Genomic DNA, 57083 nt, shown 5'->3' with positions numbered 1-57083 from the left:
TGCGGTTCCTCGCGATCGCCGCGTGCCGCATGCGGCGCGAACAGGTCTTCGGCAATCCGCTCGCTGGTATCGAGCACCGCGTCGAAGGTCTCGCGACTGTGCTCCGCGTAGTGCGGCAGCGCGGCGAGCGCCTCCGCATCGAGCCAGTCGTACAACAGGAACGCGAGATCGCGTCGCGACATCAACAAGCTCATCGTGCTGCCTCCCGGGGCCGGCTTCGTCAGCCGAATGAAGGGTTCCGTGATTGCGAATGCTGGCAGGAATTTAGCACGGTCGTTCGCAAACAACAACGACGGATGAGCTAGTCCGCGTACCCGGGATTGCGCCGATCGAGCCGGCGCAGCAAACCGGGCCAGACGAGCGCCCCGGCACCCATCCCGCGCGTCACCGCGGCGATCTGCTGCCTGATGCCGTCGAGAATCGGTTGAGCGATCGGCAGCAGAGCCGAGCCGCCGGCCTGCGCGCGCACCTGGATCATGCAGGCCGCTTCGAAGAAGTACATCGCGACGAACGCGTCTGCCGGCGTCGCACCGACGGTCAGCAGGCCGTGGTTGCGCAGCATCAGGTTCGTGTTGGCGCCGAGGTCGCGCACGAGGCGCGCCTTCTCGCCCTCGTTCAGCGCAATGCCCTCGTAGTCGTGATAGCCGAGCGACGCCAGCACGCCGAGCGACTGCTGCGACAGCGGCAGCAACCCGCCCTCCTGCGCCGACACGGCGACGCCGTTGACCGAATGCGTATGCATCACGCACAGCGCGTCGTCGCGGGCCGCATGCACCGCGCTATGGATGGTGAAGCCGGCCGGGTTGATCTCGTACGGTGATTCGGACACCTTGCGTCCTTCGAGATCCACCTTTACCAGCGACGATGCCGTGATCTCGTCGAACATCATGCCGTACGGGTTGATCAGGAAATGGTGCTCCGGGCCGGGGACGCGCGCGGAAATATGGGTGAACACGAGATCGTCCCAGCCGAACAGCGCCGTGAGGCGGTAAGCCGCCGCCATGTTGACTCGCGCGTCCCATTCGGTGGGGGAAACTGCCTGCTTCACGCTGACATCGGATGAGGCCACGTCGACACTCCTTGTTCAAGGATGGATGCGTACCGGGCCGCACGATACGGCCCGGCCTGGGGATTGCGTCACCCTGCCCGGGGCTTCGCGAGCTGATCGGCAACCGGCAGGCTGCGAATGCGTGTGCCGGTCGCCGCGAAAATCGCATTGGTGAGTGCCGGCGCAACCGGCGGCAGGCCCGGCTCGCCCACACCGCCGAGCGGCGTCGCAAAATCGTCCGGCGCGACGAGATGCACGCGGATCTCGCGCGGCGCCTCGTTCATTCTCAGCACCTGGAAGCCGTTGAAGTTGCTCTGCTCCGGATGGCCGTCCTTGAACGTGATCTCGCCGTGCAGTGCGATGCCGAGCCCCATCACCACCGCGCCCTCGAGCTGCGAGCGTACGCGTTCCGGATTGACTTGCGGCCCGCAGTCGATCGCGATGTCGACCCGCGGCACCGTGATCTTGCCGTCGGCATCGACCTGCACCTCGCACACCGCCGCCGTATACGACACGAAGCTGCGATGCGCGGCGATCCCGAGCCCGTGCCCCTTCGGCAGCTTGCGCCCCCAGCCGGCTTCGCGCGCGACCGTCTCGACCACGCGCCGCAGCCGCCCCGTGTCGACCGGATACAGCGCCGGATCCTCGCCGTAATTCACGTTCTTCACCGTGATGTGCGGCTCGAAACGCCGCGCGGGCCCGATCAGTTCGAGCAGGAAATCCTTCGGGTCGCGGCCGGCCGCATGCGCCAGCTCCGACACGAAGCTCTGGATGCCGAACGCATGCGGGATGTTGTAGACCGAGCGGAACCAGCCGATCCGCGTGTGCGCCTGCGCGGCCGGGTTCTCGATCCGCACGTTCGGAATCGCGAACGGCAGGTCCGCAATCCCCTGCGCGAGCTCGCCCGGCTGCTCGTGCACGATGCCTGGCCTGAACGTCGACTGGATCGACGGCGCAACCGTGCGATGCTGCCACGCGACCACTTTCCCCGCCGCATCGATCCCGCCGTCGAACGCTTCGAGCGACACCGCATGGAAATAGTCGTGCGCGAGGTCGTCCTCGCGCGTGAACGTCAGCTTGACGGGCGCACCGACCGCCTTCGACAGCAGCGCCGCCTCCACCACGTAGTCGGGCTTCGACTTGCGGCCGAACCCGCCGCCGAGCAATGTCACGTTGACCGTCACGCGCTCGGTCGGCAACCCGAGCGCCTTCGCGACCTCGTCGCGCGTGGTCTGCGGCGCCTGCGTGCAGGTCCACACTTCGCAGCGGCCGTCCGCCACGCGCGCGACGGCCGCAGGCGGCTCCATCGTCGCGTGCGCGAGATGCGGAATGTAGTAAGTCGCACGCACGCGCTTCGCGGCGCCTGCCAGCGCCGCCGCCGCGTCGCCGTCGTTGCGGATCACGTCGCCCGGTTGCGCGGCAGCAGCTTCGAGCGTCTTGCGATACGCGGCCGAATCGTAGTTCGCGTTGGGCCCGCGCTTCCAGTCGATCTTCAGTTGCGCGCGTGCCTGGATCGCCGTCCACGTGTCGCGCGCGACGACGGCGACGCCGCCGAGCGGCTGGAAACCGGACGGCAGCGGCGTCGGTGCGAGCTGCGCGACCTTGACGACACCCGGCAGCTTCTCGGCCGCCGAGGCGTCGAACGACGCCACCGTGTCTCCGTAGGCCGGCGGCCGCGCGACGACCGCATACAGCATGCCGTCGAGCCGCGTGTCGATCCCGTAGTGCGCGCGGCCGGAAACGATGTCGCGCCCGTCGATCAACGCCGTTTGGCCCTTGCCGATGTAGCGGAATTCGGCTGGCGCTTTCAACGCGAGTGTCTTCGTATCGGGCGCCGGCAACGCTGCCGCTTTCGCCGCCAGTTCGCCGAAGCCGAGCTTGCGCCCGCTCTTCGTGTCGACGACCTCGTGCACCGTCGCCTTGACCTGACCCACGTCGACGCCCCACGCCGCGGCGGCAGCCTGCTCGAGCATCGTGCGCGCGGCCGCGCCCGCGCGGCGCAACGCGGCGAAGCTCTGGCGCAGGCTGCGCGACCCGTCGGTGTTCTGGTTGCCGTAGCGCGGCTCGTCGCCGACGGCCTGCGCGACCTTCACACGCGCCCAGTCCGCGCCCAGCTCGTCCGCCACCACGAGCGCGACGCTCGTGCGCACGCCCTGCCCCATCTCGGAGCGGATGCAGGTCACGGTGACCGTGCCATCGGGCGCGATCGCGACGAACAGGTGCGGATCGTCGCGCAGCCCGTGCGGCATCCCCGCGCCGCCATACTGCGGATTCGCGCTGACGGGCGGCTGGTCCGGCATGGCCGCGCGGACGAGCGACGGCACGCCGAACGCGAGCAGCAGCCCGCCGGACGCGAAGCCGAGCAGCAGAGCGCGACGGCTTTCGTTCTGGACGGAGAGTTCGGGCGCGCTCATGCGGCACCTCCGCGGCGCACGGCCAGGCGGATCGCCGCGCGAATGCGCGTGTAGGTGCCGCAGCGGCAGATGTTGCCGGACATCGCATCGTCGATGTCGGCGTCGGTCGGATGGGGATTCGTCTTCAGCAACGACGCGGCCTGCATGATCTGCCCGGACTGGCAGTAGCCGCACTGCGCAACGTTCAATTCCTGCCACGCCTGCTGCAGCGGATGGGTCAGGTCGGTCGACAGGCCCTCGATCGTCGTCACACGCTTGCCGGAAGCGGCCGCGACCGGGGTGATGCACGACCGGATCGCGACGCCGTCGAGGTGCACGGTACACGCGCCGCACAGTGCCATGCCGCAGCCGAACTTGGTGCCGGTGTGGCCGAGGACATCGCGCAGATACCAGAGCAACGGCATGTCGGGGTTGCCGTCGAAGTGCTGCTCGCTACCGTTGACGGTCAGCGTGATCATCGTTCACCTCCTGGTTGCGATGCCCGCTTCGGGCCGGCATCGGGTGGGGATTCGAACGGCGCGGCGCACATTCCGAACAACCAGGCAGGCGGGGCGCCGAGTCGTGGGCCATGTTGCCTGCAAACACGGCCCGGCAGATGCTGCGGACGATGCTGCCGCCCGGTTGCCTGCGCAACATGGCAACGTCTTACCGGCCGCTCGCTCGTCCGCATGGATCGCCGATCGCATTATCGAACCATTTCGGAATTGCCGTCGGATCGGGGGGTTTGGGGCGTTTGGGGCGTTTGGGGCGTTTGGGGCGCTTCGGGCGCTTCGGGCGATCGAGGCGGGGAATTCGCCCGGGGATGGCATGCCGCGACAGGTCACGTTTGCCGGTAAGGTTGGCCGGTGATTCAGGTATCGATATTCCGATGCTCGGCCGCAGGCGATTCGCTCTCGTTCTCGCCTGGCGACCGTCCGCGATCGCCCCACGCCTCGGTGCGACGGTAGTAAAGCCAGACGGCAAGACCACCCAGTGCAATCAGCGGGCCGAGGGACAGGAAATGATCGATCGCGAAATCGCTTACGGGATGGGCCCCGTAGCAGCCGCCACTGACCTGGGCAGCTGCTCCGAGGACTGCAAGCACACCCCACGCTGCCAGAATCAAACCGACTGCGACCGCGATCGCACCGAATGTCGACTTACGCATTGACCTCTCCGTCAACCCTCGTCTTGCCAGGCGGATACGCCATCGTTCTCCGAACGCACCAGTCCGCCGCGAATTGCCGAAAAGCATAGCACCGGCGTGCACGATCGTCACAAGGCCGCGGAACGCGTGGCTTCATTCGGGCGTGGATGGCAAGCCGGGCGTACCGGCAATTGCGAGGTCGCAATCCGTCGAATTATTTCGCGAGCCGACTGGGATCACAGGGTCCCCGGACACGTTCGCTGTCCCAGTGCGTTCGGTCGTTCACGCAGATTTACGAATTCGCAGTCTCGCGGAACGGCGAGATCGCGCAAACGCAAACGTCCGGCCGGCCTCCCGGCCGGACCGGATCATCCCGCGATTGCAACGAGCAGGTCGGACGCTAGCGCGCCGTGATGCTCACCGCGACCTCAACGCCTGCAACCCCAGCGTGAGCGCGTTGAACGGCATCTCCGCCGCCCCCATCGAAAAGCTCGTCGCCTTCGTGGGTACCCCCGGATTACGCATCAGCGCGTGAACGATCCGCTCGCTCGCATGACCGTCGCCGTACGGATTGCTCGCACGCGCCATTTCCCCGTAGGCGCTTTCGCTGTCGAACAGCCGCGAGGCTTCCGACACGATCCGCTCCTGATCGGTACCGACGAGCCGCGCGGTGCCGGCCTGGATCGCTTCGGGCCGCTCCGTCGTCTCGCGCGTGACCAGCACCGGCTTGCCCAGTGCGGGCCCTTCTTCCTGAATGCCGCCCGAATCGGTGATGATGAAATGTGCGCGTGACATCAGGAATACGAACGAAAGATATTCCTGCGGCTCGATCAGGTAGATGTTCGGCACGTTGCCGAGTCGGGCGCGCGCCGGCTCCCGCACGTTCGGATTCATGTGCAGCGGATAGACGAACTGCGCGTCGGGATAGCGTTTCGCGAGCGTGCACAGCGCTTCGCAGAAATTCTGGAACGGCTCGCCGAAACTTTCGCGGCGATGGCCGGTGATCAGCACCACGCGCCGCGACGGCTCGAGAAACGGAAACTGTCCCGCGACCTTCTCCGTCAGCGCCGCGGTGCAGTCCAGCATGCGCTTGACCTCGTGCAGCGCATCGATCACGGTATTGCCGGTCAGCACGACCGCCCCGCCCGGCACGCCCTCGCTGAGCAGGTTGTCGCGTGCCTGCCCGGTCGGCGCGAAATGCCACGACGACACCGCGTCGGTCACGCGGCGGTTCAGTTCCTCCGGCCACGGCGACCAGATGTCGCCGCTGCGCAAGCCGGCCTCCACATGCCCCACCGGCAAATAGCGGTAGAACGCCGCAAGACTGACCGCGAGCGTGGTCGTCGTATCGCCGTGCACCAGCACGACGTCCGGACGCAATTCGTCGAAGACGATCCCGATTGCCTGCAGGATGCCGGTCGTGACGTCGGTCAGCGTCTGACTTTGCCGCATCACGTTGAGATCGTAGTCGGGCTTGATGTCGAACAGCGTCAGCACCTGATCGAGCATTTCACGGTGCTGCGCGGTCACGCATACCCTGGCGTCGACACCCGCTTGCGCCTTCAATGCACGTACCAGCGGTGCCATCTTGATGGCCTCGGGCCGGGTCCCGAACACAAGCAAAATCTTTTTCATCGTTATCCTCGTTGAGCCATTTCGCGCTGAATGACCCTGCTCGTGGCGCGAAGCATGTATTCAGGCGGCGCCTCCCGTACTCGCACGCGATCGACACGCTGCGGTGTCGCGGAGCGAGCGCGCCGCCCTGTCCGCGCGGTCTGCGCCACGCGAATCGTCGTACTACCGGCGTCCCGTTGCACTCGATCAGTCACGTCATGAGTCGTTCCTCGCTTGGCCAGGCGTCACATCCGTTCGTCACGTCCCTTCCACTACAGCAATATTCAAACCAGCCGCACTGCGGCCGTGTCCGGTTCACGCTGCATGCACCGCGCACATGCGGCGCGCGACGGAATGTTTCACAACTGCTACGCGTGTCGCATCGCTCGTCAAGCGCGATACAGGCAAACATCCGGGCAGTCGCGCAGTCGCTTCGGCGACGTCGTCCGACGAATCGCGAACTCGTGTCGAGCGTTCATTGCGCATCGAATCTCGCGCATCTGTCGAAGCGCGTTGCGCTTCCTTGATCCGCCACTTTTGTCTGCACAGCGGGCAGCGCAATCGACCGACCGGCCGAGGTCATGCACGAGGGATTTATCCGGCACGCAACGTCGTTCACGTCGCACGAATCGACGCGTGTGAAATGTTGCGAATGTGTAACGCCGATCCGGAACGGGGTTGTCGTATTGGCGTCCGGTTCATGCAACGCATACGACTGCATGGAACGCACCTGGATCCCGGCCGATGCATACACAACGAACGGCGCGACGCGCATCACCGCGCAAAGTCACGCTGCGAGCGCGGCGCGGGTTCGGCAGACAATTCGCACGACGCATCACGTGTGCGCGCCGCGACGCCGATCGCGCGCGGGCATTCGGCCTGCGCGCAGGCTGATTCTTCGATGAATCAAAATCCACCGCCGCCGTGCGCGCCGCGCACCCGGCCGCGGCCCCTGCCCCTTGCTGCACGCGGCATCGCGGCCGATGGCTCACGCCTTGCTTAATGACAGTCAGGTGTACCTCGAAGCACTCGCCCGACAGCGGACGAACGGGGACGCCCAGGCAACGAAGCCGGAAGGAAACGCGACGCGTCCGCCTGGAGCGAAAGACCAGCGCTCCTGCGCGCCGCACGTGCCGACGTGTCCTGTTGCAGTACGCGCGATCCACGAGCCAGGTTCCGGCTCCGATGTAACGAACCGGCTCGTGAACGCAAATATCGGTACCAGCCTCGGGCTCACCCGCGCCACGGTGAACCGAGCCACAACGTCGACACGCTCGTCAGGCGCGACGCGGCCAACGCCGCGCCCGGCGACGATTGCACAGGACCCCGCGCAGGAGCCCAAGACATGAAAAGGCCCGCGCTTTCCCCGACCGCACGCTCGCGCGTCGCGGCCACCGTCGCGCTGTGCCGCCTGTGGCACGTCGCCTGCTGTCTCGCCGCGTGCGGCTTCGCACTGCACGCGAGCGCCGCCGAACTCCGTCTCAACGGGCTGTACCAGCGTGCCGACGGTGCGATCACCGTGCGGCTGAACGGCGTCGGCATCGATCCGTATTTCGCGGCGAAGGCGCTGCTCGCCGCGTCCGATGCGCAACTCGACGCCCGTCAGGCCGCACTCGAGTGGATCGCATGGTTGCTGCCGCGCCAGCGCCCGGACGGCGGCTTCGACCGCTACTGCGTGAAGAACGACCGATACCGCGCATGCGCCGAAGCGGAAACCGACGACGCGATGATGGCGACCTGGATCGAATTGCTCGCCCGCTTCGCGCCGCCCGATGGCTTGCCCGCCGCGTGGGAACTCAGCCTGAACCGCGCCGGCGTGCATCTGGACTCGCTGCTCGACAAACCCTCCGGCGTCTATGAGATCTCGTCGTCGCTGCACGTCGCGCTGCTGATGGACAACGTCGAGGTACACAGCGCATTCCAGGCCCTCTCGGCGTACTACGTCCGGCACGCCGACTACACGCACGCGGGACCGTGGAGCCAGCGCGCCGACCGGCTTGCATCCGCGATCCTGAAGGTGTTCTGGCGCGGCACGGAATCCGGCTTTCGCGCCAGCACGCAGCAGGTCAGCGATACGAGTTTTTATCCGGCGAAGATCGCTCAGATCCTCCCGCTCCTGTCCGGTATTCAGGTTCCCGAACGATCTGGCGAGACGATCTATGCGCAGTGGATGCGGAAGTACGGCAAGAGCTGGCCACAACTCGCCGACACCGATTATCCGTGGGGCTTGATCGCGCTGGTCGCGGTCAAGATGAACGATTGGGGCACGGTTGCCTGCTGGCAAGCGCGATCGGGTCCATTCCGGCACGGCGCGCACTGGAACGTACTGGAGGAGTCGCTTTATCTGGCATTCGAAAGCCGGATGGCCGCCCCCGTCATACCCGCTCGATGCGGATTCACGACGGCAGCGGCAACGACGACCGCATCGCGCTGATGCAATGGTGCGTGCGGTCCATGATGACTAAAAGGGAAGGAGACGTGTCATGTGTGGCATCGTCGGCGCAGTCGCGCAACGGGACATCGTCCCGATTCTGATTGAAGGTTTGCGTCGCCTCGAATATCGCGGCTACGATTCGTGCGGCGTGGCGACGGTCGTCAACGGCCAGGCGCGTCGCGAGCGCAGCGTGTCGCGCGTCGCCGATCTCGACGCGCACGTGCGCACCGCCGGCCTGACCGGCAGCACCGGCATCGCGCACACGCGCTGGGCGACGCACGGCGCGCCGGCAACCTGCAACGCGCATCCGATCTTCTCGCGCGATGAAATCGCGCTCGTGCACAACGGCATCATCGAGAACCACGAAACGTTGCGCAAGCAACTTTCCGACGAGCACTACGAATTCGATGGCCAGACCGACACCGAGGTCGTTGCGCACCTGATCCACAGCAAGTATCGCGGCGACCTGCTCGCCGCCGTGCGCGCGGCAACCTCACAGCTTCACGGTGCTTATGCGATTGCGGTGTTCAGCAAGCACGAGCCGCAGCGGCTGATCGGTGCGCGGGCCGGCTCGCCGCTCGTCGTCGGCGTGAAGGACGGCGAATGCTTTCTTGCCTCCGACGCGCTCGCGCTCGCCGGCATCACCGATCGCTTCATCTTTCTCGAGGAAGGCGACATCGTCGAGTTGACGCCGGGCGGCGTGCGCGTGCTCGATCGCGGCGGCGCACCGGTCGAGCGCGCGGTACAGACCATTGCCTCCGCGCAGGCCGTGGTCGAACTCGGGCCGTACCGGCATTTCATGCAGAAGGAGATTTTCGAGCAACCGCAGGCCGTGGCCGCGACCATCCCGGATGCCGGGCTGTTCGATCCGGCCGTATTCGGCCCCGATGCCGCGCGGGCGTTCGAGCAGATCGACAACGTGCTGATTCTCGCGTGCGGCACGAGTCACTACTCCGGCCTGACTGCGCGCCGCTGGCTCGAAACGATCGCGCGCGTGCCCGCCCAGGTCGAGATCGCGAGTGAATACCGTTACAGCGACGCGCTCGCGACGCCGAATACGCTGGTGGTAAGCGTGTCGCAATCCGGCGAGACCGCCGACACGCTCGCCGCGCTGAAATACGCGCAGGCGCTCGGCCATATCGATACGCTGGCGATCTGCAACGTGCCGACCAGCGCGATGATGCGGCAGACCGGCCTGCGCTTCCTGACGCGCGCCGGCCCGGAAATCGGTGTCGCGTCGACCAAGGCGTTCACGACGCAGCTCGTCGCGCTGTTCATTCTCGCCGTCACGCTCGGGCGGCTGCGCGGCTACGTCGACGATGCGCAGCTCGCGCGCTACACGATGCAATTGCGGCGGCTGCCTGGCGCGCTCGAGGATGTGCTCGGGCTCGAGCCGCAGATCGAGCGCTGGGCGGCGGAGTTCTCGCAGCACGAGAACGCGCTGTTCCTCGGGCGCGGGCTGCACTACCCGATCGCGCTAGAAGGTGCGCTGAAGCTGAAGGAGATTTCGTATATCCACGCAGAGGCGTATCCCGCGGGCGAGCTCAAGCACGGGCCGCTCGCGCTCGTGACCCACACGATGCCCGTCGCGACGATCGCGCCGAACGATGCGCTGCTCGAGAAGCTGAAGTCGAACATGCAGGAAGTGCGGGCGCGCGGCGGGCAGCTTTATGTGTTCGCCGACGCCGATACGCGGATCGACAACAGCGAAGGCGTGTCGGTGCTGCGGATGCCGGATTACTACGGGTTGTTGTCGCCGATCCTGCACGTCGTGCCGTTGCAGCTGCTCGCGTATCACGCGGCGTGTCTGCGCGGCGCGGATATCGACAAGCCGAGGAATCTGGCGAAATCGGTGACGGTGGAGTGAGGGGGTGGGGAACCCGGGGTGGGCCCGTGAAGGTCTTCGAACGATCAGACTGGCCCGCCCTACACGACTCGAACGTGTGACCTACGGCTTAGAAGGCCGAACAAGCCGACATTTCTTGATGTTGACTCGCATTCCAACAAAATCACCAAATGACTGATGTACAAGGGTTTTTCTCTTGTTCTGTCGTATTTTTACGTTGACTGAAGTGGATTGGCTTGCCTAGAATTGGGTTACATGGCGGTTACATGAAGCCCTGTAACCCGGCTCTGAGGGGCGAGGCAATGGCAAAGGTCAATTTCACTGCGGGTCGCGTCAACGGACATAGCTGTCCGTCTGGCAAGCCTCAGTCGTTCATTTGGGATAGCGGCGCATCCGGCCTCGGTCTTCGCGCCACGGCCGCAGGCTCCCTCTCATACATCTTCCAAGGCAAGTTGAATGGCGCGACGGTGCGGGTCACCATCGGCTCCCCGAAAGATTGGGGCATTGACGCAGCAAGGGACGAAGCACGCCGCCTGCAACGGCTCGTAGATGCCGGCAAGGATCCGCGCGAAGAGGCAGCTGAACAGCGCGCCGCCGCTGAGCAACGACAGTTGGAAGCTCGCCGACAGGATGTGACAGTGCGGGCGGCGTGGGCCGAATACCTGACGGCAAACCGGAGCAAATGGAGCGAACGCCACTACGCGGACCATGAGAGGCTGGCCCAGGTCGGCGGCGCACCGTGGAAGCGCGGCACCGGGCAAACCGTTGCCGGGCCACTGGCCGCACTGATGCCGCTGAAGCTATCGCAGTTGACCGCTGATGCCATCGCGACATGGCTCGATACTGAGGCACAGACGCGCCCGACAAACGCCGAACAGAGCTATCGGAAGCTGCGCGCGTTCATCCGCTGGTGCGACGACAAACCGGAATACGCGGGGCTGATTGCCTCGAACGCTTACACCTCCCGTGCTGTGCGCGCCGCCGTGCCCCGCACCAATGCGAAAGACGACTGCCTGCAACGCGAGCAGCTACCGGGATGGTTCGCGGCCGTGCGCCAGATTGGCAACCCGGTTATAAGCGCCTACCTGCAAGCCCTGCTCTTGACCGGAGCACGGCGCGAGGAAATGGCCGGACTTCGTTGGGAAGACGTGGATTTTCAGTGGCGCAGCCTTCACGTCGCCGACAAGGTAGAAACGGAGACGGGCCGCGTCATCCCCCTAACGCCGTATCTCGCATCCCTACTGGCTGCGCTGCCCCGTCGCAACGAATGGGTGTTCTCAAGCCCGTCAGCCGCGGATGGGAAGCTCGCTGAACCCCGTATCGCACACAACAAGGCACTGGCCGCCGCCGGATTGCCTCACGTGACAATCCATGGCCTGCGCCGCTCCTTCGGCACCCTTTGCGAATGGGTCGAAATGCCCAGCGGCATCAGCGCTCAAATCATGGGCCACAAGCCCAGCGCACTTGCCGAAAAGCACTACCGCCGCCGCCCGCTCGACCTGCTGCGAGTGTGGCACGACAAGATTGAAACGTGGGTCCTGGAACAAGCTGGGATTCCGTTTTCCCCGGTGCAGTCGGCCGGACTGAAGGTGATTACCGCGGCCTGACGGTATCAGGCGAAGCGGCGGCCAGGGTGTTGGCGCACCAAGGCCGCCTGACCACAACACGACCTGTAATGGAGGTTCGTATCATGGCTAACAGCAATTCTACCGAGCTTGTCGCAGCCGCTACACGAAGCGTAAGCGATGCAGTAAGCAGTCTGCACACCTTGTGGACCATAGTCGAAAAGTCGCTCGACAACGGAACGGACTGGGCTACTTGCGAAATGATGCATGAGTTACTGCCGTTAATCGGTGGCAAGCTGGACGCAGCCTTGGGAGCAATGGGCGGTAGTCCGTGCGGCTCGTTTGATGACATTCTGGATAAGCGTGGCATCAAAATCACCGCTCCATCAACGGTGCGTACTGACGCCTTCCAACAATAACCCGTTACCTCGGCGCGATTGAGCGCCGTTTTCATTGAGGAGCCGGTTATGAGGCTCGAACAATACGAAGTTCGCGACCGTGCATACGGTGCGTGGCACCGTGCGCCGTCGATTCGCCGATATTTGCAGGCGACTCAAGCCGAATCGCTGACGATGGTTGACCTCGATTCGGTGCTGTTCACGGAATACGACAACGGAGCCAAGGTCCCCTTGGCTCTCGTTGAAGTGGCTCGCGACATCGGCCAAGAGAAGCCGGCCGGAGTGATACAGCATCTGGCGCAGCTTGCCGATGTACCCGCCTATGTCGCGCTATACACAGCATCCGACGCAGCGAATCCAGCGAACCCCAACTGGTCGGACATCATGGCTTTCCGCGTGAAGCGCCTGTGGCCCCGCCCCGAACCAGGCTGGCGCGTCCTTTCCCCGGCGCAATGGGCGCGGGCGCTGGTGCAGATCCGCGGGTGGCAGATGCGGCGTTTCGAGATACGCGAAGCCGCAAACGACGACCGATACTGAATCGGCCAATCTCACGGAGAATCATCATGGAACAAGCAGCGATTCACAAAGAATCTAGCGATGCGAGCATGCTGGCAGACATGAGGAGGAATGCATCAGTGGCATGGTCCTACGATGTCGCGAGCAACTATATGGACGGCTGCCGGAGTGGCAGCGCGGCTGCGATTGCCTATATGCAATTTGCAAAGGCACGCCCCCAATTGGGGGGGAGGAACGTTGCAAAGTGCTGCAATATATTTTGCCGAGGCGCTCCGCGATGCACGGACCAATGGGGAAGCAGAAGCGATTCGCGGCAAGATGGTCGGTTTCTTCTCTGCCATCGACGCATGGCTCGACTTCGCCGTGAAGCGTGGAACAAACGACTCGATGGACATGCCTTTCGATGCCATTGTGGCTATGTTGGATGACGCTGCAACAGGCAACACGCTGCGCTCATGGGAAGAGAGTTGCGCAAAGACGCGTAGTGAACAGGCGCGCGCCGCAGCAAAAGCTCGATGGAGCAAGCAACGACGCACTGCCTGACAGGTTTGCCTCTGCCTAGCTCGACGGGGCGAAAAGCCGGAAACCTTCACCGGCCTGGCAGGGGCTCCCGATTGAAGGTTCGCACGTGAAGGTGTGCGGATGACAACGCCGAACTGGACTCACTGGGGGAGCCGGAACATGCAGTTCTGGACGCCCGAGCAAGCAATCTCCCTCTCGCTCCATATCGACCCTGACCAGCCAGTCCCCAAACACTTGCGCACGTCCTTCGCGGAGCGCCTGCGTGAGCTACAAGGCGCTATCGAGCAAAGAAACTCGCATCTCACGGTATGGCTCGGGAAGGTCGAGCGAAGCACCTTCGTTTTCTGGGCGAGCCAGTGCGAAGACCACGAAGATTGGAAAATACCGCGAGAATCATCCCTATACAAAATTGCGGCCGACGAACCGATTCAGGACCAAGGCGAGCGGCTCTCGGCTCAGCACACTGCCGAAATCCACGAAAACCGCTATCGGGCGGTCGGCGAGTATGCGCAAAGCGCGTCATTCGACGTGGCTGAATTGGATGCGTGGGCCGTGGCGAATCGAGTACCCGGCTCGTTTCGTACGCTGCTGACGCCGGACAGCGTAGGCGCGGATCTTCCGTCCTTCCGCCGCTTTCAGCCCTGCTCGTCCCTCTTGGTGCTGATTGCGTCGGCGTTCGTTCCGGCAGAGGTGGAGCCACATGAAGCACGGGAGAAATTGCTCGAGGCTGGCGATACCAGCGAATACCCCAATGCGGTCAGCCGATTGCGCGACCTAATCATGGGGCGTTACGAGCGGCTGCTGCTGAACGCTGTCTTCGATGACGAGCTAAACCTGTACGACACGCTGACGTACACGAAGATTGATGTGACCGCGGCCCGGCTGCGCTACGAGGCGAACCCTGGCGCCTATGTTCAGGCCGCGCAGGAGCCCGATATGGATTCCACGCAAGACTCCGACGCCAACGCCTGCCCCGAGAAATTTACCCTGTACTGGCTGAATACGAAGCTTGACGAGGATGCATCGTTTGCGGAGCAAGCGCTGGCGGTGCTCAGGCGCATGAATAAGCGAAAGCCGGAAGTGCTTCGCGAGACCATCACGAAAGCGTCGGCGGCAAGCGCGTTGGTCAATGAGTGGCTGGTCAATCGGGACTTGCCTTGCTACAGACGAGGCCGCGCGATTGAGGACTTTGCGGCCGAAGCAGTAGAGCCAGCAACCGGCAACCTGTCCGAGGCAATGGAGATCCTCGAAGATTCCATCGAACTACATCGAGACGATGTGGTGAACCTGTTGCGGCAAGAGGGTATTGTCGTGCCGCCCTACTTGCTGTGTGAAGCACCGGACGGTCATACCGCGCAAACTCCTACACATGTCGCAGACGACGCTCCTGGCACCAAGTCCGTTATCGCTTGGCGGGTTGCCGCAGAGAATCAATTGGACAAACTGATAGCGGCGCACGGAGGAATATATCCGGGCCATAAGGTCGCGCTCAGGTGGTTCAAAGCCAACGATGCAGAAGCGGCTTTCGTTCCCGGTGGCAAAGATGACGAATTCACGTGGGTCAAAGTTAATGGCAAGCGAGTTACCTCAGCCTTGAAGACGTTTCAGAACGGCATGGCGGACATCCTGAAGTCCAGGAAGATTCCCGACTAGCGCTCGACATTCCCGGTCGGGCTCCCGACCGGCTTCCCATTCCCAGTGGGAATCATAGGGCGCATAGGTAATCGGCAAATTGCACTCCAAGCGATTCGCGTTGAGTCGCGCAAACTTGGAGTGCATCACATGACTGCGCAACAACTTACGGGGACTCAGACGCGCCGCCCCATCACGACCGATGAGCTGGCTGCGCTGCTTAGCATTCGCCCGCAGTCCATCCGCAAACGCTATTGCCAGACCGGCGCGTACTTCTCGCTGCGCCCGGTCAAGCTGCCGAATGGTCGCCTGATGTGGCCAGCCGATGCCCTCGACAAACTGTCGGAGGGTTGAGGCGATGAAAAAAGAAAACGCCCGCCAACCGAAGCCGACGAGCGCGAACGAACATCGCAATTCTAACGGAGCCCTGCCTACACGCGTCAATACCGTCACAGCGTCGTTTCTGGCTGAACTGCTGGAAGGCAATGCAGTAACCGGTATGGAGGCCGTGTTTCGCCAATCGACGACGAGAGCTGCCGCATGGGTGCACTACCTGGAAGGCAAATACGGGTGGACCATCGAGCGCCGCGAAATTGCAGACGGCACGAACGACGGCCGCATCTCGTGGGTAACGCGCTACTGGCTCAGTGACGAATCCCGTGAGGCCGCGTTTGCTGTTGGCGCACGTGGATGGATTGACCGGGTGCAAGCCGCCGTCAGCAAGCGACGTGCGAATGCCGGCGAGGTGAAAGCGTTGGCCGCTCGCATCAATGCACGGCGTGACATGCGAGGTGCCGCATGACGAATGGTCACGACGCCGCGCGCGCACGTGACGCCCTGTTTTCCCTCGATGCCGGGTGCCCGCGCAGTGAGTGGGTGAGCGCCGGCATGGCGGCGAAGGCAGCCGGCCTATCCGAGGCTGATTTCCTCGAGTGGTCGGCGACCGGCGCCAATTTCGGCGGAGAACGTGACGCCAAGTCTGCATGGAAGAGCTTTAAACAGGATGGCGGTATTGGTCCGGCCACGCTATTCAGGATGGCGATGGATGCCGGCTGGCGTGATACGCACCCGCGCAACGTTATGCCGGCGGCGCGCGTACCGGTCGCGAAACCAGCGCATGTCGACACTCCCCGGAAGCCGCGTACCGACCTGGCTGCGACATTCGACAGCTATCCGGGCGCCAGCGCCGACCATCCCTATATCGTTGCGAAGCGCGGTACCCCGGACGGCCTCCGTGTAGTGCCGAAAGATGACACGCTCGCCATCGGCGGGCAGCGCGTCGCCGGCTGGCTGGCGGTACCGGTTCGCTCGTTCGACGGCATGCTCTGCACGGTCCAATTCGTTCCGCCCCCGGGTGCCGGGAAGAAGCTCAACGCACCAGGCGCGTCATTCAACGATGGCTTGTTCATGGTCGGCGACATCACACCGGATGGAACGCTATACGTATGCGAGGGCATCGGGCAGGCGTGGGCGTGCGCCAAGGCGGACTATCACGCCGCCGCTGCGGTCACGTTCGGCTCTGGCCGCACTCGCTCCATCGCGAAGGTGCTGCGCAAGCGGTTTCCGGCGGCGCGCATCGTCATCGTGCCGGACCGCGGCAAAGAGGCGGACGCCGAAGCCATCGCCCGCGAGCTTACCGGCGCGTGGGTCGAATTGCCCTCCGACAAGCCGGCGAACTATGACGCGAACGACTACGAGGCCCAGCACGGCATCGACGCACTGGCGGATCTTCTCCGCGCCGCCAAGACACCGCCGATGCGGTATCGGCTCCAATCGGCCGACGACCTGCTCACCGCGCCGCCGCTTCGCTGGATGATTCAGGGCGTATTGCCCGCCTCCGGGTTCGCTGCCGTCTATGGGCCGTCCGGTTCCGGGAAATCGTTCTTGGTGCTCGACCTCTGCACCGCTATTGCAGCAGGAGCCGGATGGTTCGGGCGGCGCGCAAATGCAGCTCCCGTGACCTATGTATGTCTCGAGGGCGAGGCCGGCTTGAGCAAGCGGGCACGCGCCTGGAGCGCGCATCGCGGGATGCCGCTGCCGAATCACCTGCGCTTCGTCACCCAGTCTCTCGACTTGCGCCAGCCGGACGACGTTGCCGACCTATGCGCTGCCGTCCTGGCTGCCAGCGGTCGCGACGGATTGTTGGTTATCGACACGCTGAATCGCGCAGCCCCGGGCACGGATGAGAACTCTAGCGTCGATATGGGCCACCTCATCGAGGCGTGCAAGGAAGCGCAGCGCCGGCTCGGCGGCGTGGTGCTGCTCGTCCATCACACCGGCAAGGATGGCACGAAGGGCCTCCGCGGTCATAGCAGCCTGTACGCCGCGCTCGACGCCGCCATCGAAGTTTCACGCAATGACGGGCGCCGTGAATGGAGCGTCGCCAAGAGCAAGGACGACGCCGACGGTGGGCGCAATGCGTTCGCTCTACGCGTGGTGGAACTGGGCGACGACGAGCACGGCGAACCGGTTACCTCGTGCGTTGTCGAGCCCGACGAGAGCACGAAGGAGGTAGCGCGCGTGAAGCTTCCGCAGGGTGGCAACCAGCGCATCGCATTAGACGCCCTCGCCGAACCTCTGCGCCAGTCCCAGGACTTCGGTAAAGGCGACGCGCCGCCTACCCACCCTTGTATCGAAATCGAGGCCGCTGTACGGCTAGTGGCGTCAAGCCTGACCTGCGAGCCACGAAAGCGTAACGAGCGTGCCAGGGCGGCCGTAACCGGCCTTGTCGCGAACGGAGTCTATGGCTCCAAGGACGGCTGGCTATGGCGCAAATAACCCACCTCTCCGCCCGTCCCGGAGTCCGTCCCGTTCCCGCCCGTATCTATATATACGGAGCGGGAGAAAACGGGACCCAGAAACTCCCGAAACGGGACAAAACGGGACATTTCGGGAATCAGAACCGCGAAGGATCCGCACTAACGTGGACCTGTATCGGCAACTTGGGCAGCGATAGCTGCCTACTGGAGATGAAAGATGAATGATGCTGAAACGCAAATTTTCCTGGCGGCGTGCGACCACGCCCTGACGTTCACCATGGCTCAAATACGGATGGCAGTCGCTCATGCCACGCCAGTGGCTCAGAGCCTTGACCAAGGAAGCGTGAACCGCGACTACGTCGAAAGAAGTTTGCTGCACCTTCACCAGTTACACGCATACCTCCTCGACCAGTTGGGCCGGTTGAATGCCATGTCTGCCGAGATTGGCACCAGAGGCAATGGGGAAATGCAAACCGCCTCCGGTGAAAAGTCGGAGCCTGCATCCTTCGGGGAATCTGACAGTACGGAATTCAAAGTCCATTAATTGACAGGAGAAGCAAAATGTCTAGCGGCGGCGGTAGCACGACAACCGTTCAGAAGAGTGACCCGTGGTCTGGTCAGCAACCTTACCTCTCTGACGTGTTCAACAGTGCGCAGAATGCGTACGACCAGTATCGGAACAATCCGGCGGCATCCGTTGCCGGTTTTACACCGATGCAAAATCAGGCGATGGGGCTCACTCAGAACGTCGCAAACGGGACGAATTTCGGGTTCTCTCCGACCGTCAACAATGCGGCCGGGAGCTACACAACGAACCTACTGAACGGCCAGTACCTGAACGCAAACCCGGGAAACGCAGCGTTCGAGAAATTCGCCAATGGCGACATGCTCAGCAATCCGTACATGACCGGTATGGCGAACGCTGCCGCCGACTCAATCACGCGGAACTACCAAAACGCCGTTGCGCCACAAATCACGAGCCAGATGGAAGGTGCGGGTCGGTACGGTTCGGGAGCGATGATGAATGCGCAGGGCCAAGCTCAACAAGACCTCGCAACGCAGCTCGGCAACTCCATGAACAACCTGTACGGTGGGATGTATCAACAGAACCTAAGTGGGATGTTGCAAGGTGCTCAGGGCCTGTCGAACAACTACAACACCGCGTCACAGCAGCAATTGGCCGGCGCCGGCATGTCGCCGAACGTGGTCAATTCGATTAACTCTGCTATCTCGAATCTGTACAACATGGGCGGCAATCAACAGGCGCTTCAGCAGGCTCAAATAAGCGCACCCTGGCAGCAGCTCGGGAACTACTCCAACCTCATCCAAGGGCAGTATGGCGGCACCTCATCCACTTCGCAGCCGTACTACTCCAACCCATTGACCGGGGCACTTGGTGGCGCAATGGGCGGCGCGGCGCTCGGAGGAATGGTCGCAGGCGCATCGCAAGGTGCGATTGGCGGTCCGCTCGGCATGGGTATTGGTGCAGCAGCAGGTGGCCTGCTCGGGCTATTGCATTGATTTTGGGCGGTGTGCGCGGCAGAGAGGGCTGCGCCGCCTACTCAGATGCCGTACATGCACAATTGAGAACAGGCGGCTTCAATAAAATAGGGGAAAATACCGGCGCGCTGCCTGAGAACAGGCAAAAAACAGGCAGCGCCCTGACTACTTCAACAGGCGAAAACAGGCGGCGCGTTTGGCTGGTAACAGCAAAAAAACAGCCAAACAGCGGATGCTTTGAAATCAATCAGAGAAATTCAAACGCCGGACAGAGTCAGCCTGCGAAATGCTTGCAGAATCACCTGGTTGGCACGACGGGACGGAATCATTCTCGGACCAGTACGCGCGCGCGCGCGAGGCGCGCTACCACCGGCTATGGCGTCAAATCATAGCCGTCAATCGACAGGATGAAGCGCATGAGATCCTCTCGTTCAAGGTGGTAGGTAGGAAGGCGCGGCATCCCATTGAGATACGCGTACGCCAGGCGGTGGTTACCGTCGATAACCACATACGTTCCATGCCACTCCCCATCATCAAGAACGTGTGTGAAACCGCTCGAATCAGGACCGACATCAGCCAAGATTATCGGATGGTCCAAGATGCCACGATGGGCGATAGTATCGACATGATTTCGACTCAGGGTAACTCGGTCCCTTCCATCTGGTTGCGGCAGCTCATCGTCGAACCTCAGCATCTGGACAAAATACCAATCGATAAGAGACTTCCCAATGTATCCCCGAGGCGGACTCAACGTTCCTTGCGCGATTTCAGACAAAATGGCTGATACGTTGTACACGACCGACTTCCAGGCGAATGTCTCTAATTTTGACTTCTTGTCTCTCATGAGGCACCTGTGAGGTCGATTGGCGCCAGTGTAGGAGCGACTGTCAAGAATAGCCATCCCGCCCTCTCCGACGTTAGAGAAGAGTCATGTAGGCCGGGGTTGCTGCCCGACCTCCCTGGCAGCGTTTTATTTTCGATTCGCGCTACTCTGTCGCGCGCGCAGCACATATAAGGCGCAAACAGCTTCATCGTCAGCGCCCATACCGGGGACATAACATGAAGAAAATCGGGACCTTCGTATTTTGGCTGGTCGTCGCTATCGCAGCGGTTCGCACCTATTACTCGGCCAGCTTCGTGGCTTGGCGCGAAAGACTCGTCTGTACCTACAAGGACCCAGACGGCAACTGCCTGTCAGAAGATGAACACATCCGGCGAATCGCACATGACGCCGCCGTAGATGCAATTTCCGAATGGAGAGCCCAGTGCTCGGGCTACAACAGCTCGACAAATCCCGATTGCGCCGTATTCCATCAGAACTAGCTGCGCTTCCGCAGGCAGCCAAGAATTGACCAAATCCGGTTACACCATGGTTACATGGCCTGTAACTCGACAGCCTAGGCAATGCGGGGATTTTGGTAAGCACTTGATTTTACTGGCCCGCCCTACACGACTCGAACGTGTGACCTACGGCTTAGAAGGCCGTTGCTCTATCCAGCTGAGCTAAGGGCGGTCGGGGAAAAAAGACACGGCCGGCACGGGCCGCATTTGACGCAAGGCTTCGAGCACCGACAAAACCGGCAAACCAGACTCGACGCCCCGAAACAAAACGGGCCCGGCATGAAGCCGAGCCCGAAATTATACCCGATCATCGCGTTACATCACGCGAGGCCGGCCATCGCAGCGTCAAACCGGCTGCGGATGCATCATGAACCAGCCGAGGCAGAACACGCCGGCGATCACGCAATACACGCCGAACGAAGCCAGCCGGCCACGCCCTTCGAAATAGCGCATCAGGAACCGCACGCTCAGGTACGCGGCAATCGCCGTCAGCACGCCGCCGAGCAGCGCATCGGCGAGCTGGTCGCGCGCATGGAACAGCTTCGGCAGTTCGAGCACACCCGCCGCGAAGATGATCGGCGTACCGAGCAGGAACGAGAATTCCGCCGCCTTCTCCGCCGTCAGCCCCGCTGCATTGCCGGCGATCATCGTCAGCCCGCTGCGCGAGAAACCCGGAATCAGCGCCCCGATCTGGGCGAGACCCACGAAGAACGCCTGCTTGAACGTCATCTTTTCGGGCGCCTGATGCGCGCGGCTACGCTGGATGCGGTCGCCGAGCCACAGCAGCACGCCGTTCACGATCAGCGCGATCGCGACGATCCGCAGGTCGTGGAACACGCGTTCGATGCGCTTCTCGAGCAGCAGCCCGACGATGCCGGTCGGGATCGTACCGATGATGAGCGCCCACATCAGGTGCCCGTCGTCGTTCTTGCGGCCGCCGAGCTGCGCAAAGAAGCCGCTGATCAGCGCGACCCAGCGCGCGCGGAAATACCACAGCAGCGCCAGCGCCGTGCCGAGGTGCAGCGCGACGAGGAACGGCAGCAGTTGCGGTGCGTGCTTGTCGATGTGCATGCCGAACAAGGCCGGCACGAGCAGCGTATGGCCAAGGCTGCTGACGGGAAAGAGTTCGGTGACGCCCTGCAGGACGCTCAGGAATACCAGAAACCAGAGACTCACGCGTCGGTCCTTTTAGTGAAGATTAAGCGGGAAGAAAAGCGGACGACGCGATGCGCGTCCGAAAAAAACGCGCCCCGATTATGCCGAGCCCGGATTACTGCGCCAAGGCATTTGGCTGGATATTGCGGCAATGCACACAAACGCTTGCAACTTGTAAGCACTCAGAAAGCAAAAAGCCCGCCATTTGCATGGCGGGCCTTTCGACTTCGGCAGGAATTGCCGTCAGCGGCCGAGCTGATAGAAAAATAATACCGTGCTGCCGGTGAACATGCCGAACAGTGCGAGTCCCATTGCCATTGCCAGATCCATGGCCCCCTCCACGAAGTGTCATGACCCGGCAACATCACCGGTTTAGAGGCATTATCCCGACCGTTGACAGTCTTAAAAACTCGCGATTTCCCGAGAAGGGTTTTCCCCGAGCCGCCACGGCCCGATAATGGAGCGCGCCGTTCCCGTTCACCCGCCCAACGCGATTCGCCATGCCGACCTTCCAGCAACACGACATTCACGAACTTCACGCCGGCCCGTCGCTCGTCCGGGTCGCTCCGCAATTCGGCGGCCGCCTGCTGTCATGGGATGTCGACGGCGAACCGGTGATCTTCTGGCCGGAAACGGCCGACTGGAGCAACCTCGCGCGCGTGCGCGGCGGCAACCCGCTGCTGTTCCCGTTCCTCGGCCGTCACCGCATCGACGGCGAGCTCGGCCGCTGGCGCGACGCCGCCGGCGTGGTGCGCGACCTGCCGATGCACGGCTTCGCGCGCGACCTGCCGTTCGCCGCGCAACCGTCGGCCGACGGCGCCGCGTTGTCGATGACGCTCGACGCGACAGACGCATTGCGCGCGAGCTATCCGTTCGATTTCCGGTTCGAAACGACCTACCGGCTGGCCGACTCGCACACGCTCGAAGTCGCCCTGACAACGACCAATCGCGGCGACACGCCGCTGCCCTACTACGCCGGCCACCATTTCTATTTCGCGTTGCCGCGCGGCGAACGCGCCGAAACCACGCTCGAACTGCCGCCCACGCATCGTTGCGCGCAGCAGCCGGACGGTTCGATCAGCACGCCCGAGCCGGGCGAAGCGCGCTACCGCCTCGACAACCCGGACATCCTCGACCGCTTTCACTGCCTCGACGGCGTGCCGGCCACGCCGGTGCGTATCGTGATGCCGGGCCGCCGCCGCACGATCGAGATCGCGCTCGACGTGCCGGGCTCGATCCCGTGGTACGCGGTCACGACCTGGACCGAAAAGCCGGATTCGGACTTCTATTGCGTCGAACCGTGGCTCGGCCTGCCGGATGCGATCCACAACGGCCTCGGGCTGCGCATGCTCGCGCCGGGCGCGACAGAAACGGCCGCGCTGCGGATTCGCGTCCTCCCGCTGGCCGGCTGATACGTGGGCTGATACGTGGGCTGATACGTGGGCTGATACGTCGGCCGATACGTCGATTCGCAGCGCGCCGAACCGACGCGCGACGGCCCCGGCTACCGCCCAAACTGCGGTGTGCGGGTCGAACCCGTTAAAATCTGACGTTTTGTGTTGCCTGCCGCGTCACGAGCGGCAGGGTTTTGCGAGGTTCAATGTTCGGAACAACAACGAAGCGACTCTTCGCAGCCGCCTGCGCCGCCCTGCTCGTCGCGTGCGGCTCCGCGCCTGTCGGCCCCGGTTTCTATCGCGTCGAGCGTGGCGATACGCTCTACAAGATCGCGCGCGACAACCGCACGTCGGTCGCGAACATCGTGCGCTGGAACCAGATGACGAACCCCGATGCGATCGAAGTCGACCAGGTGCTGCGCGTCGCGCCGCCGCCCGGCACGACCACCGCATCGACGCCGTCGACCACCGGCACCGGCAGTGCCGGCCGGGCCCGCCCCGCGCCTTCCGCGCCGGTTGAATCGGCCGTCAAGCCGGCCACGAGCATCGCGCTGATCTGGCCGGCAGCCGGCAACGTGGTCCGCACGTTCGACGGCTCGAAATCGAAGGGCATCGACATCGCGAACTCGCCGGGCACGCCGGTAGTCGCGGCTGCACCGGGTGTGGTGGTCTACGCGGGTAACGGGCTGCGCGGCTACGGCAACCTGATCATCCTCAAGCACAACGCCGACTACCTGACCGCCTACGCGCACAACCGCGCGCTGCTGGTGAAGGAAGGCCAGTCGGTCACGCAGGGGCAATCGATCGCCGAGATGGGCAACAGCGACAGCGATCGCGTCGCGCTGCATTTCGAGTTGCGCTACGGCGGCCGATCGATCGATCCGTCACGCTACCTGCCGGCGCGCTGAGCGCCCGACAGGCGACACGCGATGCCGGCGCGCATCGCGTGCCGTCGCGGTGAAAATCGGGAAAGGTCGTGTCAGCGCTTGCGCAGACGTCCGGTGAAACGGCCGGACAACGGATCGACGTGACGAGCGAACGCTACCAGCACGCCGATTCCGATCAGGCTGAACCCCGCAGCTATCAGAAGTAAATCCATGGTCACACACTGATTGTTACGTGATCTTATGCGTCATTATGGAATCGTGCACTGAGCCGCAAATATTGGACGAGTACGAAGATTCCCTACCATCAGACGTCATTGTGGATTCGTCTGCGTGAAACCCTGATGTAAGCCGTTCGCCTGACACCACGCTGCCGCCCAGGAGACAACGCGATGCTGCCCGCCACCGACCGCTACGACGACCTGCTCACCCGCTTCGCGTGGGACGTTCCGGCGCGCTACAACATCGGCGTGGACGTCTGTGACAAATGGGCCGACGGCAGCGGGCGCCTCGCGCTGATCCACGAAACGGCGCAAGGCGACGTGTCCCGCATCACGTTCGACGACCTGAGGAATGCCTCTAACCGGCTCGCGAACAGCTTTGTGCGCGCCGGCCTGCGACGCGGCGACCGCATCGGCATCTTTCTCGCGCAGGGCCCCGAAACGGCCATCGCGCACCTCGCCGCGTACAAACTCGGCGCAATCGCGGTGCCGCTCTTCACGTTGTTCGGCGTCGATGCGCTCGAATACCGGCTCGCGAACAGCGAAGCGGCTGCGCTCGTCACCGACGCGGCCGGCTACGCGAAAATCGCATCGCTGCGCGCACAACTGCCGGCACTGCATACCGTCTACTGCATCGGCGACGATGCGCCCGACGCCCCCGGCGTGCTGCGCTACGACGCGGCGCTCGCCGCCGAAACGCCCGACTTCGTGCCGGCCGATACGGCCGCCGACGATCCGGCGGTCATCATCTACACGTCCGGCACGACGGGCAAACCGAAAGGCGCGCTGCACGCGCATCGCGTGCTGCTGGGCCACCTGCCGGGCGTCGAGATGTCGCAGCAGTGCTTCCCGCGCGACGCGCGCCTGTTCTGGACCCCTGCCGACTGGGCATGGATCGGCGGCCTGCTCGACGTGCTGCTGCCGTCGTGGCATCACGGCGTGCCCGTACTCGCCCGCCGCTTCGAGAAATTCGACGGCGACGCCGCGTTCGCGCTGATGGCCCGGCACGGCGTCACCCACGCGTTCCTGCCGCCCACCGCGCTGAAGCTGATGCGCGCCGTCCCGGCACCGAGAGAACGCTACGCGCTGTCGCTGAAATCGGTCGCGAGCGGCGGGGAGTCGCTCGGCACCGAGCTGACGGCCTGGGGACGCGACGCGCTCGGCGTGACGATCAACGAGTTCTACGGGCAAACCGAGTGCAACATGGTGCTGTCGTCGTGCGCGGCGCTGTTCGATGCGCAGCCTGGCGCAATCGGCAAGGCGGTGCCCGGCCATGCGGTCGCGATCGTCGACGCGGACGGCGTGCCGCTGCCGCCGGGTGTCGAAGGACGCATTGCGGTGCGCCGCCCCGACCCGGTGATGTTCCTCGAATACTGGCGCAACGCCAACGCGACGCGCGACAAGTTCGCGGGTGACTACCTGCTCACCGGCGACACCGGCACGATCGACGCCGACGGCTTCGTGCGCTTCGTCGGACGTGACGACGACGTGATCACGAGTGCCGGCTACCGGATCGGCCCGGGCCCGATCGAGGACTGCCTGCTCACGCATCCGGCGGTGCGGATGGCGGCCGTCGTCGGCGTGCCCGACGCGACGCGCACCGAGATCGTCAAGGCATTCGTCGTGCTGAATCCCGGTCACATCGGCGACGATGCACTCGTGCTGGCGCTGCAGGCGCACGTACGCACGCGCCTCGCCGCGCACGAGTATCCGCGCGCGATCGCGTTCGTCGACAGCCTGCCGATGACCGCGACCGGCAAGATCGTGCGCCGCGCGCTGCGCGACGCATAAGCCGGCCGCCACCCGCGCCGCCCGCGCGGCCGGATGGTTTAGATGGTTTATAGTGGCGCCACCACGCAGTCTTTCCAAGAAAACGATGTCCTCTGATCACCACGCCGCCGCGGGCGCGTCGCACAGCCCGCTCTACGCCAAACTCCTCGGCGAAACCGCCAAGATCGACTGGTGCGATCTCGAACGCTTCTTCGCGCAGGGCAAGCTGCTGTCCGTTGCACGCGACCTCGATCTCGTCAGCGTCGCGGAAGCGGTTGCCGGCGACGACGCCGAGCAGGTCACGCGCTGGCTGTCGGCAGGGCTCGTCGCGCGCATGCCGGCCGATACCGCTGCCGATTACGCGGCGCGCAACCCTGAGCTGTGGGCGGTCGTCGTATCGCCGTGGGTCTGCGTGCAGGAACGCGCCTGACGCGTCCACCATGTCCGAATCCGCGTTACCGCACGGGGCCGGCACGGGCTCGGCCACCGTCACGCACCGGCGCGTCCTCGCGCTCGCGTTTCCGATCGTCCTCGCGAACCTGACCCAGCCGATCCTCGGCGCGGTCGACACGGCCGTCGCCGGCCACCTCGACGGCGCGCAGTATCTCGGCGGCGTCGCGCTCGGCGGGCTGTTCTTCAATTTCGTGTTCTGGGGATTCGGTTTTCTGCGGATGGGGACGACCGGTCTCGTCGCGCAGGCGCACGGTGCCGGCGACGCCGCCGGGATCCGCCTGAACGTGCTGCGCGCGTTGATCGTCGCGTTCGCGCTCGGCGCCGCGGTGCTGGCGCTGCAAGTGCCGCTGCTGTCATTTGCGCTGTCCGCGCTCGGCGGCAGCGATGCCGTCCGCGCGACGGCGCTCGCCTATAGCCACGCGCGGATCTGGAGCGCACCGTTCGCACTCGCGAACTACGTCGTGCTCGGCTACCTGCTCGGCGTGCAGCGCGTGAGGCTCGCGCTCGTCGCGCAGGTGTTCATCAATGCGGTGAACATCGGCGCCGTGCTGCTCTACGTGTATGGCTTCGGCTGGGGCATTGCCGGCATCGGCGCCGCGACGGCCACGGCAGACGCCTGCGGCTTCGCGCTCGGCGCATGGATGCTGTGGCGGCTACGGCCGCGCGGCCTTGCGCCGATCGCGGTACGCGCACTCGCCGACCGCGTCGCGCTCAAGCGGCTGATCGTGCTCAATCGCGACATCTTCCTGCGCACGCTGTGCCTGCTCGGCGCATTCGGCTGGTTCGCGCACCTCGGTGCGAAACAGGGCGATGCGACGCTCGCGGCAAACGCGCTGCTGCTGAATTTCCAGACGTTCATGGCGTACGGCCTCGACGGCTTCGCGCATGCGGCCGAGGCGCTCGTCGGTGCGGCGGCCGGCGCGCGCGACCGCAACGCGTTCCGGCAGGCCGTGCGCGTCACGCTGCTCTGGTCGGCGCTCGGCGCGCTGCTGTTCGCGCTCGTGTACTGGGCCGCCGGCGGCTGGATCGTCGCGCGCCTGACCGATCAGGCCGAGATCCGCGAAGTTGCGCTGCGCTACCTGCCCTGGGCCGCGCTTTCGCCGATCGTGTCGGTCTGGGGTTTCCTGCTCGACGGCGTCTTCATCGGCGCCACGCAGACGCAATCGCTGATGCGTGCAATGGTCGCGTCGTTCTCGATCTTCGTCGTGGCCACGCTCGCCGCCGTCGGCACGTTCGGCAATCACGGCCTCTGGTTCGCGCTGCTGCTGTTCATGGCCGCGCGTGGCGTGACGCTGGCACGTTACCTGCCCGCGCTGTTGCGGCACATCGGCACCGACGCGCCTGCAGCCCGCGCCTGACGGCGCGCCAAAGCGGCCGCAAGCGGCCGTTACTGCGTGGGTTTAGGCGGCGGCGCGTCGAGCATCGACGGCGGCGTCATGTCGGTCGGCACGCCGTGATAGTCGGCCGGATCTTCCGGCGGATGGCCGCGACGGGCCTGATGAGGATCGCTGGTACAACCGGCGAAAACAGATGCGGCCAGCACGGCCAGCATGAAACGGATCATCGGGTATGGCTCCGGAAATCGGCGTGCCCATCGCACGCCGGGACCGCGCCGAGTCTAGCGGAAATCCTGCTTCGGAGTCGCGCCGCGCATGTCCTACTATGTACGCATGGCGCTGTGCCGTGGAAAGGAGGCTGCCATGTCGTCTGAGGAAATTGCCGGCCTGATCGGTCTGTTCATCGGTCTGATGGTGCTCGTCGCCCTGTCGTTCTTCGAGTCGCGCGAATACAAGCGCAGCCATGGCGGCGAAGGGATGATCCATCACTGGATGGCCGAACACCACCTGCTCGACTGGCGGCGCAAGCACTAAGCACGCCGCTGCCGTCCGGCCCTCCCCCGGGCCGTTCGCGAACGTGCCGTCCTGCGGCACGCCGGTGATCGTGTATCGCCGAAACTAACGGGGTCCGATTCACACACGTTGGCCAGATGAACGAACGCCGCCGCGCGGCTCATGCCACGCGACGGCGTTCGCTTGCACGCGCCCGGACGGACGCGACGCGGGTCAGGCGGCTCAGCCCAGGAAGTGGCGGGCGTAGCGCGCGTTGATGTCGGACAGGCGGAACAGCGTCAGGAAATCCGCGCAGTTGAAGTCGGGATCCCAGGCCGGCGCACCGCAGATCTTCGCGCCGAGACGCAGGTAACCCTTGATCAGCGGCGGCGGCGCCACGACAGTGCCCGTCTGCAGTTCGTCGACCGGCAGGGCCGTGTGCGGGAACGCGCGATACTCGGGCGCCGTCAGCGAGCCTGCGGACAGCGACTGGTACAGGTTCGCCGCATAGTGGCCGCCGTCGGCCATCGACACGCTCGCGCAGCCGAGCATCGTCTCGTAGCCGTTCTGCATCATGTACGCACCAAGGCCGCCCCACAGCGCCATGATGACGGCGCCGCTGCGGTAGTCGCTGTGCACGCACGAGCGGCCGACCTCGACCATCTTGCCGCGCAGGTGCGTGAGGCGCGACAGGTCGAATTCGCCTTCGGCGTACAGGCGGCCGACACGCGCCGCCTGGTGCGGCGGCAGCACGCGGTACGTGCCGACCACCTTCAGGGTGTCGAGATCGCGAACCAGCAGGTGGTCGCAGTACGCATCGAACGGATCGACGTCGAGGCCGGAGGGGCCGCTGACCTGCGCGCCCATCTCTTCGGCGAACACGCTGTAACGCAGGCGCTGGGCTTCGCGCAATTCGTCTTCCGTACGCGCCCACGCGGCGCGCAGGCGATACTCCGACGTGACGGTTTCAGCGGCGCGCGGCAGGTGGCGCCGCGACGTATCGAGGGGCAGCGAGGCAAAAGGGAGCGTAGGCGTCGGCAGTTCTCGCATTAGGCTTTCCTGGTCGTAAGGAATAGGACGACATGCCCGCCAATGTAGTAATCGGCCGTGACCGTTATGTGGCACGACCGTGTCCTTTCAATGACGTGTCGCCGAATTGACTTTAGCAGAAAGCTTGCGAAACCGTATGACGAATGCCTTCAAAGCCCTTCAGGCGGGCCTCACACCAGATCGGGCGTCAATACCGCCCGCAGCACGGCCTGTCGGCTGCCGTCACGCGTGCGGCTCGCGAGCCACACGATTCCGCCCTTCTTGACGCTCCAGCTGTCGTCGCCGCCGGCGATCAGTTGGGCGGCGACGCTGCCGAGCGTCGGCTGGTGCCCGACGATCACGACCGTCGGCGCGATGCCGTCCGGCCAGCCAGCCGCTTCCAGCACGTCGTCGACGCTGCCGCCCGGCGCGAGCGCATCGACCGTCCGGTACTGGTCGGTCAGCGCCTCGACGGTCTGCACGGTGCGGGCCGCCGGGCTCGCGAGGATCAGGGTGTTCGTCTCGAGGCGGCCGCGCAGCCACTTGGCCATCGCCTGCGCGTCCTTGCGGCCACGGACGGTCAGCTGCCGCGCCAGATCGCTCGTCGCGTAGTCCTCGGCTTCGGCGTGGCGCCACAGGATCAGGTTCATCATGATGTTCTCCTTGCTTCGGCGAACGGCCCCGCGCCCATGCGTGCGGGCCGGCCGATTACCGTGCGAATTGTCGCAAATTGAGGCCGGCTCGCCGCCGCGGCATTTACCCGCATATGGGGATTGACCGGAGCAACCATTCGACGATAGAATCTTTGGCTCGTCGGAGCGTAGCGCAGCCTGGTAGCGCATCTGATTTGGGATCAGAGGGTCGTAGGTTCGAATCCTATCGCTCCGACCACCGGAATCAAGGGGTTACAACACATCGTGTTGTAACCCCTTTTCCATTTCGGGCTCGTGAAACAACCCGGTTGGCCGCCGGCGCATTCGCGCCGCATGTCACTCGATCGGCTCGAGATGACGCATCGCGACCGGCAATCGATTGGCCGATACGCTTTCCGTCGGCCGTCCTTTCCACCCGGAATATCGATAAACCAGATACTTCCCGTCCGTCTCGCCGCCTTCGTTGGGGATAATCACCCACATCTCCCGACGCCCCGAATACAGCCACCGCGGCAGCGCCTTTTCCGCGAAATAGATGCGCTCTTCGACATGCGTTGTCGGATTCAGCCGGATTGCAACGCCCTTCAAGTAAGGCGACCCATAGTTCAGTACGAACACGAGGGTCTTGCCGACGCACTTTGACAACGCAATCCTGCCCACAAAATCGGTCTCCGGCATGTCAAGGAACGCGCGCCCGGTTTTGTGCCCCCTCCGCACGAACAGCGCATCGCCGTCCAACCCATGCGAGCGGGCCTCGAGCGCGATGCGGCTCCCGTCCGCCAACGGGCAGGAAAGTACCTGACGCAGGCCGCCGGCATCATCGATTCCCGGCGTTGCACCGAATGTGGCCGTCGCCATCCATAAAAGACCGACGGCGAGCGCTCTCATTCGACCTTTACCGGTCAGTTCCGTAGCGAATCGACTCATTGAGTTGCAGCATCGCGGGTTATCCACTTCGGCACGCTCGCACGAATCACCTTTTTCCATGAGCACGCGGGCGGATCAACTGGGCCTATCTCGAACACGTAGCGGTACCATTATCGACGCCCCAACGCCAAACCGGAGTTTCGTCAACCATGCCGACATCCCTGTCGTCCCTGCAACTGCCCGAAGGCCTCGGCACCATCGGGAATCTGGCTGTCGAGTGCGTCGAGGATGAACGGAAAACATACGAGATGTGGATGCTCGAAACGGACCTTCCTTTCGACGAAGCCGTGTCGCGATTGTCGACCTTCGTCAAACGCCATTTCACCGGCGACGAGCGAATCTCATCCGTCGACAGCTTCGGCTTCCGCAGCTGGGCGGCCTCCTGGTCCCGCGACAAACAGGAAATCTCGGCCCAGCTCACCGGTACCGACGACGGCAGCTCGGGTTACCTGCGCAATGCGTACGACGCTGAATGAAAACACGTGCCGCCCCCGACACCGTCCGGACCTCGCATGACTGCCCCCTCGACTGATCGTCCGGCAAAACCGGCGATGAACATCGCGACCGTCATCGCAATGATCATCGGCGCCGCCGTACTCGCTTTCTGCGCCGTGCAGGCCTATCGGACGACGATCTTCCTCTCGCATGCTTCCCGAGCGCCCGGTGTAATCGTCAAGTCGAGCGGACACCCGACCATACGCTTCGAAACAGCGCAGGGCCAGCGCATCGAGTTCGTACAGAACGGCGGCATGGACGGTCCGCCCGGAACCGCCGTGCCGGTCTTGTACGACGCCGCCGAACCCGCGGAAACGGCCCGGGCCGCTACGTTCCTTGCGATATGGGGCGGTGTGCTGTGGGGATTGCCGGCAGGCATCGGCTTTCTTGTCCTGCCGCTGTTTGGCGTACGGTTCGTGCTCACCGGGCGGTACGGGAACGCGATAAGCCGTTGAGCGACGACTCGCAGGCCCACGCAATGCCAGGACGTTCGACGCATGAACCCCTTCCGGCAACGCGTGCGACGCCGCCATGTCCGGCCGGCTGGTCAACCACTCGTCGCGCAACGATCGGGCGTCGACGTCGTTCGAGCCGTGCGTCGCTCAGCGCCGAGCCAGCGGCTTGTGTCCGGTCGACTTCAACACGGCGTCGATATCGGCACGGGTGTTGACGACTCGGCCGCTCACCCGGCAATCCGATTGCACCGGCTTGGCGCCGGCCGCAAAGCCCACGCCGCCCAGTTCGGTCGCCAGCCACTGAGGGTCGCGCTTTTCCAGCGCAAACGTCATGATTCCGGCCTGGTCGTCCGTCAACATCAAATCGCCGCCGTTGTCCGCCAGCGCAACGCACAGAAATGCGGCATCGCGATCCTTGACCAGATCGACCACGAAATAGCGATAGTCCTTCAGATCCGGCTGGCTGTCGTTCAATCGATGGACAGCCGCCAGTATTGGCGCGCGGTCCGGATCGTTCCTGTCGAGATCGCGCGCATGCACGACATTCACCATGGAAACGACCAGGATCGCAGCATTCACGACAAGTCTGGATGATTTCGTCATCGGCCATGTTTGCAAAAGACATGAATCGGGAGAGGTAGTCCGCCTCGCCGCCGCAACCCGCATACGACACTTCCGGGAACACGCGATAATGCGCGTGGACAACCTGCATCCGCGCATGACAAACAACATTCTCAAGGCCGCCCTCTGCGCGGCGCCGCTCGTGCTGGCAACCACCGGCACCGCGTCGGCCAAGGCACTCGACGACGCACTCGACTGCCACTCGACCGGCCACAAGTTCGTCGCGCCGCTGCTCGCCGCCGGCGACATCCAGTCGGAACCGATGCACGTCGAACCGAACTCGGTCAACGCGTTCCGCACGAGCCACTCACTGACCGCATACGGCTTCGGCGTCTACGTCGTGCTCGGCTATCAAGCGAACGACCCGATCTTCCGCACGGGCGACGGCACGCCGATCGGCGACTGGGCCTACGGGGTCGTGGTGCGCGGCACGAAAAGCTCGGTGGAGGAAGCCGTGCGCAAGGCCGGCAGCGACGCGACCGTCAAGCAGGCGTTTCCGTTCCTGACCGCGATCGTCTGCTCGTCGGACTGAGTGGCCGCGAGGACGATCATGCGGCAATCCCGAGGGGCAGCAAGCCATCCTGCTGCCTGGCCCCTCCCAGCCCCGCCATCGACCTTTTACGCGCCGGTATACACCACGCGATACGGGATACCGACCTTCTCCCACTCCGCAGCCTCCTGGCTGAGGCTGTAGTCGGTCAGCGGGTTCTGCTCGACCCACGCGCCCGGCAGGCGCACTTCATACCCGCCCTTCTTCATCTGCGAAACGGAAATATCGGGCAGCCCCGCGTCGGTCCGGCGCCGGCACAGCAGCGCCGCGAGCCGCAAGCAGAACAGCAGCGGCCATTCGACCTCGCGCGCCTGCGACAGCTTGCCGAGCTTGCCCGCGTGACCGAGCACGAGCGCGGCGAGCCGCGCCTGGTCGGTACGCGAAAAACCCGGCATGTCCGCGTTGCTCGCGATATACGCCGAATGCTTGTGATACGCGCTGTGCGAGATCGACAGGCCGATCTCGTGCAACGCGGCCGCCCAGCCGAGGAACATCCGCCCTTCCTCGCGCGCTTCGTCGTCGGCTTCTTCGAGTTCGTCGTAGAAACGCCCCGCCAGCGCGCCGATCCGCTCGGCCTGCGCACGATCGACACCGTAGCGACGCGTAAAGCCCTCGACGGTCACCGCGCGCATGTCTTCATGCTGCGTCCGGCCGAGCAGGTCGTACAGCACACCGAGGCGCAGCGCGCCGTCGGTCGTATCGACGTAGTCGACACCGAGCTCCTCGAACACCGCGAGCATGATCGCGAGGCCGCCCGCGAGCACCGGCACGCGGTCGGGCTTCAGCGCGATCAGCTTCAGCCGGTTGACGTTCTCCGACTTGATCAGCGCGCGCTTCAGGCGCTCGAGGCCGCCGCGCGAAATGCCGTGCGTGATGCCCGGGTCGTTGAAGCCGTTCGCCTCGACGAGTTCGGCAAGCGCACGTGCGGTGCCGGACGAACCGATCGCCTGGTCCCAGCCGGCCTTCTTGTACTCGCTCGAAATGATCTGGATCTCGCGCTTGGCCGCGAGTTCGGCCTGCCGCATCGTGTATTCGTCGACGTTGCCGGCAGGGAAGAAGGTACGGCTGTGGCTCACGCAGCCGATATAGAGGCTCTCCATCACGATCGGCGTGTAGTGCGAGCCGATGATGAATTCGGTGGAGCCGCCGCCGATGTCGACGACGAGCCGCTTGCCGGCGCTCGCAGGCACCGAGTGCGCGGCACCCGCGTAGATCAGGCGCGCCTCTTCGCGGCCCGCAATCACTTCGATCGGAAAACCGAGCGCCGCTTCGGCCTCACCGAGAAATTCGCCTGCGTTCTTCGCGACCCGCAGCGTGTTGGTCGCCACCGCGCGCACATGATCGGGATGGAAATCGCGCAGACGCTCGCCGAACCGCTTGAGCGCCTCCCAGCCACGCTCCTGCGACGCGCGATCGAGCATCTTGTCGCTCGACAGGCCCGCGGCCAGCCGGACGGGCTCGCGCAGCGCATCGACGGGATAGATCTGGCTGCCCGCCGGCGTTTCCTCGACACGCCCGACGATCAGCCGGAAGCTGTTCGAGCCGAGATCCACGGCAGCCAGCAAGTGGGGGGTTGTAACCATCAGAAGGGGCTCCGTGCGCGTTCGCCCGCGGCGGCCGGTGCGACAGCCCTGGGCGATCAATCAAAGGCGACATTTTAAGCGTGGAACGCTTGCCATTGCCACGCTTCACGGGCATGCACACCGCTCGTTTGCATATCGTCGAAACATTTATGAGACGAAACGGTTACAGCGTAGAATTTCCCGATATAAAACCATTATCGTCATCAGCACGTCATCGTACCGTGAGAGTTTCCGAGCGTCCTTTCGAATCATCGCCCGAATCACCCCCTACTCTGCCGATGTCCGTCCGTTATCCGCTTCTCAATCGTGAACTCGGCATCCTCGGTTTCAACGAGCGCGTGCTGGCCCAGGCAGCCGATCCGCAAGTCCCGTTGCTCGAGCGCCTCCGCTTCATCTGCATCACCAGCAGCAACCTCGACGAATTCTTCGAGGTACGGATGGCGGGCCTGCAGGAGCAGATCCGCGACAACCCCGGCGCACTGACGCCCGACGGCATGTCGTTACAACATGCTTACGATCTCGTCGTCGAACGCGCGCAGCGGCTCGTCCACCGACAGTACACGATGCTGCACGAAACCGTGCTGCCCGCGCTCGAACAGGAAGGCATCTACTTCCATGCGAGCGACACGTGGAACGACGAGCAGCTCGAATGGGCGCGGCACTACTTCCTCGACGAGCTGCTGCCCGTGCTGACGCCGATCGGCCTCGATCCCGCCCACCCGTTCCCGCGCGTGCTGAACAAGAGCCTGAACTTCGTCGTCGAGCTCGAAGGCCGCGACGCCTTCGGTCGCCAGGCCGTGATGGGCATCGTGCAGGCGCCGCGCGCGCTGCCGCGTGTCGTACGCATGCCGCACGCGCTGTCGGGCTTCGAGCACGGCTTCGTGCTGCTGAGCTCGTTCATGCAGCGCTTCGTCGGCGAACTCTTCCCGCAACTCGTCGTGAAGAGCTGCAACCAGTTCCGCATCACGCGCAACAGCGAACTGTTCGTCGACGAGGACGAAATCACGAACCTGCGCGTCGCGCTGCAGGGCGAACTGCCCGCGCGCCACCTCGGCAACGCGGTGCGCCTCGAGGTGTCGGCCGACACGCCGACGCACATCGTGCGACGCCTGCTCGACGAAAGCGAACTCGGCGAGAAGGACTGCTATCGCGTGGCCGGATCGGTGAACCTCGTGCGGCTGATGCAGATTCCCGATCTCGTCGACCGCCCCGACCTGAAGTTCACGCCGTTCACTGCGTCGACTCCCGCCGCGGTCACGAACGCGCCGACGATGTTCGACGCGATCGACAACGGCGACATCCTGCTGCACCACCCGTACGAGAGTTTCCAGCCGGTGCTCGAACTGCTGCAGCAGGCCGCGAAGGATCCGAGCGTCGTCGCGATCAAGCAGACGATCTACCGCACCGGCACCGATTCGCCGCTGATGGACGCGCTGATGGAAGCCGCGCGCAACGGCAAGGAAGTGACCGTCGTCGTCGAACTGCTCGCACGCTTCGACGAGGAAACCAACATCAACTGGGCGTCGCAGCTCGAAGCCGTCGGCGCACATGTCGTGTACGGCGTGGTCGGCCACAAGTGCCACGCGAAGATGATGCTGATCGTGCGGCGCGTCGTGCGGGCCGGCAAGGCGTCGCTGCGCCGCTACGTGCACCTCGGCACCGGCAACTATCACCCGCGCACGGCGCGCCTCTACACCGACTTCGGGCTGATGACGGCCGACCAGAAGATCTGCGAGGACGTCCATCACGTGTTCCAGCAACTGACCGGTATCGGCGGCGAACTCACGCTGCACGAGCTGTGGCAGTCGCCGTTCACGCTGCATCCGCGCATCATCGACTCGATCCGCGCGGAGATCGACAATGCGCGTGCCGGCAAGCGCGCGCGGGTCGTCGCGAAGATGAACGCGCTGCTGGAGCCGACGGTGATCGCCGCGCTGTACGAAGCGTCGCAGGCCGGTGTCAAGGTCGACCTGATCGTGCGCGGGGTCTGCGCGCTGAAGCCCGGCGTGCCGGGGCTGTCGGAGAACATCACCGTGCGCTCGATCGTCGGCCGCTTCCTCGAGCACCACCGGATCTACTATTTCCACGCGGACGGTGCCGAGGATGTCTATCTGTCGAGCGCCGACTGGATGGACCGCAACCTGTTCCGCCGCGTCGAAGTCGCATTCCCGATCCGCGATCGCAAGCTCAAGCGGCGCGTGATCGCCGAGGGTCTGTCGGTGTGCCTCGGCGACAACCAGTCGGCATGGCAGATGCACAGCGACGGCCACTACCGCCGGCGCCGCTCAGGCAAGACGATCCGCAACGCGCAACTCGGGTTGCTCGCGAAGTTCTGCTCCTGAACCGGCCGCGCGGCGCGAGTCGCGCGCCGTGTCGCCAACAAAAAAGCGCGGCCGTGGGCTGCGCTTTTTTGTTGCGGATCCGGCAGGCCGCCGCTCGCCGAACGAGCGACGGCATGCCATTACACGATCAAGCTTCGTACGCGGCCGGCCGGATCGCGATGATGCGCGAGCCCGGGAACCGCGCGGTGAACGTGCTGCCGCGCCCTTCCTCGCTCTGCACGTACAGGTGCGCGTCGTGCCGCTGCAGCACGTGCTTGACGATCGCGAGCCCGAGCCCCGTGCCGCCCGTGTCGCGCGAACGGCTGCGGTCGACGCGGTAGAAGCGTTCGGTAAGCCGCGGCAGGTCGGCGGCCGGAATCCCGAAGCCGCTGTCCGTGACCGAAAACACGCCTTGCGCGCCTTCGCGTCGCCAGGTCACGACGATCTTGCCGCCTTCCGGCGTATAGCGGATCGCGTTCGTGACGAGATTCGCGAATGCACTGAACAGCTCCGTCTGCGCGCCGGTGACGCCGAGCGTCTCGTCGATCGAGAACGCGATGTCGTGATGCCCGTTCGACAGCGTCTGCGCATCCTCCTTCAGATGGTCGAACACGGCACGCATGTCGATCGCGCGATCGAGCGGCGGCTTGCTTTCGCCTTCCAGCTTCGCGAGCACCAGCAGGTCGGTCACGATGTGCCGCATCCGCGAGGCCTGCTGCTCCATCATCTCGAGATAGCGCGCGCGGTCTTCCTCGTTCAGCGGCAGCTCGCGCATCGTCTCGAGGAAGCCCGACAGCACGGTGAGCGGCGTCTTCAGTTCGTGCGACACGTTCGCGACGAAGTCGCGCCGCATCGCGTCGGTCCGCTCGAGCTCGGTGATGTCCTGCGTGAGCAGCAGCTTGCGGTTCTCGCCGTACGGAAACACCTGCACTTCCAGCACGTTCTGCCGCGAGTCGCCCATGCCGCGCATGACGAGCGTCTCGTCGTAATGCTGCGCGTTCAGGTAGCGGACGAAATCGGGATGGCGTACCAGGTTGGTGATGTGCTGGCGCAGATCGCGCTTCGCGTCGAGGCCGAAATGGACCTCGGCGATCGCATTGCACCACTCGATCTGGTCGTGGTCGTCGAGCATCGCGACACCGTTCGGCGACGCCTGGATCGCCTGGATGAAGCGCGAATGCTGCTGTTCGACCTGCCGCACCTGCGCATGCCACTGCTTCGCGAGCTTGTGCAGACGATAGTAGATCTCGCCCCAGATGCCCGGCGCACTCGGCACTTCACCGTAGACCGGTGCATCGAGCAGGCGCCACAGACGCTGCGTGTGGAAGGTACTGAAAAAGCCCTGCGCGACCAGCATCACGACCACGAACACGAGGCCCGCGGTCGGGCCGGCGAACACGCCGACCAATACGCCGATCAGCACGAGCAGCACGAGCGACACCAGAAAGCGCGCCCAGATGATGTTCATGATTCAGCGCCCGATAGAATGAACGGCATGCCGTGGCACACGGCAGGCCCGAATACGTTACGCGTGCTTGGCGAGCCGGTAGCCGCTGCCGCGCACGGTCTCGATCATCGCATCGCAGCCGGCCGGTTTCAAGGCCGCACGCAATCGTTTGATGTGCACGTCGACGGTGCGCTCCTCGACGAATACATGGTCGCCCCACACCTGGTCGAGCAATTGCGTGCGGCTGTGCACGCGCTCCGGGTGCGTCATGAAGAAATGCAGCAGGCGGAACTCGGTCGGGCCGAGATCGAGCTTGATCTCGCTGCCTTCCGCATGCGCGGCGACGCGATGCGTGGCCGGGTCGAGGCGCAGCCCGTTGATCGACACGACGTCCTCGGTCAGCTGCGGCGCACGACGGCGCAGCACGGCCTTGATCCGCGCCATCAGTTCCTTCGGCGAGAACGGCTTCGTCACGTAGTCGTCCGCGCCGATTTCGAGGCCGAGCACCTTGTCCTGCTCGTCGCCGCGTGCAGTCAGCATGATGATCGGGATGTGCTTGGTCCGTTCGTTGTTGCGCAGGTCGCGCGCGAACGCGATACCGGACTTGCCCGGCAGCATCCAGTCGAGCAGCACGAGATCGGGCAGCACGTCGCTGATCAGGTTCTGCGCCTGTTCGGCGTTGTACGCGCGAATCGGGCAGTGACCGGCGTGCTGGAGATTCACCGAGATCAGTTCGGAAATCGCGGGCTCATCTTCAACGACGAGAATGTTGCTGGGCATCGGCACCTCTTTTTTCCCTGTACGGAGTCGATTAACTGTTGGCTTCGCGATCGAGCGTGTCGCGCGGCTGGTGCCGCACGTCCGTGCCCTTCACGATGTAGATGATGAATTCGGCGATGTTCTTCGCGTGGTCGCCGATCCGCTCGATCGCCTTCGCGATGAACAGGTATTCGAGGCCGACCGAGATCGTGCGCGGATCTTCCTGCATGTACGACACGAGCTTGCGCACGAACGCACGGAATTCCAGGTCGATCTCCTTGTCGTCCTTGACGATCTGCGCGGCGGCCACCGTATCGAGACGCGCGAACGCGTCGAGCGCGCGGCGCAGGATCGTCACGGCCATCTCGCCCGACACCTTGATCTCGGCGATGTTGACCGCACGCGCGGCCGGCTCGTCGACCAGGCGGCGAACACGCTTGGCGATCTTCTCGGCCTCGTCGCCGGCGCGCTCGAGGTTCGTAATCGTTTTCGAAATCGACATCAAAAGGCGCAGGTCACGCGCGGCAGGCTGCCTCCGCGCGATGATGTTGCCGCACTCCTGGTCGATGTCGACTTCCATCGCGTTCAGCGTTTCCTCGGCCGCGATCACCTTCTCGGCCGTATCGCGATCGAATTCGTTCAGCGCGTACATCGCGCCGACGATCTGCGACTCGACGAGCCCGCCCATTTCCAGCACTTTCGACGACACGGCATTCAGGTCCGCGTCGAACTGGCTCGACAGATGTTTATCCGACATGGCTGTTGTTCTCCGTCATCAGCCGAAACGGCCGGTGATGTAGTCTTCCGTTTCCTTGCGTACCGGCTTGATGAAGATCTTTTCGGTCTCGCCGAATTCGATCAGCTCGCCCAGGTACATGTAGGCCGTGAAATCCGAGCAGCGCGCGGCCTGCTGCATGTTGTGCGTGACGATCACGACCGTGTAGTCGCTCTTCAGCTCCGCGATCAGCTCTTCGATACGGCCGGTCGAGATCGGGTCGAGCGCCGAGCACGGTTCGTCGAGCAGCAGCACTTCCGGACGGATCGCGATGCCGCGTGCGATGCACAGACGCTGCTGCTGGCCGCCCGAGAGGCCGTAGCCGCTCTGGCTCAGCTTGTCCTTCACTTCGTTCCACAGCGCGGCCTTCGTGAGCGCCCACTCGACGCGATCGTCCATTTCCGAGCGCGTGAGCTTTTCGAACATCTTCACGCCGAACGCGATGTTGTCGTATATCGACATCGGGAACGGGGTCGGCTTCTGGAACACCATGCCGATACGCGCGCGCAGCAGCGAGATGTCGCGCTTCGTCGTCAGCAGGTTCTCGCCGTCCATCAGGATTTCGCCTTCGGCGCGCTGCTCCGGATAGAGCGCGAACATCTTGTTGAACGTGCGCAGCAGCGTCGACTTGCCGCAGCCCGACGGGCCGATGAACGCCGTCACCTTCCCTTCGGGAATGCTCAGGTTGATGTTCTTCAGCGCATGGAACTTGTTGTAGAAGAAGTTGAGGTTGTTGACCTCGATCTTCGCGTTCAGCGGCTCGAGCGGACGGCCGTGCGCCGCTTCTTGCGTGCCGGCCGGCGCAGCAGTGCGCTCGACAGGATTCAGGTGGCTTTCTGCCATATTCATCGGATCGCTCCGCCGTTACTTTTTCGAGAAGATCGAGCGCGCCAGGACGTTGAGTCCGAGCACCCCGAGCGTAATCAGGAACACGCCCGCCCATGCGAGCGACTGCCATTCGGCAAACGGGCTCATCGCGAACTTGTAGATCGTGACGGGCAGGTTCGCCATCGGCTGGCTCATGTCCCACGAGAAGAACTGGTTCGACAGCGCGGTGAACAGCAGCGGCGCCGTTTCGCCGGCGATCCGTGCGACCGCGAGCAGCACGCCGGTGATGATGCCGCCCACCGATGCGCGCAGCGTGATCTTCAGCACCATCCGCCACTTCGGCGTGCCGAGCGCGAAGGCCGCTTCGCGCAGCGCGTTCGGCACGAGCTTCAGCATGTTCTCGGTCGTACGGATCACGATCGGGATCTGCAGCAGCGCCAGCGCGATCACGCCGGCCCAGCCCGAAAAACGCCCCGACTTCGCAACGACGATCGCGTACACGAACAGGCCGATGACGATCGACGGCGCGGACAGCAGGATGTCGTTGATGAAGCGGATCGTGCTCGCCAGCAGGTTCTTCTGGCCGTATTCGGCGAGATAGACGCCCGCGAGGATACCGATCGGCGTGCCGACCAGCGTGCCGAAACCGCACAGCAGCAAGCTGCCGACAATCGCGTTCGCGAGACCGCCGCCTTCCGTGTTCGGTGCCGGCGTCGATTCGGTGAACAGTTGCAGCGACAGGCCGCCGATGCCGAGGTGGATCGTCGTGTAGAGAATCCACACGAGCCACAGCAGGCCGAATGCCATCGCACCGAGCGCCGCGGCGAGCGCGATCGCGTTGACGGCCCTGCGCTTGCGCTGCAGGCGGTTGCGCATCGCGTCGAGCACGGCGCCGTCCGGCCCCGGGAAATTCATGATGGGCTCACTCATTTCTTGCCCTCTCCCTTCTCGAGACGAAGCAGCAGCAGTTTGGAGATGGTCAGCACGATGAACGTGATCACGAACAGGATCAGGCCCAGTTCCATCAGCGCGGACGTATGCAGGCCCGGCTGCGCTTCCGCGAATTCGTTGGCCAGCGCCGACGTGATGCTGTTGCCCGGTGCGAACAGCGACACGCTGTCGAGCAGGTTCGTGTTGCCGATCACGAAGGTCACGGCCATCGTCTCGCCGAGTGCGCGGCCGAGGCCGAGCATCACGCCGCCGATCACGCCGGTCTTCGTATAGGGCAGCACGACCTTCCACATCACTTCCCAGGTCGTGCAGCCGATCCCGTACGCCGACTCCTTCAGCAGCACGGGCGTGACTTCGAACACGTCACGCATCACCGACGCGATGTACGGGATGATCATGATCGCGAGGATCACGCCCGCGGCGAGGATACCGATACCGATCGGCGGGCCGGCGGTCAGCGGGCCGAGAATCCAGACGTCCTTGAACAGGCGGCCGAGCGGCTTCTGGAAATATTCCGCGAAGATCGGCGCGAACACGAGCAGGCCCCACATGCCGTACACGATCGACGGGATCGCGGCGAGCAGCTCGATCGCAATGCCGAGCGGGCGGCGCAGCCACACGGGCGACAGTTCGGTGAGGAACAGCGCAATGCCGAAGCTGACCGGCACGGCGATGACGAGCGCGATGAGCGACGTCACGATCGTGCCGTAGATCGGCACGAGCGCGCCGTAGATGTCCGAGTTGGGATCCCACTCGGATTGCCACAGGAAGCCGAGGCCGAACTTCTGGATGGTCGGCATCGACGCGATGATCAGGGAAACGATGATCCCGCCGAGCAGCAGCAGGGTCACGATGGCGGCGAGCCGTGCAAGACCGCCGAATACGACATCCCCGAGGCGGCTCGGCGCGCGTTGCTGCGCAACGTCGGCGGACCGTGAGGACGTATAGGAAATATCAGACATGGGTGCCTGCTTTTGATTGCCGGGCGCCGTAACGCCCGGCTTTACCGCACACACTGCCCGACCGGCACGGCCGGGCAATGAACCGCTGCAATGCTTACTCGGCGGCGACCGACTTGCCCGAAGCGTCCGTCACCTTGGCCTTCCACTGCTTGCGGATTTCCACTTCGACTGCCGGCGGCAGCGAGATGTAGTCCAGGCTGTCAGCAGCCTTCTCGCCGTTCTTGAACGCCCAGCTGAAGAACTTCAGCGTTTCCGCGCCCTGCTCCGGCTTTTCCTGCTTCGCGTGCAGCAGCACGAACGTCGCGCCGACGACCGGCCATGCTTCCTTGCCCGGCTGGTTCGTCAGGATCTGGTAGAACGACTTCGACCAGTTCGCGCCTGCCGCAGCGGCCTTGAACGTTTCCGTCTTCGGCTCGACCACCGTGCCCGTCGAATTCTTCAGGGCCGTGTAGACCATGTTGTTCTTCTTCGCGTACGCCCATTCGACGTAGCCGACTGCGCCCGGCAGACGCTGCACGAAGGCTGCGACGCCGTCGTTGCCCTTGCCGCCCGTGCCCGTCGGCCAGTTGACCGTCGTGCCTTCGCCGACCTTCGACTTCCACTCGTCGTTGACCTTCGACAGGTAGTTCGTCCAGATGAAGCTCGTGCCCGAGCCGTCAGCACGGCGAACCACGGCGATGTCGGTATCCGGCAGCTTGACCTTCGGGTTCAGCGCGGCGATCGCCGGGTCGTTCCACTTCTTGATCTTGCCGAGGTAGATGTCGCCGAGCACCGGGCCCGACAGCGTCAGTTCGCCGGCCTTCACGCCCGGCACGTTGATGACCGGCACCACGCCGCCGACCACCGTCGGGAACTGGAACAGGCCTTCCTTCGCGAGCTCGTCATCCTTCAGCGGCGCGTCCGAACCGGCAAAATCGACCGTCTTCGCGACGATCTGCTTCAGGCCGCCCGACGAACCGATACCTTGGTAGTTGACCTTCGCGCCGCCGGTCTGCTGGTAGTCAGCAGCCCATTTCGTATAGATCGGCATCGCGAACGTGCTGCCTGCGCCCGTGATGTCGGCAGCGTGAGCGGCGACGGCGAAAAGCGCGCCAGCCAGGCCGGCAATCGCGGTTTGCATCAATTTCATGAGACCTCCAGTGTGTGAGCGGATGACTACGGCACCGCGAAGGTTAGGGGCTCCTCATGACGGTAATGTGACAATCGATGAAACTGGCGTGACAGTAACATGACTAGTTGAAAGGGAGTGGCGGAGGCCGTGCGCGCGGGGCCCGGATAGCGCCGGAACGACGATGGCGGCAGAAATTGCCTGCCTGAAAGGGACGGGATGACTTCCCGTTTCCGCGATGTGTGCGGCGGGATCGTAGCGCAGCGTCGGCGGCATGGAAAGCCTCCACCCGTGGCTGGCCCGGTATGGGGGTCCGACGATTTTTCGCCCCCTTGGGATGCTGCGGTCGATTCGCCTTACTTATAGATACCGCAAACCTTTGCGTCTGACGAAATTGCGGCGCCCGAAGGCGCCGCATGCCGTTTCACCGGAGCGCAGGCGCGGGCGTTTGACCGCCCCGCGCCGAGCCCGCGCGTCAGGTCGTCGCCGCGCGTACCGCGTCGGCGATCGTCTCCGCATGGCGGACCGCATCGGCCGCCTGCTGCGCCTCGACCATCACGCGCAGCACGGGCTCCGTGCCCGATGCGCGGATCAGCACGCGGCCGCTGCCGGCGAGCGCGGCTTCGGCTGCGTCGATCGCGGCGCGAATCGACGTGCTGCCCTTCCAGTCGGCGCCCGGCTTCATCCGCACGTTGATCAGCTTCTGCGGGAACAGCGTGACGCCGTCGAGCATCTGCGCGAGGGTCTGGCCGCTGCGCTTCAGCGCAGCCAGCACGAGCAGCGCCGACACGATGCCGTCGCCGGTCGAGTGGCGATCGAGCGACAGGATGTGGCCCGAGCCTTCCGCGCCGAGTTGCCAGCCATGCTCGCGCAACTGCTCGAGCACATAGCGGTCGCCGACTGCCGCACGGACGAACTTCACGCCTTCGCGCTGCAGCGCGACTTCGACGGCGAGATTCGTCATCAGCGTGCCGACCGCGCCTGCGACCTTGCCGTCGGTCGCGATCCGGTCCTTCACGAGCACGTAGAGCAGCTCGTCGCCGTTGTACAGGCGTCCGGTCGAATCGACGACCTGCAGGCGGTCCGCGTCGCCGTCGAGCGCAATGCCGAGATCAGCGTGGTTGGCGCGCACCGCGCGCACCAGCGCGTCCGGCGCGGTCGCACCGACGCCGTCATTGATGTTGAAGCCGTTCGGCGCGACGCCGATCGGGATCACGTCGGCACCGAGTTCGTGGAACACGTGCGGCGCGATCTGGTACGCGGCACCGTGCGCGCAGTCGATCACGAGCTTCAGCCCGCGCAGGTCGAACGCGGCCGGGAACGTGCTCTTGCAGAACTCGATGTAGCGGCCGGCTGCATCGTCGAGGCGACGCGCCTTGCCGAGGCCGTCGGACGATGCGCATTCGAGCGGCTTGTCGAGCCACGCTTCGATCGCGGCTTCGGTGTCGTCCGGCAGCTTGTTGCCGTCAGCGGAGAAAAACTTGATCCCGTTGTCGTGATACGGGTTGTGCGATGCGCTGATCACGACACCCGCCGACAGGCGCAGCGCGCGCGTCAGATACGCGACGCCCGGCGTCGGCATCGGGCCGGCCAGCATCACATCGACACCGGCCGCCGAGAATCCGGCCTCGAGCGCAGCTTCGAGCATGTAGCCCGACACGCGCGTGTCCTTGCCGATCAGCACCGTCGGACGCGAGCCTGCCGCGCCATCGGCCGAGCTGGCCAGTACCTTGCCGGCCGCGTAGCCGAGACGCAACACGAAATCCGGCGTGATGGGCGCCTCGCCCACCGTGCCACGAATGCCGTCCGTGCCGAAATATCGACGTCCCATAGCGAATCTTCCTCCTTCGTCTTCTGACTTATCGTTGCCGCGCGGCTTCGCGCACGGCATTCCAGATTTTCAGCGCATCGACCGTCGCAGCGACATCGTGCACGCGCACGATCGCCGCCCCGCGCTCGACCGCGCACAATGCGGCCGCCACGCTCGCCGCGACGCGCTCCATCGGCGGCTTGCCGCCGATCAGCGCGCCGAGCATCGACTTGCGCGACATGCCCGCGAGTATCGGATATGCGCGCCCGTCGGGCCGCGCGGGTGCCGTTTCCGGCAACGCGGCCAAGAGCGCGTAGTTGTCGTCGACAACCGCCTTGCCGAACCCGAAACCGGGATCGACGCAGATCCGCTCCGGCGCAATCCCCGCCTCGCGCAGCGCCTGTGTGCGCGCGGCGAGAAAATCACGCACGTCGGCCACGATGTCGCCGTAATCGGGTTCACCGACCTGCATCGTTTGTGGCTCTCCGAGCATGTGCATCGCACACAGCCCGCAGTTGCCCTCGCGCACCGCGTCGATCGCGCCCGGCTGGCGGAACCCCCAGATGTCGTTGATCAGGTCGGCGCCTGCGGCCAGCGCCGCACGCATCACGGCCGGCTTGTAGGTATCGATCGACAGCGGCACGTTCAACGGCCGCAGCGCTTCCACGAGCGGGATCACGCGCGCGAGCTCCTCGTCGAGCGGTACGGGCGGCGCGCCGGGGCGCGTCGATTCGCCGCCGATATCGAGGAGGTCGACGCCTTCGGCAATCATCCGCTCGGCCTGGCGCAGCGCATCGTCGCGCGCGAGGAAGCGGCCGCCGTCGGAAAACGAATCAGGCGTAGCGTTGAGGATGCCCATCACGAGCGGGCGCTCGAACGTCAGTTCGAAGCGGCCGCACTGGAGCGGCGCGGGAATGTGTGGAGAAGCAGCGGAATCGGACACGAGCAACTGGCGCGAATGAATGCAAAACGGGCCGGTGTGAAGTCACACCAGCCCGTGAACGGTGCTAAAGCGGAGATTATGCCGCCGGCGAAGCAGGTGCCGGCGCGTTGCCGGGCTTCACCTCGGCACTGCTGCCGCCACCCGACGAATCGCCGCCGACAGCCGGCGAGCTCTTCGGCGAGCGCGGCGGACGGCCTTCCATGATGTCGTTGATCTGATCGGCGTCGATCGTCTCCCACTCCATCAGCGCGGCGGTCATCGCCTCGACCTTGTCGCGGTTCTCGTCGAGCAGGCGGCGCGCAAGGCCGTACTGTTCGTCGAGCACGCGGCGGATTTCCGAGTCGACCTTCTGCTGCGTCGCTTCCGAAATCGTGCGCGTGAAGCCACGACCGAACGGCGACGCATCGTTCTCGTCGTCGACGTAGACCATCGGTCCGAGCGCATCGGTCATGCCGAAACGGGCCACCATCGCGCGCGCCGTCTGCGTTGCCTTGTTGAAGTCGTCCGATGCACCGGTGCTGACGAGGTTCATGAACAACTCTTCCGCCACCCGGCCACCGAACAGGATCGCGAGGCGGTCCATCAGGTAGTCCTTCGAGTACGTCTCGTTGTCATGCTCGGGCAACTGCCACGTCACACCCAGCGCGCGACCGCGCGGAATGATCGTGACCTTGTGCACCGGGTCGGCCTTCGGCAGCAGCTTCGCGACCACCGCGTGGCCCGACTCGTGGTAAGCGGTTGCGCGCTTCGCCTCTTCGCGGATCACGGCCGACTTGCGTTCCGGACCCATGAAGATCTTGTCCTTCGCGTCCTCGAAATCCTGCATCTCGACGATACGCTTGCCACGACGTGCGGCGAACAGTGCAGCTTCGTTCACGAGGTTCGCGAGATCAGCGCCCGAGAAGCCCGGCGTGCCGCGCGCGATGACTGCCGCATCGACGTCGTTCGAGATCGGTACCTTGCGCAGGTGAACGCGCATGATCTGTTCGCGGCCGCGGATGTCCGGCAGACCGACGTAGACCTGGCGGTCGAAACGGCCCGGACGCAGCAGCGCCTTGTCGAGCACGTCGGAACGGTTGGTTGCGGCGATCACGATCACGCCCGAGTTCGCCTCGAAGCCGTCCATCTCGACGAGCATCTGGTTCAGCGTCTGTTCGCGCTCGTCGTTGCCGCCGCCCATGCCGGCGCCGCGATGACGGCCGACCGCGTCGATTTCGTCGATGAATACGATACAGGGTGCATGCTTCTTCGCCTGCTCGAACATGTCGCGCACACGAGCCGCGCCGACGCCGACGAACATTTCGACGAAGTCCGAACCCGAGATGCTGAAGAACGGCACCTTCGCTTCACCCGCGATCGCGCGGGCCAGCAGCGTCTTGCCGGTACCCGGAGGGCCGACGAGCAGCACGCCGCGCGGAATGCGACCGCCCAGCTTCTGGAATTTCTGCGGATCGCGCAGGAAGTCGACGAGCTCGGACACTTCTTCCTTCGCTTCGTCGCAGCCCGCGACGTCGGAGAAGTTCACCGCGTTGTTGTTCTCGTCGATCAGCCGCGCACGCGATTTGCCGAACGAGAACGCGCCGCCTTTGCCGCCTCCCTGCATCTGCCGCATCATGTAGAACCAGAACACGATGATCAGGATCGTCGGCCCGAGGTAGTACAGCGCGGACATCAGCGCGTTCGGCTCGTCGTCGGCCTTGCCGCTGACCTGCACGCCGTACTTCATCAGATCGCCAACCATCCAGATGTCGCCGGGCGACACGATCTGGTATTTCTGGCCATCAGCCGGAGTGACGGTGAGGTTGCGCCCCTGAACGATGACGTTCTTGACCTTGCCGCTCTTGGCGTCGTCCATGAACTGCGAATAGGACACGCCTTCCTGAACGCGGGGCTTGTCGAACTGCTTGAACACCGTAAACAGCACCAGTGCGATCACCAGCCACACCGCTGCCTTCGAAAACATATTGTTGTTCAAAGCACCACTCCTTCACTCGTAGACGAGCGCCTACATTTTCCTTGCGGCGCCCCTCGGTCATTCTAATCCAGTCCGACCACCCTCGCCATAAGCATTGACAACCGCCGCGATAGCGCTTCGCTTGTCTGGCAAGGGCCGGAGCCCGTTTGCGGCACCTCGCTGCGCATCAGCGCGGATGCTTCAGATGCCGACCCAAAATGAACGTTTCGGACGATTTGTCGCGGGACGCCTTCGGCTTGCGCGGCGCGACGGTCTTAAACTGCTGTTTGAATTTCTCGACGATCTGGCTGTAGCCGCTGCCGTGAAAGCATTTCACGAGCAGCGCACCGTCCGGCTTCAGATGATTCTGCGCGAATTCGAGCGCCAGATCGCACAGATGCTCGATGCGCGCCGCGTCCGCCGAGGCCACGCCTGAGAGGTTGGGGGCCATGTCGGAAATAACAAGGTCCACCGCGCGGCCTTCGAGCAATTCCTCGAGCTGGTGAAGAACCTCGTCCTCGCGGAAGTCGCCCTGCAGGAAGTGGACGTCGGCGATCGGCTCCATCGGCAGGATGTCGAGCGCGACGATCGTGCCGTCGATGCCGCCTTCGCGCTCGGTGTCGCGCTTCTTGCCCTGCGCGAGCTTGTTGCGGGCATACTGGCTCCAGCTGCCCGGCGTCGCGCCGAGATCGACGATCACCTGGCCCGGACGGATCAGCTTGTCCTGCTCGTCGATTTCCTTCAGCTTGTACGCGGCGCGCGCGCGATAGCCCTCCCGCTGCGCCATTTTGACGTACGGGTCGTTGATGTGGTCGTGCAGCCAGTGCTGGTTGAAGCGGTTTTTTGCCATTCGAGAGAGAGATTGCTGCCAATTGCTTCGTGAAGCCGCGCTTTTAGCGGATAATACGCGTCTTCTTCGCGCGGCTGCGGCCCCTTTTCAGGCCCAAGCCGCGATTTTACGTGGTTTCGGCGCACGGCTGACGCGGTAACTTACCGCGATCGCTATTCAGTCAGCGCGCCCTTATTAAGATTTCGACATTTCCATGCCCGCCCTTTCGCTTTCTCCCGCCGAGCGCTCCGCGCTGCGCTCCCAGGCCCATGCGCTCAAGCCCGTCGTGCTGATCGGCGCCGAAGGGCTGACCGACGCCGTGCTGAAGGAAATCAAGGTGCACCTGAACGCGCACCAGTTGATCAAGATCCGCGTGTTCGGCGACGAGCGCGACGAACGCATCGCGATCTACGACGAGATCTGCGATCGCCTGAGCGCGGCGCCGATCCAGCACATCGGCAAGCTGCTGGTGATCTGGAAGCCCGAAGCCGCCGCAGCGGCCCCGGCCCGCGGCCGTCGTGCCGGCACGCTGCCGAGCGCGGCCGAAGCCGTCGACGACAAGAAAGGCCGTGCACCGCGCACCGTCAAGGTCGTCAAGGTGTCGCCGAACGCAAGCCCCGTGCGTCGCCCGAAGCCGACGAAGGTCGTCGTGCGCGGCAACGAGCGCGTGACGGCAGGCGGTAACGTGAAACGCGCCAAGAAGCGCCAGGCCAGCACGAAGCGTCCGTTCCAGGACAAGTAAGCATCGGGGCGGCACGGCTACGCCGTACCGCTTCCCTGCCCGCGGGCCCGGTAACGACCGGGCCTGCGCGGCACTCGCGTCAGGCGTCGCGCGCCGGCAGACGCCAGATCAGCATCAGCCCCAGCACGCTCTCGACGAGGTAGAACACGCTCGAGACGCCGTGCAGCATCCCGAAGCGGCTCGCATACGGCGAGTTCGCGATATCGGTGCCCGCGTCCATCGCGGCAACCCGCAGCGCATTCATGAACGGCTGCAGCGCGAAATACCCGACCAGCACACACACGACCATCGCGGCGACGACCCAGCGCACGCGGCGATATTCGCTGCTGCCACGTCGAACCTGCTGGTTCGACAGCGCGAGCAGCAGCACGCCGCACACGACACCGAGGATCGCCTCGATACGGAACAACTGGGCGGCGACCGAACCGGCCGTCATCCGCTCCAGCATCTTGAACAGCACGGGCGCGACCGCATACCCGATCGTCAGCAGGCTGCCGACCCAGACGGCCGACAGCAGACGGAACACGCGATGCGGCATCGTGTCGCCCCGCTTCAGATGTAGCTGACCGAGATGATTTCGTACTCGCGCACGCCGCTCGGCGCCTGCACGGCCGCGACGTCGCCTTCGGTCTTGCCGATCAGTGCGCGCGCGATCGGCGAGCTGACCGAGATCAGGCCGTGATCGATGTCGGCTTCGTCGTCACCGACGATCTGGTACTTGACCGTGTCGCCCGACTCGAGATCCTCGAGTTCGACGGTCGCGGCAAACACCACACGACCATCGGCGTCGAGCACCGTGGGATCGATGACTTGCGCGGCGGACAGCTTCGATTCGAGTTCCGCGATGCGACCCTCGATGAAGCCCTGCTTTTCCTTCGCAGCATCGTATTCGGCGTTTTCGGACAGATCACCCTGTGCGCGGGCCTCCGCGATCGCGTTGATCACGGCCGGCCGCTCGACGGACTTGAGGCGCTGCAATTCATCGCGCAGTTGCCCTGCGCCACGCTTTGTCAACGGAATGGTGCTCATAAACGGCTCAATCGCTAAAAACGGCTATAAAAAAAATCACCGCGATTAAGCGCGTTTCCGATGCACTGGAAACACCGCCTAATCGCGGCACGTATTGCTTCAACAGGAAACTGACTGCTTAGTTTAGGCGAGCGTGAAGACCTTGTAAATCATAGACTTCCAGATCCTTCAGGTAGCGCAAGCCTTCGACCGCCGCGCGCGCGCCCGACATCGTCGTGTAGTACGTGACCTTGTGCGCCTGCGCGCTCATGCGGATCGAACGCGAATCGGCAATCGCCTGGCGCGTTTCGTCGACCGTCGTGAACACGAGTGCGATCTCGCCGTTCTTGATCATGTCGACGATGTGCGGACGGCCGTCCTTCACCTTGTTCACGACCTTCACCGGCACGCCGGCCGCTTCGATCGCGGCAGCCGTACCCTTCGTTGCGACGATCGGGTAGCCGAGGTCGTGCAGCATGCGCGCGACTTCGACTGCCTTCGGTTTGTCCGCGTCCATCACGGTCAGCAGCACCGTGCCCGACTCCGGCAGGCGCGAGCCGGCCGCGAGCTGCGACTTGAACAGCGCTTCGCCGAAGGTCTGGCCGACGCCCATCACTTCGCCGGTCGAACGCATTTCAGGCCCGAGGACCGGATCGACGGTCGGGAACTTGACGAACGGGAACACGGCTTCCTTCACGCTGAAGTACGGCGGCACGACTTCCTTCGTCACGCCCTGCTGCGCGAGCTTCTGGCCGACCATCGCGCGCGCCGCGATCTTCGCGAGCGGCAGGCTGGTCGCCTTCGACACGTACGGCACCGTGCGCGACGCGCGCGGGTTCACTTCCAGCACGTAGATGATGTCCTGCTTCGAACCGTCCGCCTGCGGCACCTGCTGGATCGCGAACTGCACGTTCATCAGGCCGACCACGTTCAGCGCCTTCGCCATAGCGCCCGTCTGGCGCTTCAGCTCGGCCACGGTTTCCTTCGACAGCGAGTACGGCGGCAGCGAGCATGCCGAGTCGCCCGAGTGGACACCCGCCTGCTCGATGTGTTCCATCACGCCGCCGATGAACACGGCTTCGCCGTCGCAGATGCAGTCGACGTCGCACTCGATCGCGTCGTTCAGGAAGCGGTCGAGCAGCACCGGCGAATCGTTCGACACCTTCACGGCCTCGCGCATGTAGCGTTCGAGGTCACGCGGCTCGTGGACGATTTCCATCGCGCGGCCACCCAGCACGTACGACGGGCGCACGACCAGCGGATAGCCGATTTCCTCGGCGAGCTTGAGCGCTTCGTCTTCGGCGCGTGCGGTGCGGTTCGGCGGCTGGCGCAGGCCGAGGTCCTGCAGCAGCTTCTGGAAGCGTTCGCGGTCTTCGGCCGCGTCGATCATGTCCGGCGACGTGCCGACGATCGGCACACCGTGCGCCTCGAGGTCGAGCGCGAGCTTCAGCGGCGTCTGGCCACCGTACTGGACGATCACGCCGACCGGCTTTTCCTTGTCGACGATCTCGAGCACGTCTTCGAGCGTCAGCGGCTCGAAGTACAGGCGGTCGGACGTGTCATAGTCGGTCGACACCGTTTCCGGGTTGCAGTTGACCATGATCGTTTCGTAGCCGTCCTCGCGCATCGCGAGCGCCGCGTGCACGCAGCAGTAGTCGAACTCGATGCCCTGGCCGATCCGGTTCGGGCCGCCGCCCAGCACCATGATCTTCTTGTTGGTGGTCGGCTGCGCCTCGCACTCTTCCTCGTAGGTCGAGTACATGTACGCCGTTTTCGTCGCGAACTCGGCCGCGCAGGTGTCGACGCGCTTGTACACCGGGCGCACGTTGAGTTCGACGCGGCGGCGGCGGACGTCTTCCGGCGTCGCGCCGAGCAGCTTCGCGAGGCGGCGGTCGGAGAAGCCGCTCTGCTTCACGTAGCGCAGCTCGTCGAACGACAGCGACGCGAGCGTGCGGCCCGACAGCGCCTTTTCCTTCAGGATGATCTGCTCGATCTGCTCGAGGAACCAAGGATCGATCGCGGTTTCCTGGAAGATTTCCTGGGCCGTCATGCCGATGCGGAATGCATCGCCGACATACCAGATGCGGTCCGGGCCCGGCTCGTGGATCTCGATCGCGATCTCGTCGCGGTTGGTCGACTTCTCGTCGAGACCGTCGACGCCCACTTCGAGGCCGCGCAGCGCCTTCTGGAACGATTCCTGGAACGTGCGGCCGATCGCCATCACTTCGCCGACCGACTTCATCTGCGTCGTCAGGCGCGAATCGGCTTCACGGAATTTCTCGAACGCGAAGCGCGGGATCTTCGTGACGACGTAGTCGATCGTCGGCTCGAACGATGCCGGCGTCTGGCCGCCGGTGATTTCGTTCTTCAGCTCGTCGAGCGTGTAGCCGACTGCCAGCTTCGCCGCGACCTTCGCGATCGGGAAGCCCGTCGCCTTCGACGCGAGCGCCGACGAACGCGACACGCGCGGGTTCATCTCGATGACGACCATGCGGCCGTCCTTCGGGTTGATCGAGAACTGCACGTTCGAACCGCCCGTGTCGACGCCGATCTCGCGCAGCACCGCGAGCGATGCGTTACGCAGGATCTGGTATTCCTTGTCGGTGAGCGTCTGCGCCGGCGCGACCGTGATCGAGTCGCCGGTGTGCACGCCCATCGGGTCGAGGTTCTCGATCGAGCACACGATGATGCAATTGTCGGCGCGGTCGCGCACGACTTCCATCTCGTATTCCTTCCAGCCGAGCAGCGACTCTTCGATCAGCAGTTCGCGCGTGGGCGAGAGATCCAGACCGCGCTTGCAGATCTCTTCGAACTCTTCGCGGTTGTATGCAATGCCGCCGCCCGAGCCGCCGAGCGTGAACGACGGACGGATCACGACCGGGTAGCCGCTGCCACCCGTCTCAGCCATGATCTCGGTTTGCACCTTGGTCGCCTCTTCCATCGAGTGCGCGATGCCCGACTTCGCGGAACCGAGACCGATCTTGGTCATCGCTTCCTTGAACTTCTGGCGGTCTTCCGCCTTGTCGATCGCTTCCGGCGATGCGCCAATCAGCTCGACGCCAAACTTTTCGAGCACGCCGTGATGGTGCAGGTCGAGCGCGCAGTTCAGCGCGGTCTGGCCGCCCATCGTCGGCAGGATCGCGTCCGGGCGCTCCTTCTCGATGATGCGTGCGACGACTTCCCACGTGATCGGCTCGATGTAGGTCACGTCGGCCGTGTTCGGGTCGGTCATGATCGTCGCCGGGTTGCTGTTGACGAGAACGACCTTGTAGCCCTCCTCACGCAACGCCTTGCAAGCCTGCGCGCCCGAATAGTCGAACTCGCACGCCTGGCCGATGATGATCGGGCCGGCGCCGATGATGAGGATGCTCTTGATGTCTGTGCGTTTTGGCATGGCTTGTGAATTCAATAAGTAATCGTTGTCGTGGGTCGGCCGGCAGCGCTCAGCTCATGGTCGCGAGCGCAAGCTTCACCGAGAAACCGATGAACAGGCCGCCCACGCTGCTCGCCGCGCCTGCCGCAAGCTTGCGGCGGCGGCGGAAATGCTCGGCGAGCCGCGCGCCCGCGAAGATCAGCGTGCTCAGGTACAGGAAGCTCGCGCATTGCGCGATCGCCCCGAGCACGACGAACGACAGCGCGGGATGCGGAAATGCCGGGTCGACGAACTGGATGAAGAACGAGATGAAGAACAGGATCGCCTTCGGATTCAGCAGGCTCACGATCAGCGCCTTGCGGAACGGCCGCTCGCCGTCGACCGCGGGCGTTGCCTCGGCCGGCGCATTCGCCGGCGCGCGCAGCTTCTGCCACGCGCTGCGCAGCATGCCGGTGCCGATGTAGAGCAGATACGCGGCGCCGCCGTACTTGACGACGGAGAACAGCAGCGGGTTCGCCTTCAGCAGCGACGCGACGCCCGCGGCGGACAGCACCATCAGCACCGTATCGCCGACGAATACGCCGCAGGCCGCGCGATAGCCGGCCTTCACGCCGCGCTGCGCCGCGAGCGACAGCACGTACATCGAGTTCGGCCCCGGCAGCAGGATGATGAAGATCACGCCGAACACGTAGGTCCAGATATCCGTGATGCCGAGTGCGTGGCCGAACATGATGTGAATCTCCCGTCCTTCGGTTGCGTCAGTGACTTAGGCGTTGCGCTGCTTCGCCGCGTCCATCAGCGCGGTGAAACGGTCGAACAGGTAGCCGATGTCGTGCGGGCCGGGTGACGCTTCCGGGTGGCCCTGGAAGCAGAAGGCCGGCTTGTCGGTCAGCTCGAAGCCCTGCAGCGTGCCGTCGAACAGCGACACGTGCGTCACGCGCGCGTTGGCCGGCAGCGAATCGGCGTCGACCGCGAAGCCGTGGTTCTGCGACGTGATCACGACACGGCCGTCGCCCAGATCCTTCACCGGATGGTTCGCGCCGTGGTGGCCCGTCTTCATCTTCAGCGTCTTCGCACCGACCGCGAGGCCCATGATCTGGTGGCCGAGGCAGATGCCGAAAGTCGGCACGCCGCGCGCGATGAATTCCTTCGTGGCCGCGATCGCGTAATCACACGGTTCCGGATCGCCGGGGCCGTTCGACAGGAAGATGCCGTCCGGATTCAGCGCGAGCGCGTCTTCCGCACTCGCCTGTGCCGGCAGCACCGTCACGTGGCAGCCACGCTCCGCGAGCATGCGCAGGATGTTGTACTTGACGCCGAAATCGTAGGCGACGACGCGGTACTTCGGCGCTTCCTGCATGCCGTAGCCGCCTTCGAGGCGCCATTCGGTCTGCTTCCACTCGAACGGCTTCGTGGTCGACACGACCTTCGCGAGATCCATGCCCGCGAGGCCCGGGAACGAACGCGCGAGCTCGATCGCCTTCGCTTCGTCGTCCGAGCCCGTCAGGATGCAGCCGTTCTGCGCGCCCTTGTCGCGCAGGATGCGGGTCAGCTTGCGGGTATCGATGCCGGCGATCGCGACGACGCCTTCGTCGCGCAGGTAGTCGCCGAGCGTGCGGTCCATGCGGAAATTCGATGCGAGCGTGGGCAGATCACGGATGATCAGGCCGGCGGCATGGACTTTCGTGGCTTCGACGTCTTCGGCGTTGACGCCGACGTTGCCGATATGCGGATAGGTGAGCGTGACGATCTGGCGCGAGTAGCTCGGATCAGTCAGGATTTCCTGATAGCCGGTGATCGCGGTATTGAACACGACTTCGCCGATCGTGTGGCCTTCGGCCCCGATCGAATAACCACGAAAGACCGTGCCGTCGGCGAGTGCAAGCAAGGCGGGAGTAAAAGACGGCAACACGGGAGGCTCCTTGGGGAACACCCTGCTGCCGACCTGTTTACCCTGCCGCGCGAGCGCCGCGCTGCGTGGGCGCGCGTGGTCGCTAGCTGGACGCGGCCTGCGTTGTCGAGGCGCGAAGCCGGCGCGTGGCGCACGAGGCTTCGCGGCATCGCCCGGCAGGCGGCGTGCGGCGGATGAACGGGATGAATGAGGTAGGCGCTAGGGTGCGAGGTTGATCAGCACAAACTTTCAAATTATAGCCTGAAAATGGCCTTATCTTCAATCGATATGGCCGTCCGATCGTGTGCGCGCGACGCGCGGCGGCGCGAAGCAACGCGCTGCGGCCCCGTTTGCGCGGCCGCCCTACCCCCAGCGTACCGCCGGATCAGTGCGCTTGACCAGCGCCGCGCGCGGGCCATACGTACCAGACCGCGCTCGCGAGCTGCAGCGCGAGCAGCACACCCCATGCGGTGAAGTGCGCGGCGGCCGGATAGCGGCCGTCAACCGCCGGCCAGTGCGACAGCACCGCGCCGACTCCGATCTGGAACGCAAAGATCAGCAGGAAGATCACGAGCGTGAGCGTGGTGTTCGCGCGGCCGATCAGATGCGCCGGAAAATGCCCGGCCATCACCGCGTAGGTCAGGATGC

At 64.4% G+C, this 57083-nt stretch carries 55 protein-coding genes and 2 tRNA genes (2 of these 57 only partly in view); 25 read left to right on the top strand and 32 right to left on the bottom strand.

Going from position 1 to position 57083, the window contains the following annotated elements:
- The 6 genes from ACPTTF_RS06875 to wecB all read right to left on the bottom strand — a co-directional run.
- Positions 1-194: the 5' portion of an acyl-CoA dehydrogenase gene (locus tag ACPTTF_RS06875; protein ID WP_423370673.1), read on the bottom strand. 1636 nt of this gene lie to the left of the window's left edge; 194 of the gene's 1830 nt are visible here — the first part of the coding sequence; the start codon lies at positions 192-194; its stop codon lies off the left edge, out of view.
- 107 nt (positions 195-301) lie between these two features.
- The gene (locus ACPTTF_RS06870; RefSeq protein WP_423370672.1) at positions 302-1069 is read right to left on the bottom strand and encodes a class II aldolase/adducin family protein; all 768 of its coding nucleotides are present in this window, start codon (positions 1067-1069) and stop codon (positions 302-304) included.
- Positions 1070-1137: 68 nt separating this feature from the next.
- Positions 1138-3462, bottom strand: a complete 2325-nt coding sequence (locus ACPTTF_RS06865; RefSeq protein WP_423370671.1) for a molybdopterin cofactor-binding domain-containing protein — start codon at positions 3460-3462, stop codon at positions 1138-1140.
- A complete protein-coding gene (locus ACPTTF_RS06860; protein ID WP_034186692.1) occupies positions 3459-3920 on the bottom strand; it encodes a (2Fe-2S)-binding protein in 462 nt (153 codons plus the stop codon). The genes ACPTTF_RS06865 and ACPTTF_RS06860 overlap by 4 nt, the downstream gene beginning before the upstream one ends.
- Before the next feature lie 392 nt (positions 3921-4312).
- On the bottom strand, positions 4313-4609 hold the full coding sequence (locus ACPTTF_RS06855; RefSeq protein ID WP_423370670.1) for a hypothetical protein: 297 nt from the start codon (positions 4607-4609) through the stop codon (positions 4313-4315).
- 396 nt (positions 4610-5005) lie between these two features.
- On the bottom strand, positions 5006-6223 hold the full coding sequence (wecB, locus tag ACPTTF_RS06850; protein ID WP_423370669.1) for a non-hydrolyzing UDP-N-acetylglucosamine 2-epimerase: 1218 nt from the start codon (positions 6221-6223) through the stop codon (positions 5006-5008).
- A gap of 1324 nt (positions 6224-7547) precedes the next feature.
- Here wecB and ACPTTF_RS06845 point away from each other — a divergent pair.
- From ACPTTF_RS06845 to ACPTTF_RS06790, 12 genes are all read left to right on the top strand, one after another.
- The gene (locus tag ACPTTF_RS06845; protein WP_423370668.1) at positions 7548-8636 is read left to right on the top strand and encodes a hypothetical protein; all 1089 of its coding nucleotides are present in this window, start codon (positions 7548-7550) and stop codon (positions 8634-8636) included.
- Between the two features lie 49 nt (positions 8637-8685).
- The gene (glmS, locus tag ACPTTF_RS06840) at positions 8686-10503 is read left to right on the top strand and encodes a glutamine--fructose-6-phosphate transaminase (isomerizing) (protein ID WP_166963096.1); all 1818 of its coding nucleotides are present in this window, start codon (positions 8686-8688) and stop codon (positions 10501-10503) included.
- 281 nt (positions 10504-10784) lie between these two features.
- Positions 10785-12089, top strand: a complete 1305-nt coding sequence (locus tag ACPTTF_RS06835; RefSeq protein WP_423370667.1) for a tyrosine-type recombinase/integrase — start codon at positions 10785-10787, stop codon at positions 12087-12089.
- Between the two features lie 83 nt (positions 12090-12172).
- Complete coding sequence (locus ACPTTF_RS06830) at positions 12173-12466, top strand: hypothetical protein (RefSeq protein ID WP_423370666.1); 294 nt, start codon at positions 12173-12175, stop codon at positions 12464-12466.
- A gap of 48 nt (positions 12467-12514) precedes the next feature.
- Entirely contained in the window at positions 12515-12982 is a 468-nt protein-coding gene (locus ACPTTF_RS06825) for a hypothetical protein (protein ID WP_423370665.1), read from the top strand.
- A gap of 216 nt (positions 12983-13198) precedes the next feature.
- Positions 13199-13504, top strand: a complete 306-nt coding sequence (locus tag ACPTTF_RS06820; protein WP_423370664.1) for a hypothetical protein — start codon at positions 13199-13201, stop codon at positions 13502-13504.
- Between the two features lie 138 nt (positions 13505-13642).
- A complete protein-coding gene (locus tag ACPTTF_RS06815; RefSeq protein WP_423370663.1) occupies positions 13643-15136 on the top strand; it encodes a hypothetical protein in 1494 nt (497 codons plus the stop codon).
- 129 nt (positions 15137-15265) lie between these two features.
- Complete coding sequence (locus ACPTTF_RS06810; protein ID WP_423370662.1) at positions 15266-15469, top strand: DNA-binding protein; 204 nt, start codon at positions 15266-15268, stop codon at positions 15467-15469.
- A 4-nt stretch (positions 15470-15473) separates the two neighbouring features.
- The gene (locus tag ACPTTF_RS06805; protein WP_423370661.1) at positions 15474-15917 is read left to right on the top strand and encodes a helix-turn-helix domain-containing protein; all 444 of its coding nucleotides are present in this window, start codon (positions 15474-15476) and stop codon (positions 15915-15917) included.
- On the top strand, positions 15914-17893 hold the full coding sequence (locus ACPTTF_RS06800; protein WP_423370660.1) for an AAA family ATPase: 1980 nt from the start codon (positions 15914-15916) through the stop codon (positions 17891-17893). Before ACPTTF_RS06805 ends, ACPTTF_RS06800 begins: the two co-directional genes overlap by 4 nt.
- Positions 17894-18091: 198 nt before the next feature.
- On the top strand, positions 18092-18418 hold the full coding sequence (locus ACPTTF_RS06795; RefSeq protein ID WP_423370659.1) for a hypothetical protein: 327 nt from the start codon (positions 18092-18094) through the stop codon (positions 18416-18418).
- Positions 18419-18435: 17 nt separating this feature from the next.
- The gene (locus tag ACPTTF_RS06790) at positions 18436-19395 is read left to right on the top strand and encodes a hypothetical protein (RefSeq protein WP_423370658.1); all 960 of its coding nucleotides are present in this window, start codon (positions 18436-18438) and stop codon (positions 19393-19395) included.
- 352 nt (positions 19396-19747) lie between these two features.
- Here the strand turns inward: ACPTTF_RS06790 and ACPTTF_RS06785 are convergent, their stop codons facing one another.
- Entirely contained in the window at positions 19748-20218 is a 471-nt protein-coding gene (locus ACPTTF_RS06785) for a hypothetical protein (RefSeq protein ID WP_423370657.1), read from the bottom strand.
- A 215-nt stretch (positions 20219-20433) separates the two neighbouring features.
- Here ACPTTF_RS06785 and ACPTTF_RS06780 point away from each other — a divergent pair, with 215 nt between their 5' ends.
- The gene (locus ACPTTF_RS06780) at positions 20434-20697 is read left to right on the top strand and encodes a hypothetical protein (RefSeq protein ID WP_423370656.1); all 264 of its coding nucleotides are present in this window, start codon (positions 20434-20436) and stop codon (positions 20695-20697) included.
- 113 nt (positions 20698-20810) lie between these two features.
- Here ACPTTF_RS06780 and ACPTTF_RS06775 read toward each other — a convergent pair.
- Both ACPTTF_RS06775 and ACPTTF_RS06770 read right to left on the bottom strand, forming a co-directional pair.
- A tRNA-Arg gene (locus tag ACPTTF_RS06775) sits at positions 20811-20887 on the bottom strand.
- Between the two features lie 173 nt (positions 20888-21060).
- A complete protein-coding gene (locus ACPTTF_RS06770) occupies positions 21061-21891 on the bottom strand; it encodes an undecaprenyl-diphosphate phosphatase (protein WP_166963098.1) in 831 nt (276 codons plus the stop codon).
- Between the two features lie 479 nt (positions 21892-22370).
- Between ACPTTF_RS06770 and ACPTTF_RS06765 the strand changes: the two genes are divergently transcribed.
- The 5 genes from ACPTTF_RS06765 (at position 22371) to ACPTTF_RS06745 (ending at position 27950) form a co-directional block, all read left to right on the top strand.
- On the top strand, positions 22371-23282 hold the full coding sequence (locus ACPTTF_RS06765; protein ID WP_423370655.1) for an aldose epimerase: 912 nt from the start codon (positions 22371-22373) through the stop codon (positions 23280-23282).
- A 188-nt stretch (positions 23283-23470) separates the two neighbouring features.
- Positions 23471-24172 carry a peptidoglycan DD-metalloendopeptidase family protein gene (locus tag ACPTTF_RS06760; protein ID WP_166963102.1) on the top strand — a complete coding sequence of 234 codons (702 nt, stop codon included), beginning with the start codon at positions 23471-23473 and terminating at the stop codon, positions 24170-24172.
- Positions 24173-24540: 368 nt separating this feature from the next.
- Entirely contained in the window at positions 24541-26160 is a 1620-nt protein-coding gene (locus ACPTTF_RS06755) for an acyl-CoA synthetase (RefSeq protein WP_423370654.1), read from the top strand.
- Between the two features lie 85 nt (positions 26161-26245).
- The gene (locus ACPTTF_RS06750) at positions 26246-26569 is read left to right on the top strand and encodes a DUF2288 domain-containing protein (RefSeq protein ID WP_423370653.1); all 324 of its coding nucleotides are present in this window, start codon (positions 26246-26248) and stop codon (positions 26567-26569) included.
- 10 nt (positions 26570-26579) lie between these two features.
- The gene (locus ACPTTF_RS06745; RefSeq protein ID WP_423370652.1) at positions 26580-27950 is read left to right on the top strand and encodes an MATE family efflux transporter; all 1371 of its coding nucleotides are present in this window, start codon (positions 26580-26582) and stop codon (positions 27948-27950) included.
- Positions 27951-27979: 29 nt separating this feature from the next.
- On the opposite strand, the gene ACPTTF_RS06740 is transcribed toward ACPTTF_RS06745, so the two are convergent.
- Positions 27980-28144, bottom strand: a complete 165-nt coding sequence (locus ACPTTF_RS06740; RefSeq protein ID WP_423371902.1) for a hypothetical protein — start codon at positions 28142-28144, stop codon at positions 27980-27982.
- A 148-nt stretch (positions 28145-28292) separates the two neighbouring features.
- On the opposite strand from ACPTTF_RS06740, the gene ACPTTF_RS06735 reads away from it, so the two are divergent.
- On the top strand, positions 28293-28463 hold the full coding sequence (locus tag ACPTTF_RS06735) for a hypothetical protein (protein ID WP_165765590.1): 171 nt from the start codon (positions 28293-28295) through the stop codon (positions 28461-28463).
- Between the two features lie 201 nt (positions 28464-28664).
- Here the strand turns inward: ACPTTF_RS06735 and ACPTTF_RS06730 are convergent, their stop codons facing one another.
- Both ACPTTF_RS06730 and sixA read right to left on the bottom strand, forming a co-directional pair.
- The gene (locus ACPTTF_RS06730) at positions 28665-29471 is read right to left on the bottom strand and encodes a GNAT family N-acetyltransferase (protein ID WP_011351620.1); all 807 of its coding nucleotides are present in this window, start codon (positions 29469-29471) and stop codon (positions 28665-28667) included.
- Positions 29472-29641: 170 nt separating this feature from the next.
- Entirely contained in the window at positions 29642-30103 is a 462-nt protein-coding gene (sixA, locus tag ACPTTF_RS06725) for a phosphohistidine phosphatase SixA (RefSeq protein ID WP_423370651.1), read from the bottom strand.
- A gap of 161 nt (positions 30104-30264) precedes the next feature.
- Here sixA and ACPTTF_RS06720 point away from each other — a divergent pair.
- A tRNA-Pro gene (locus ACPTTF_RS06720) sits at positions 30265-30341 on the top strand.
- Positions 30342-30439: 98 nt separating this feature from the next.
- Here ACPTTF_RS06720 and ACPTTF_RS06715 read toward each other — a convergent pair.
- Positions 30440-31090: a hypothetical protein gene (locus ACPTTF_RS06715; RefSeq protein ID WP_423370650.1), complete on the bottom strand. Its 651-nt coding sequence runs from the start codon at positions 31088-31090 to the stop codon at positions 30440-30442.
- An 89-nt stretch (positions 31091-31179) separates the two neighbouring features.
- On the opposite strand from ACPTTF_RS06715, the gene ACPTTF_RS06710 reads away from it, so the two are divergent.
- Both ACPTTF_RS06710 and ACPTTF_RS06705 read left to right on the top strand, forming a co-directional pair.
- A complete protein-coding gene (locus tag ACPTTF_RS06710; protein ID WP_423370649.1) occupies positions 31180-31506 on the top strand; it encodes a hypothetical protein in 327 nt (108 codons plus the stop codon).
- 36 nt (positions 31507-31542) lie between these two features.
- Positions 31543-31980 (top strand): DUF3592 domain-containing protein, encoded by a 438-nt coding sequence (locus ACPTTF_RS06705; protein WP_423370648.1) that lies wholly within the window; start codon positions 31543-31545, stop codon positions 31978-31980.
- 147 nt (positions 31981-32127) lie between these two features.
- Here the strand turns inward: ACPTTF_RS06705 and ACPTTF_RS06700 are convergent, their stop codons facing one another.
- Positions 32128-32583: a hypothetical protein gene (locus ACPTTF_RS06700; RefSeq protein WP_423391154.1), complete on the bottom strand. Its 456-nt coding sequence runs from the start codon at positions 32581-32583 to the stop codon at positions 32128-32130.
- A 115-nt stretch (positions 32584-32698) separates the two neighbouring features.
- Between ACPTTF_RS06700 and ACPTTF_RS06695 the strand changes: the two genes are divergently transcribed.
- Positions 32699-33133 (top strand): hypothetical protein, encoded by a 435-nt coding sequence (locus tag ACPTTF_RS06695; RefSeq protein WP_166963120.1) that lies wholly within the window; start codon positions 32699-32701, stop codon positions 33131-33133.
- A gap of 86 nt (positions 33134-33219) precedes the next feature.
- Here ACPTTF_RS06695 and ppx read toward each other — a convergent pair whose 3' ends face one another.
- Complete coding sequence (gene ppx, locus ACPTTF_RS06690; RefSeq protein ID WP_166963122.1) at positions 33220-34734, bottom strand: exopolyphosphatase; 1515 nt, start codon at positions 34732-34734, stop codon at positions 33220-33222.
- 278 nt (positions 34735-35012) lie between these two features.
- On the opposite strand from ppx, the gene ppk1 reads away from it, so the two are divergent.
- Positions 35013-37076: a polyphosphate kinase 1 gene (gene ppk1 / locus ACPTTF_RS06685; RefSeq protein ID WP_423370646.1), complete on the top strand. Its 2064-nt coding sequence runs from the start codon at positions 35013-35015 to the stop codon at positions 37074-37076.
- 127 nt (positions 37077-37203) lie between these two features.
- Here the strand turns inward: ppk1 and phoR are convergent, their stop codons facing one another.
- The 11 genes from phoR to ACPTTF_RS06630 form a co-directional block, all read right to left on the bottom strand.
- Entirely contained in the window at positions 37204-38523 is a 1320-nt protein-coding gene (phoR, locus tag ACPTTF_RS06680; protein WP_166963127.1) for a phosphate regulon sensor histidine kinase PhoR, read from the bottom strand.
- 57 nt (positions 38524-38580) lie between these two features.
- Positions 38581-39282: a phosphate regulon transcriptional regulator PhoB gene (gene phoB / locus ACPTTF_RS06675; RefSeq protein ID WP_027787869.1), complete on the bottom strand. Its 702-nt coding sequence runs from the start codon at positions 39280-39282 to the stop codon at positions 38581-38583.
- A gap of 31 nt (positions 39283-39313) precedes the next feature.
- On the bottom strand, positions 39314-40018 hold the full coding sequence (gene phoU / locus ACPTTF_RS06670; RefSeq protein WP_166963129.1) for a phosphate signaling complex protein PhoU: 705 nt from the start codon (positions 40016-40018) through the stop codon (positions 39314-39316).
- Positions 40019-40036: 18 nt separating this feature from the next.
- Entirely contained in the window at positions 40037-40885 is an 849-nt protein-coding gene (gene pstB / locus ACPTTF_RS06665) for a phosphate ABC transporter ATP-binding protein PstB (protein WP_048025399.1), read from the bottom strand.
- Between the two features lie 15 nt (positions 40886-40900).
- Entirely contained in the window at positions 40901-41794 is an 894-nt protein-coding gene (gene pstA / locus ACPTTF_RS06660) for a phosphate ABC transporter permease PstA (RefSeq protein ID WP_423370645.1), read from the bottom strand.
- The gene (gene pstC / locus ACPTTF_RS06655) at positions 41791-42777 is read right to left on the bottom strand and encodes a phosphate ABC transporter permease PstC (protein ID WP_031400991.1); all 987 of its coding nucleotides are present in this window, start codon (positions 42775-42777) and stop codon (positions 41791-41793) included. The genes pstA and pstC overlap by 4 nt, the downstream gene beginning before the upstream one ends.
- 94 nt (positions 42778-42871) lie before the next feature.
- Entirely contained in the window at positions 42872-43906 is a 1035-nt protein-coding gene (gene pstS, locus ACPTTF_RS06650) for a phosphate ABC transporter substrate-binding protein PstS (protein WP_166963134.1), read from the bottom strand.
- Positions 43907-44360: 454 nt separating this feature from the next.
- Positions 44361-45716: a phosphoglucosamine mutase gene (glmM, locus tag ACPTTF_RS06645; protein ID WP_166963136.1), complete on the bottom strand. Its 1356-nt coding sequence runs from the start codon at positions 45714-45716 to the stop codon at positions 44361-44363.
- 28 nt (positions 45717-45744) lie between these two features.
- Positions 45745-46638, bottom strand: a complete 894-nt coding sequence (gene folP / locus ACPTTF_RS06640; protein ID WP_423370644.1) for a dihydropteroate synthase — start codon at positions 46636-46638, stop codon at positions 45745-45747.
- A 76-nt stretch (positions 46639-46714) separates the two neighbouring features.
- Positions 46715-48613, bottom strand: a complete 1899-nt coding sequence (gene ftsH, locus ACPTTF_RS06635; protein WP_166963140.1) for an ATP-dependent zinc metalloprotease FtsH — start codon at positions 48611-48613, stop codon at positions 46715-46717.
- Positions 48614-48779: 166 nt separating this feature from the next.
- A complete protein-coding gene (locus ACPTTF_RS06630) occupies positions 48780-49442 on the bottom strand; it encodes an RlmE family RNA methyltransferase (RefSeq protein WP_166963142.1) in 663 nt (220 codons plus the stop codon).
- Positions 49443-49635: 193 nt separating this feature from the next.
- On the opposite strand from ACPTTF_RS06630, the gene ACPTTF_RS06625 reads away from it, so the two are divergent.
- Complete coding sequence (locus ACPTTF_RS06625; RefSeq protein WP_166963144.1) at positions 49636-50163, top strand: YhbY family RNA-binding protein; 528 nt, start codon at positions 49636-49638, stop codon at positions 50161-50163.
- A 79-nt stretch (positions 50164-50242) separates the two neighbouring features.
- Here the strand turns inward: ACPTTF_RS06625 and ACPTTF_RS06620 are convergent, their stop codons facing one another.
- The 6 genes from ACPTTF_RS06620 to ACPTTF_RS06595 form a co-directional block, all read right to left on the bottom strand.
- Positions 50243-50701: a DUF4149 domain-containing protein gene (locus ACPTTF_RS06620; RefSeq protein ID WP_423370643.1), complete on the bottom strand. Its 459-nt coding sequence runs from the start codon at positions 50699-50701 to the stop codon at positions 50243-50245.
- A 14-nt stretch (positions 50702-50715) separates the two neighbouring features.
- Positions 50716-51192, bottom strand: coding sequence for a transcription elongation factor GreA (greA, locus tag ACPTTF_RS06615; RefSeq protein WP_166963146.1), 477 nt, complete (start codon positions 51190-51192; stop codon positions 50716-50718).
- Positions 51193-51310: 118 nt separating this feature from the next.
- Positions 51311-54565: a carbamoyl-phosphate synthase large subunit gene (carB, locus tag ACPTTF_RS06610; RefSeq protein ID WP_423370642.1), complete on the bottom strand. Its 3255-nt coding sequence runs from the start codon at positions 54563-54565 to the stop codon at positions 51311-51313.
- A 49-nt stretch (positions 54566-54614) separates the two neighbouring features.
- The gene (leuE, locus tag ACPTTF_RS06605; protein WP_166963157.1) at positions 54615-55274 is read right to left on the bottom strand and encodes a leucine efflux protein LeuE; all 660 of its coding nucleotides are present in this window, start codon (positions 55272-55274) and stop codon (positions 54615-54617) included.
- Between the two features lie 36 nt (positions 55275-55310).
- Positions 55311-56456, bottom strand: a complete 1146-nt coding sequence (gene carA, locus ACPTTF_RS06600) for a glutamine-hydrolyzing carbamoyl-phosphate synthase small subunit (RefSeq protein ID WP_166963159.1) — start codon at positions 56454-56456, stop codon at positions 55311-55313.
- A gap of 364 nt (positions 56457-56820) precedes the next feature.
- On the bottom strand, positions 56821-57083 hold the 3' portion of the coding sequence (locus ACPTTF_RS06595; RefSeq protein WP_423370641.1) for an MFS transporter. It continues 955 nt past the right edge of the window; the window shows 263 of its 1218 coding nt (coding positions 956-1218); its start codon lies beyond the right edge, outside the window; it ends in the stop codon at positions 56821-56823.

Source organism: Burkholderia crassaminum (genome assembly GCF_964265005.1).
Taxonomy (GTDB): domain Bacteria; phylum Pseudomonadota; class Gammaproteobacteria; order Burkholderiales; family Burkholderiaceae; genus Burkholderia.
Note: the sequence above shows the minus strand (reverse complement) of the source record. Positions and strands in the feature narration are given on the sequence as shown.

Excerpts from the sequence above, each read along its gene's own strand:
- pstS (WP_166963134.1), bottom strand. The coding sequence starts at position 43,906 with ATGAAATTGATGCAAACCGCGATTGCCGGCCTGGCTGGCGCGCTTTTC.
- phoU (WP_166963129.1), bottom strand. The coding sequence starts at position 40,018 with ATGTCGGATAAACATCTGTCGAGCCAGTTCGACGCGGACCTGAATGCC.
- ACPTTF_RS06855 (WP_423370670.1), bottom strand. The coding sequence starts at position 4,609 with ATGCGTAAGTCGACATTCGGTGCGATCGCGGTCGCAGTCGGTTTGATT.
- ACPTTF_RS06810 (WP_423370662.1), top strand. The coding sequence starts at position 15,266 with ATGACTGCGCAACAACTTACGGGGACTCAGACGCGCCGCCCCATCACG.
- ACPTTF_RS06795 (WP_423370659.1), top strand. The coding sequence starts at position 18,092 with ATGAATGATGCTGAAACGCAAATTTTCCTGGCGGCGTGCGACCACGCC.
- ACPTTF_RS06860 (WP_034186692.1), bottom strand. The coding sequence starts at position 3,920 with ATGATCACGCTGACCGTCAACGGTAGCGAGCAGCACTTCGACGGCAAC.
- ACPTTF_RS06825 (WP_423370665.1), top strand. The coding sequence starts at position 12,515 with ATGAGGCTCGAACAATACGAAGTTCGCGACCGTGCATACGGTGCGTGG.
- ACPTTF_RS06710 (WP_423370649.1), top strand. The coding sequence starts at position 31,180 with ATGCCGACATCCCTGTCGTCCCTGCAACTGCCCGAAGGCCTCGGCACC.
- ACPTTF_RS06785 (WP_423370657.1), bottom strand. The coding sequence starts at position 20,218 with ATGAGAGACAAGAAGTCAAAATTAGAGACATTCGCCTGGAAGTCGGTC.
- glmM (WP_166963136.1), bottom strand. The coding sequence starts at position 45,716 with ATGGGACGTCGATATTTCGGCACGGACGGCATTCGTGGCACGGTGGGC.
- ACPTTF_RS06805 (WP_423370661.1), top strand. The coding sequence starts at position 15,474 with ATGAAAAAAGAAAACGCCCGCCAACCGAAGCCGACGAGCGCGAACGAA.
- ACPTTF_RS06780 (WP_423370656.1), top strand. The coding sequence starts at position 20,434 with ATGAAGAAAATCGGGACCTTCGTATTTTGGCTGGTCGTCGCTATCGCA.
- ACPTTF_RS06625 (WP_166963144.1), top strand. The coding sequence starts at position 49,636 with ATGCCCGCCCTTTCGCTTTCTCCCGCCGAGCGCTCCGCGCTGCGCTCC.
- ACPTTF_RS06750 (WP_423370653.1), top strand. The coding sequence starts at position 26,246 with ATGTCCTCTGATCACCACGCCGCCGCGGGCGCGTCGCACAGCCCGCTC.
- ACPTTF_RS06695 (WP_166963120.1), top strand. The coding sequence starts at position 32,699 with ATGACAAACAACATTCTCAAGGCCGCCCTCTGCGCGGCGCCGCTCGTG.
- ACPTTF_RS06760 (WP_166963102.1), top strand. The coding sequence starts at position 23,471 with ATGTTCGGAACAACAACGAAGCGACTCTTCGCAGCCGCCTGCGCCGCC.
- ACPTTF_RS06800 (WP_423370660.1), top strand. The coding sequence starts at position 15,914 with ATGACGAATGGTCACGACGCCGCGCGCGCACGTGACGCCCTGTTTTCC.
- leuE (WP_166963157.1), bottom strand. The coding sequence starts at position 55,274 with ATGTTCGGCCACGCACTCGGCATCACGGATATCTGGACCTACGTGTTC.
- ppk1 (WP_423370646.1), top strand. The coding sequence starts at position 35,013 with ATGTCCGTCCGTTATCCGCTTCTCAATCGTGAACTCGGCATCCTCGGT.
- ACPTTF_RS06755 (WP_423370654.1), top strand. The coding sequence starts at position 24,541 with ATGCTGCCCGCCACCGACCGCTACGACGACCTGCTCACCCGCTTCGCG.
- pstC (WP_031400991.1), bottom strand. The coding sequence starts at position 42,777 with ATGTCTGATATTTCCTATACGTCCTCACGGTCCGCCGACGTTGCGCAG.
- ACPTTF_RS06790 (WP_423370658.1), top strand. The coding sequence starts at position 18,436 with ATGTCTAGCGGCGGCGGTAGCACGACAACCGTTCAGAAGAGTGACCCG.
- phoR (WP_166963127.1), bottom strand. The coding sequence starts at position 38,523 with ATGAACATCATCTGGGCGCGCTTTCTGGTGTCGCTCGTGCTGCTCGTG.
- pstA (WP_423370645.1), bottom strand. The coding sequence starts at position 41,794 with ATGAGTGAGCCCATCATGAATTTCCCGGGGCCGGACGGCGCCGTGCTC.
- ACPTTF_RS06630 (WP_166963142.1), bottom strand. The coding sequence starts at position 49,442 with ATGGCAAAAAACCGCTTCAACCAGCACTGGCTGCACGACCACATCAAC.
- greA (WP_166963146.1), bottom strand. The coding sequence starts at position 51,192 with ATGAGCACCATTCCGTTGACAAAGCGTGGCGCAGGGCAACTGCGCGAT.
- ACPTTF_RS06865 (WP_423370671.1), bottom strand. The coding sequence starts at position 3,462 with ATGAGCGCGCCCGAACTCTCCGTCCAGAACGAAAGCCGTCGCGCTCTG.
- wecB (WP_423370669.1), bottom strand. The coding sequence starts at position 6,223 with ATGAAAAAGATTTTGCTTGTGTTCGGGACCCGGCCCGAGGCCATCAAG.
- ACPTTF_RS06735 (WP_165765590.1), top strand. The coding sequence starts at position 28,293 with ATGTCGTCTGAGGAAATTGCCGGCCTGATCGGTCTGTTCATCGGTCTG.
- phoB (WP_027787869.1), bottom strand. The coding sequence starts at position 39,282 with ATGCCCAGCAACATTCTCGTCGTTGAAGATGAGCCCGCGATTTCCGAA.
- ACPTTF_RS06835 (WP_423370667.1), top strand. The coding sequence starts at position 10,785 with ATGGCAAAGGTCAATTTCACTGCGGGTCGCGTCAACGGACATAGCTGT.
- ACPTTF_RS06765 (WP_423370655.1), top strand. The coding sequence starts at position 22,371 with ATGCCGACCTTCCAGCAACACGACATTCACGAACTTCACGCCGGCCCG.
- glmS (WP_166963096.1), top strand. The coding sequence starts at position 8,686 with ATGTGTGGCATCGTCGGCGCAGTCGCGCAACGGGACATCGTCCCGATT.
- sixA (WP_423370651.1), bottom strand. The coding sequence starts at position 30,103 with ATGATGAACCTGATCCTGTGGCGCCACGCCGAAGCCGAGGACTACGCG.
- carB (WP_423370642.1), bottom strand. The coding sequence starts at position 54,565 with ATGCCAAAACGCACAGACATCAAGAGCATCCTCATCATCGGCGCCGGC.
- ACPTTF_RS06745 (WP_423370652.1), top strand. The coding sequence starts at position 26,580 with ATGTCCGAATCCGCGTTACCGCACGGGGCCGGCACGGGCTCGGCCACC.
- ACPTTF_RS06815 (WP_423370663.1), top strand. The coding sequence starts at position 13,643 with ATGCAGTTCTGGACGCCCGAGCAAGCAATCTCCCTCTCGCTCCATATC.
- ACPTTF_RS06830 (WP_423370666.1), top strand. The coding sequence starts at position 12,173 with ATGGCTAACAGCAATTCTACCGAGCTTGTCGCAGCCGCTACACGAAGC.
- ppx (WP_166963122.1), bottom strand. The coding sequence starts at position 34,734 with ATGGTTACAACCCCCCACTTGCTGGCTGCCGTGGATCTCGGCTCGAAC.
- ACPTTF_RS06715 (WP_423370650.1), bottom strand. The coding sequence starts at position 31,090 with ATGGAAAAAGGTGATTCGTGCGAGCGTGCCGAAGTGGATAACCCGCGA.
- ACPTTF_RS06730 (WP_011351620.1), bottom strand. The coding sequence starts at position 29,471 with ATGCGAGAACTGCCGACGCCTACGCTCCCTTTTGCCTCGCTGCCCCTC.
- ACPTTF_RS06620 (WP_423370643.1), bottom strand. The coding sequence starts at position 50,701 with ATGCCGCATCGCGTGTTCCGTCTGCTGTCGGCCGTCTGGGTCGGCAGC.
- ACPTTF_RS06845 (WP_423370668.1), top strand. The coding sequence starts at position 7,548 with ATGAAAAGGCCCGCGCTTTCCCCGACCGCACGCTCGCGCGTCGCGGCC.
- ACPTTF_RS06700 (WP_423391154.1), bottom strand. The coding sequence starts at position 32,583 with ATGACGAAATCATCCAGACTTGTCGTGAATGCTGCGATCCTGGTCGTT.
- pstB (WP_048025399.1), bottom strand. The coding sequence starts at position 40,885 with ATGAATATGGCAGAAAGCCACCTGAATCCTGTCGAGCGCACTGCTGCG.
- ACPTTF_RS06740 (WP_423371902.1), bottom strand. The coding sequence starts at position 28,144 with ATGCTGGCCGTGCTGGCCGCATCTGTTTTCGCCGGTTGTACCAGCGAT.
- ACPTTF_RS06705 (WP_423370648.1), top strand. The coding sequence starts at position 31,543 with ATGACTGCCCCCTCGACTGATCGTCCGGCAAAACCGGCGATGAACATC.